This is a genomic window from Dolomitihabitans soli, assembly GCF_022213955.1.
In the GTDB taxonomy this organism is placed as follows: Bacteria; Actinomycetota; Actinomycetes; order Streptosporangiales; family Streptosporangiaceae; genus Streptosporangium_A; species Streptosporangium_A soli.
This window is the reverse complement of the sequence record NZ_JAKNTW010000022.1, coordinates 56,926-113,691: the sequence shown is the minus strand read 5'-3', so window position 1 is coordinate 113,691 and position 56,766 is coordinate 56,926. Positions and strand designations below refer to the sequence as shown.

Annotated in this window: 55 protein-coding genes and 3 tRNA genes (2 of these 58 cut by a window edge); 41 read left to right on the top strand and 17 right to left on the bottom strand. The window is 70.3% G+C overall.

From position 1 onward, the window contains the following. The 4 genes from manD to MBA17_RS33985 form a co-directional block, all read left to right on the top strand. Positions 1-192, top strand: the final stretch of a protein-coding gene (gene manD, locus MBA17_RS34000) for a D-mannonate dehydratase ManD (protein ID WP_238501385.1). Its footprint begins 1,017 nt before the window's first position; only the last 192 of its 1,209 coding nucleotides appear in the window; the start codon falls outside the window, past its left edge; its stop codon occupies positions 190-192. Continuing rightward, positions 189-1,643, top strand: a complete 1,455-nt coding sequence (locus MBA17_RS33995) for a mannitol dehydrogenase family protein (RefSeq protein ID WP_238501383.1) — start codon at positions 189-191, stop codon at positions 1,641-1,643. Before manD ends, MBA17_RS33995 begins: the two co-directional genes overlap by 4 nt. A 219-nt stretch (positions 1,644-1,862) precedes the next feature. Further along, entirely contained in the window at positions 1,863-3,278 is a 1,416-nt protein-coding gene (locus tag MBA17_RS33990) for an ATP-binding protein (RefSeq protein WP_238501382.1), read from the top strand. A 264-nt stretch (positions 3,279-3,542) separates the two neighbouring features. Beyond that, entirely contained in the window at positions 3,543-4,409 is an 867-nt protein-coding gene (locus MBA17_RS33985; protein ID WP_274386394.1) for a bile acid:sodium symporter family protein, read from the top strand. A gap of 170 nt (positions 4,410-4,579) precedes the next feature. Here MBA17_RS33985 and MBA17_RS33980 read toward each other — a convergent pair whose 3' ends face one another. After that, positions 4,580-5,815 (bottom strand): GntR family transcriptional regulator, encoded by a 1,236-nt coding sequence (locus MBA17_RS33980; protein WP_238501378.1) that lies wholly within the window; start codon positions 5,813-5,815, stop codon positions 4,580-4,582. Positions 5,816-6,058: 243 nt separating this feature from the next. Between MBA17_RS33980 and MBA17_RS33975 the strand changes: the two genes are divergently transcribed. The 7 genes from MBA17_RS33975 to MBA17_RS50655 all read left to right on the top strand — a co-directional run bounded on the left by MBA17_RS33975 (position 6,059) and on the right by MBA17_RS50655 (position 15,693). Then, the gene (locus MBA17_RS33975) at positions 6,059-7,288 is read left to right on the top strand and encodes an ABC transporter substrate-binding protein (RefSeq protein WP_238501374.1); all 1,230 of its coding nucleotides are present in this window, start codon (positions 6,059-6,061) and stop codon (positions 7,286-7,288) included. 42 nt (positions 7,289-7,330) lie between these two features. Then, positions 7,331-8,209, top strand: a complete 879-nt coding sequence (locus MBA17_RS33970) for a carbohydrate ABC transporter permease (protein ID WP_238501371.1) — start codon at positions 7,331-7,333, stop codon at positions 8,207-8,209. Beyond that, entirely contained in the window at positions 8,206-9,030 is an 825-nt protein-coding gene (locus MBA17_RS33965) for a carbohydrate ABC transporter permease (protein WP_238501369.1), read from the top strand. The genes MBA17_RS33970 and MBA17_RS33965 overlap by 4 nt, the downstream gene beginning before the upstream one ends. 1 nt (position 9,031) lies before the next feature. Next, positions 9,032-10,957, top strand: coding sequence for a DUF8034 domain-containing protein (locus MBA17_RS33960; protein WP_238501368.1), 1,926 nt, complete (start codon positions 9,032-9,034; stop codon positions 10,955-10,957). A gap of 8 nt (positions 10,958-10,965) precedes the next feature. Next, positions 10,966-11,727: an RraA family protein gene (locus MBA17_RS33955; RefSeq protein ID WP_238501366.1), complete on the top strand. Its 762-nt coding sequence runs from the start codon at positions 10,966-10,968 to the stop codon at positions 11,725-11,727. A 45-nt stretch (positions 11,728-11,772) separates the two neighbouring features. Then, positions 11,773-13,722, top strand: coding sequence for a right-handed parallel beta-helix repeat-containing protein (locus MBA17_RS50660; RefSeq protein ID WP_238501364.1), 1,950 nt, complete (start codon positions 11,773-11,775; stop codon positions 13,720-13,722). Positions 13,723-13,794: 72 nt separating this feature from the next. Further along, the gene (locus MBA17_RS50655; protein ID WP_238501362.1) at positions 13,795-15,693 is read left to right on the top strand and encodes a right-handed parallel beta-helix repeat-containing protein; all 1,899 of its coding nucleotides are present in this window, start codon (positions 13,795-13,797) and stop codon (positions 15,691-15,693) included. A 37-nt stretch (positions 15,694-15,730) separates the two neighbouring features. On the opposite strand, the gene MBA17_RS33940 is transcribed toward MBA17_RS50655, so the two are convergent. From MBA17_RS33940 to recQ, 3 genes are all read right to left on the bottom strand, one after another. Beyond that, positions 15,731-16,288, bottom strand: coding sequence for an ABC transporter permease family protein (locus tag MBA17_RS33940; RefSeq protein WP_238501360.1), 558 nt, complete (start codon positions 16,286-16,288; stop codon positions 15,731-15,733). After that, positions 16,285-16,545, bottom strand: coding sequence for a helix-turn-helix transcriptional regulator (locus MBA17_RS33935; RefSeq protein WP_238501358.1), 261 nt, complete (start codon positions 16,543-16,545; stop codon positions 16,285-16,287). Before MBA17_RS33935 ends, MBA17_RS33940 begins: the two co-directional genes overlap by 4 nt. A gap of 471 nt (positions 16,546-17,016) precedes the next feature. After that, a complete protein-coding gene (gene recQ / locus MBA17_RS33930; protein WP_238501355.1) occupies positions 17,017-18,858 on the bottom strand; it encodes a DNA helicase RecQ in 1,842 nt (613 codons plus the stop codon). A gap of 477 nt (positions 18,859-19,335) precedes the next feature. Between recQ and MBA17_RS33925 the strand changes: the two genes are divergently transcribed. Next, on the top strand, positions 19,336-20,763 hold the full coding sequence (locus tag MBA17_RS33925) for a WGR domain-containing protein (RefSeq protein ID WP_238501351.1): 1,428 nt from the start codon (positions 19,336-19,338) through the stop codon (positions 20,761-20,763). Here MBA17_RS33925 and MBA17_RS33920 read toward each other — a convergent pair. After that, positions 20,736-21,641: a fumarylacetoacetate hydrolase family protein gene (locus MBA17_RS33920; protein ID WP_238501349.1), complete on the bottom strand. Its 906-nt coding sequence runs from the start codon at positions 21,639-21,641 to the stop codon at positions 20,736-20,738. The genes MBA17_RS33925 and MBA17_RS33920 overlap by 28 nt on opposite strands. A 122-nt stretch (positions 21,642-21,763) precedes the next feature. Here MBA17_RS33920 and MBA17_RS33915 point away from each other — a divergent pair, with 122 nt between their 5' ends. From MBA17_RS33915 to MBA17_RS33880, 8 genes are read left to right on the top strand one after another with little or no spacing between them, the layout of a single operon-like run. Next, complete coding sequence (locus MBA17_RS33915; RefSeq protein WP_238501347.1) at positions 21,764-22,501, top strand: FadR/GntR family transcriptional regulator; 738 nt, start codon at positions 21,764-21,766, stop codon at positions 22,499-22,501. Then, on the top strand, positions 22,498-23,265 hold the full coding sequence (locus MBA17_RS33910; RefSeq protein WP_238501345.1) for an enoyl-CoA hydratase/isomerase family protein: 768 nt from the start codon (positions 22,498-22,500) through the stop codon (positions 23,263-23,265). Before MBA17_RS33915 ends, MBA17_RS33910 begins: the two co-directional genes overlap by 4 nt. Before the next feature lie 9 nt (positions 23,266-23,274). Then, positions 23,275-24,468, top strand: a complete 1,194-nt coding sequence (locus MBA17_RS33905; protein ID WP_238501343.1) for a CaiB/BaiF CoA transferase family protein — start codon at positions 23,275-23,277, stop codon at positions 24,466-24,468. Next, the gene (locus tag MBA17_RS33900; RefSeq protein ID WP_238501342.1) at positions 24,465-25,574 is read left to right on the top strand and encodes a type 2 periplasmic-binding domain-containing protein; all 1,110 of its coding nucleotides are present in this window, start codon (positions 24,465-24,467) and stop codon (positions 25,572-25,574) included. Before MBA17_RS33905 ends, MBA17_RS33900 begins: the two co-directional genes overlap by 4 nt. After that, the gene (locus MBA17_RS33895) at positions 25,571-26,347 is read left to right on the top strand and encodes an SDR family NAD(P)-dependent oxidoreductase (protein ID WP_238501339.1); all 777 of its coding nucleotides are present in this window, start codon (positions 25,571-25,573) and stop codon (positions 26,345-26,347) included. Before MBA17_RS33900 ends, MBA17_RS33895 begins: the two co-directional genes overlap by 4 nt. Then, the gene (locus MBA17_RS33890; protein WP_238501338.1) at positions 26,344-27,429 is read left to right on the top strand and encodes an aldose 1-epimerase family protein; all 1,086 of its coding nucleotides are present in this window, start codon (positions 26,344-26,346) and stop codon (positions 27,427-27,429) included. Before MBA17_RS33895 ends, MBA17_RS33890 begins: the two co-directional genes overlap by 4 nt. Further along, positions 27,426-28,283 (top strand): amidohydrolase family protein, encoded by an 858-nt coding sequence (locus MBA17_RS33885; RefSeq protein WP_238501335.1) that lies wholly within the window; start codon positions 27,426-27,428, stop codon positions 28,281-28,283. The genes MBA17_RS33890 and MBA17_RS33885 overlap by 4 nt, the downstream gene beginning before the upstream one ends. Beyond that, a complete protein-coding gene (locus tag MBA17_RS33880) occupies positions 28,280-28,894 on the top strand; it encodes an HD domain-containing protein (RefSeq protein WP_238501332.1) in 615 nt (204 codons plus the stop codon). The genes MBA17_RS33885 and MBA17_RS33880 overlap by 4 nt, the downstream gene beginning before the upstream one ends. On the opposite strand, the gene MBA17_RS33875 is transcribed toward MBA17_RS33880, so the two are convergent. Both MBA17_RS33875 and MBA17_RS33870 read right to left on the bottom strand, forming a co-directional pair. Beyond that, on the bottom strand, positions 28,871-29,134 hold the full coding sequence (locus tag MBA17_RS33875; RefSeq protein ID WP_238501331.1) for a DUF4031 domain-containing protein: 264 nt from the start codon (positions 29,132-29,134) through the stop codon (positions 28,871-28,873). The genes MBA17_RS33880 and MBA17_RS33875 overlap by 24 nt on opposite strands. Positions 29,135-29,144: 10 nt before the next feature. After that, positions 29,145-29,321, bottom strand: a complete 177-nt coding sequence (locus MBA17_RS33870; RefSeq protein ID WP_238501330.1) for a hypothetical protein — start codon at positions 29,319-29,321, stop codon at positions 29,145-29,147. A gap of 29 nt (positions 29,322-29,350) precedes the next feature. Here MBA17_RS33870 and MBA17_RS33865 point away from each other — a divergent pair, with 29 nt between their 5' ends. The 6 genes from MBA17_RS33865 to MBA17_RS33840 all read left to right on the top strand — a co-directional run bounded on the left by MBA17_RS33865 (position 29,351) and on the right by MBA17_RS33840 (position 35,600). Continuing rightward, on the top strand, positions 29,351-30,364 hold the full coding sequence (locus MBA17_RS33865) for a sugar phosphate isomerase/epimerase family protein (protein WP_238501324.1): 1,014 nt from the start codon (positions 29,351-29,353) through the stop codon (positions 30,362-30,364). Between the two features lie 26 nt (positions 30,365-30,390). Beyond that, positions 30,391-31,287, top strand: coding sequence for a transketolase (locus tag MBA17_RS33860; RefSeq protein WP_238501322.1), 897 nt, complete (start codon positions 30,391-30,393; stop codon positions 31,285-31,287). After that, on the top strand, positions 31,284-32,219 hold the full coding sequence (locus MBA17_RS33855; protein ID WP_238501320.1) for a transketolase family protein: 936 nt from the start codon (positions 31,284-31,286) through the stop codon (positions 32,217-32,219). Before MBA17_RS33860 ends, MBA17_RS33855 begins: the two co-directional genes overlap by 4 nt. Further along, on the top strand, positions 32,212-33,696 hold the full coding sequence (locus MBA17_RS33850; protein ID WP_238501316.1) for an FGGY family carbohydrate kinase: 1,485 nt from the start codon (positions 32,212-32,214) through the stop codon (positions 33,694-33,696). Before MBA17_RS33855 ends, MBA17_RS33850 begins: the two co-directional genes overlap by 8 nt. A gap of 101 nt (positions 33,697-33,797) precedes the next feature. Next, positions 33,798-34,790 carry a sugar-binding transcriptional regulator gene (locus MBA17_RS33845; protein ID WP_238501314.1) on the top strand — a complete coding sequence of 331 codons (993 nt, stop codon included), beginning with the start codon at positions 33,798-33,800 and terminating at the stop codon, positions 34,788-34,790. Between the two features lie 90 nt (positions 34,791-34,880). After that, on the top strand, positions 34,881-35,600 hold the full coding sequence (locus MBA17_RS33840; RefSeq protein WP_238501312.1) for a CHAP domain-containing protein: 720 nt from the start codon (positions 34,881-34,883) through the stop codon (positions 35,598-35,600). A gap of 208 nt (positions 35,601-35,808) precedes the next feature. On the opposite strand, the gene MBA17_RS33835 is transcribed toward MBA17_RS33840, so the two are convergent. Beyond that, positions 35,809-36,825, bottom strand: coding sequence for a zinc-binding alcohol dehydrogenase family protein (locus tag MBA17_RS33835; RefSeq protein ID WP_238501311.1), 1,017 nt, complete (start codon positions 36,823-36,825; stop codon positions 35,809-35,811). A gap of 79 nt (positions 36,826-36,904) precedes the next feature. Between MBA17_RS33835 and MBA17_RS33830 the strand changes: the two genes are divergently transcribed. The 10 genes from MBA17_RS33830 to MBA17_RS33785 all read left to right on the top strand — a co-directional run bounded on the left by MBA17_RS33830 (position 36,905) and on the right by MBA17_RS33785 (position 47,067). After that, positions 36,905-38,512 carry a penicillin-binding transpeptidase domain-containing protein gene (locus tag MBA17_RS33830; protein ID WP_238501309.1) on the top strand — a complete coding sequence of 536 codons (1,608 nt, stop codon included), beginning with the start codon at positions 36,905-36,907 and terminating at the stop codon, positions 38,510-38,512. Between the two features lie 175 nt (positions 38,513-38,687). Continuing rightward, positions 38,688-39,641 carry an SPFH domain-containing protein gene (locus MBA17_RS33825; RefSeq protein WP_238501307.1) on the top strand — a complete coding sequence of 318 codons (954 nt, stop codon included), beginning with the start codon at positions 38,688-38,690 and terminating at the stop codon, positions 39,639-39,641. A 414-nt stretch (positions 39,642-40,055) separates the two neighbouring features. After that, the gene (locus MBA17_RS33820) at positions 40,056-41,189 is read left to right on the top strand and encodes a hypothetical protein (RefSeq protein ID WP_238501305.1); all 1,134 of its coding nucleotides are present in this window, start codon (positions 40,056-40,058) and stop codon (positions 41,187-41,189) included. After that, the gene (locus tag MBA17_RS33815) at positions 41,186-42,283 is read left to right on the top strand and encodes an MPN domain-containing protein (RefSeq protein WP_238501304.1); all 1,098 of its coding nucleotides are present in this window, start codon (positions 41,186-41,188) and stop codon (positions 42,281-42,283) included. Before MBA17_RS33820 ends, MBA17_RS33815 begins: the two co-directional genes overlap by 4 nt. Positions 42,284-42,304: 21 nt before the next feature. Further along, positions 42,305-42,748: a hypothetical protein gene (locus MBA17_RS33810; protein ID WP_238501302.1), complete on the top strand. Its 444-nt coding sequence runs from the start codon at positions 42,305-42,307 to the stop codon at positions 42,746-42,748. Between the two features lie 15 nt (positions 42,749-42,763). Beyond that, positions 42,764-42,952, top strand: a complete 189-nt coding sequence (locus MBA17_RS33805) for a hypothetical protein (protein ID WP_238501300.1) — start codon at positions 42,764-42,766, stop codon at positions 42,950-42,952. Further along, the gene (locus MBA17_RS33800; RefSeq protein ID WP_238501298.1) at positions 42,949-44,151 is read left to right on the top strand and encodes a ThiF family adenylyltransferase; all 1,203 of its coding nucleotides are present in this window, start codon (positions 42,949-42,951) and stop codon (positions 44,149-44,151) included. The genes MBA17_RS33805 and MBA17_RS33800 overlap by 4 nt, the downstream gene beginning before the upstream one ends. A gap of 176 nt (positions 44,152-44,327) precedes the next feature. Next, entirely contained in the window at positions 44,328-44,864 is a 537-nt protein-coding gene (locus tag MBA17_RS33795) for an NUDIX hydrolase family protein (RefSeq protein WP_455432911.1), read from the top strand. Positions 44,865-45,001: 137 nt separating this feature from the next. After that, on the top strand, positions 45,002-45,826 hold the full coding sequence (locus MBA17_RS33790) for an SAM-dependent methyltransferase (protein WP_238501294.1): 825 nt from the start codon (positions 45,002-45,004) through the stop codon (positions 45,824-45,826). After that, positions 45,823-47,067, top strand: a complete 1,245-nt coding sequence (locus MBA17_RS33785) for a cytochrome P450 family protein (RefSeq protein WP_238501292.1) — start codon at positions 45,823-45,825, stop codon at positions 47,065-47,067. Before MBA17_RS33790 ends, MBA17_RS33785 begins: the two co-directional genes overlap by 4 nt. Before the next feature lie 146 nt (positions 47,068-47,213). Here MBA17_RS33785 and MBA17_RS33780 read toward each other — a convergent pair whose 3' ends face one another. From MBA17_RS33780 to MBA17_RS33750, 7 genes are all read right to left on the bottom strand, one after another. After that, on the bottom strand, positions 47,214-47,600 hold the full coding sequence (locus MBA17_RS33780; RefSeq protein ID WP_238501287.1) for a hypothetical protein: 387 nt from the start codon (positions 47,598-47,600) through the stop codon (positions 47,214-47,216). Positions 47,601-48,234: 634 nt separating this feature from the next. Continuing rightward, on the bottom strand, positions 48,235-48,774 hold the full coding sequence (locus MBA17_RS33775; RefSeq protein WP_238501286.1) for a DUF1062 domain-containing protein: 540 nt from the start codon (positions 48,772-48,774) through the stop codon (positions 48,235-48,237). Between the two features lie 174 nt (positions 48,775-48,948). Beyond that, positions 48,949-49,323: a VOC family protein gene (locus MBA17_RS33770; protein ID WP_238501285.1), complete on the bottom strand. Its 375-nt coding sequence runs from the start codon at positions 49,321-49,323 to the stop codon at positions 48,949-48,951. A gap of 361 nt (positions 49,324-49,684) precedes the next feature. Beyond that, positions 49,685-49,759 (bottom strand) — tRNA-Val (locus MBA17_RS33765). A 10-nt stretch (positions 49,760-49,769) separates the two neighbouring features. Next, positions 49,770-49,840 (bottom strand) — tRNA-Cys (locus MBA17_RS33760). A 13-nt stretch (positions 49,841-49,853) separates the two neighbouring features. Next, a tRNA-Gly gene (locus MBA17_RS33755) sits at positions 49,854-49,925 on the bottom strand. 75 nt (positions 49,926-50,000) lie between these two features. Continuing rightward, positions 50,001-50,654 (bottom strand): ACT domain-containing protein, encoded by a 654-nt coding sequence (locus tag MBA17_RS33750; protein WP_238501283.1) that lies wholly within the window; start codon positions 50,652-50,654, stop codon positions 50,001-50,003. A gap of 52 nt (positions 50,655-50,706) precedes the next feature. On the opposite strand from MBA17_RS33750, the gene dusB reads away from it, so the two are divergent. The 3 genes from dusB to MBA17_RS33735 all read left to right on the top strand — a co-directional run bounded on the left by dusB (position 50,707) and on the right by MBA17_RS33735 (position 54,817). Then, positions 50,707-51,825: a tRNA dihydrouridine synthase DusB gene (gene dusB, locus MBA17_RS33745; RefSeq protein ID WP_238501280.1), complete on the top strand. Its 1,119-nt coding sequence runs from the start codon at positions 50,707-50,709 to the stop codon at positions 51,823-51,825. Between the two features lie 108 nt (positions 51,826-51,933). Next, the gene (locus tag MBA17_RS33740) at positions 51,934-53,862 is read left to right on the top strand and encodes a TRAP transporter permease (protein WP_238501276.1); all 1,929 of its coding nucleotides are present in this window, start codon (positions 51,934-51,936) and stop codon (positions 53,860-53,862) included. After that, a complete protein-coding gene (locus MBA17_RS33735) occupies positions 53,852-54,817 on the top strand; it encodes a TAXI family TRAP transporter solute-binding subunit (protein WP_238501274.1) in 966 nt (321 codons plus the stop codon). Before MBA17_RS33740 ends, MBA17_RS33735 begins: the two co-directional genes overlap by 11 nt. Positions 54,818-55,119: 302 nt before the next feature. Here MBA17_RS33735 and MBA17_RS33730 read toward each other — a convergent pair whose 3' ends face one another. Further along, entirely contained in the window at positions 55,120-55,332 is a 213-nt protein-coding gene (locus MBA17_RS33730; RefSeq protein ID WP_238501272.1) for a DUF397 domain-containing protein, read from the bottom strand. 22 nt (positions 55,333-55,354) lie between these two features. Next, on the bottom strand, positions 55,355-56,197 hold the full coding sequence (locus MBA17_RS33725) for a helix-turn-helix domain-containing protein (RefSeq protein ID WP_238501271.1): 843 nt from the start codon (positions 56,195-56,197) through the stop codon (positions 55,355-55,357). A gap of 286 nt (positions 56,198-56,483) precedes the next feature. Here MBA17_RS33725 and MBA17_RS33720 point away from each other — a divergent pair, with 286 nt between their 5' ends. After that, positions 56,484-56,642 (top strand): hypothetical protein, encoded by a 159-nt coding sequence (locus tag MBA17_RS33720; RefSeq protein WP_238501270.1) that lies wholly within the window; start codon positions 56,484-56,486, stop codon positions 56,640-56,642. Continuing rightward, positions 56,639-56,766, top strand: partial view of an ATP-binding protein gene (locus MBA17_RS33715; RefSeq protein WP_238501269.1) — the start only. It continues 286 nt past the right edge of the window; only the first 128 of its 414 coding nucleotides appear in the window; its start codon is at positions 56,639-56,641; its stop codon lies off the right edge, out of view. The genes MBA17_RS33720 and MBA17_RS33715 overlap by 4 nt, the downstream gene beginning before the upstream one ends.

The window sequence follows — 56,766 nt, the reverse complement described above, 5'->3', positions numbered from 1 at the left end:
TACATGCGGCACCCCCCGGAGACCGACGCCGTCTTCCCGCACGGCTACCGGTACGAGGGCGGCTACCTGCACCCCTCCGAGGAACCGGGCCTCGGCGTGGACATCGACGAGGAACTGGCGGCGCGCTACCCCTACAGCCCCGCCTACCTGCCCGTCAGCCGACTGGAGGACGGGACGGTGCATAGCTGGTGACCAGACTCACCCTGAGGGAGCTGCCCAGACTCCGCGAGGAGAAGGCCGTCCGGCCGCCCCCCTACGACCCGGCGGAGCTGGACCTCGGCATCGTCCACCTCGGGCTGGGCGGGTTCCACCGCGCCCACCAGGCGGTCTTCACCGAGGACGCGGCGGGGGCGACCGGCGAGACGGCCTGGGGGGTGTGCGGCGTCACCCAGCGGTCCGCCGAGGTGGTCGAGCGACTCCGCCCGCAGGACGGCCTGTACACCGTGCTCGGCCGGGGCCCGGGGGCTCCCCGAGCGCGGGTGGTCGGCGCGTTGCGGGAGGTCGCGTTCGCGGGGGATGAGTGGCCGCTGGTCCGCGACCGGATCGCCGCCGACGCGATCAAGGTCATCACGCTGACCGTCACCGAGAAGGGTCACCGCCGTGCCGCGGGCGGCGGGCTCGACCTGGCCGACCCGGTGAACGCCGCCGACCTCGCGAGCGGGGAGCCCATCGGCGCGGTGGGCCGGCTGGTCCGCGGCCTCCAGGCGCGGATGCGGGCGGGCGGCGCGCCGATCACCGTCATGTCGTGCGACAACCTGCTCGCCGGCGGCACGGTGCTGCGCCGCCTGGTGAACGACTTCTGCTGGGCGCTGCCGAGCCGCGAGGGCGACCCGCTGGCCGGCTGGATCGCCGACCACGTCCGCTTCCCGTCCAGCGTGGTCGACCGGATCGTGCCGGCCGCCACGGACGCCGATCGTGACGACGTCTCCCGCCTGCTCGGTGTGCGTGACGAGGGGGCCGTGGCCGCGGAGCCGTCCGCCCAGTGGGTGATCGAGGACGACTTCGCCGCCGGGCGTCCCCGGTGGGAGCTGGCGGGCGCGGTGCTCACGTCCGATGTCGCGCCGTACGAGGCGGTGAAGCTGCGGCTGCTCAACGCGTCGCACTCGCTGCTCGCCTACCTGGGGGCGCTGCGCGGGCACGACACGATCGCCGCCGCGCTGGGGGATCCCGAGCTGGCCGACGCGGCGGAGCGGCTGATGCGGGAGGACGCCTCGCCCACGCTCACCGTGCCTCCCGGCCTCGACCTGCCCGCGTACCGTGAGTCGGTGCTGACCAGGTTCGCCAACCCCGAGCTGCCCGACCGCACGGTCAGGATCGCGATGGACGGCTCGCAGAAGCTGCCGCTGCGGCTGCTCGGCACCGCCCGCGACCGGCTCGCCGCCGGGGCCACCCCCTCGTGGGCCGCGCTCGGCGTCGCCGCGTGGATGGTCTACGTGGCCAAGGGGCAGGACGTGCGAGGCCGGCCGTTGCCGCTCGACGACCCGATCGCCGACCGCCTGCGCGCGGTCGCCTCCGGCGTCACCGACCCGCGCACCCTGGTCACCCGCCTGCTCGCGATCGACTCGATCTTCGGCGAGGACCTCCCGGAGGTGTTCACCGACCTCCTCGTCGACCACGTGACCCGCCTGCTGCACACCGCCTGACCCGTTCGCCGAGCCGTACGGCAAGCCAGGTTCCCGCCACCCGCCGCAGCCAGCGGAGGTCCGTGGGGCCAACGCTCCTCGCGCCGGAGGGGCTGATCACCGATTCGGCCCGTCCGCCGGACATCTCCTCCGGTCGGCGCTGCGGTCGGCACACACGAACCAGGCAACATACTTGCGCCAGAGATAGTATCGCTGTCGATACTATCTCTGGAGAGAGTAATGAGCAGATTCATCGGACGCGAACGAGAGCTGGCGGCTCTCGGCTCGATCCTCGATCGGGTGCGGAGCGAGATCGGCACCAGCCGACCCGGGCGTTGCGTCCTGATGCGTGGGCGCAGACGGATCGGCAAGTCGGCCCTCGCCGAGGAGTTCGTGGGGAGAAGCGGGCTGCCCTCGATGTTCTACACGGCGGCGGGAGACGCGGCTGCGGCGGAACTCGAACAGTTCACCGCCGATGTCGCCGCATCCTCGCTGCCCGACCGCGGCTTGTTCGCGGACATGGCACCGGGAAGCTGGAACGGAGCACTCCAGTCGCTGGCCGACAGCCTGCCGGACGACCGCGCATCGGTCGTGGTGATGGACGAGGTCCCCTACCTCATGGACCGCGTCGACTCCTTCGAAGGGCTGCTGCAACGCGCCTGGGACCGCAGACTCAGCCACAAGCCGGTCCTGCTGATTCTGATCGGCTCGGATCTTTCCATGATGGAGGCGTTGAACAGCTACGACCGTCCGTTCCATCAGCGGGGGAGCGAGATGGTGGTGGGCCCGCTGAATCCCGCGGAGATCCAGAGCATGCTCGGCCTCTCGGCCCCCGACTCCTTCGACGCCGCTCTGCTGACCGGCGGTCTTCCTCTGGTGTGTGAGGAGTGGCCGCCGGGAGCGTCGTCGTGGGAGTACCTCCACGGCGCTCTCACGAACCCGGTCTCCGCCCTGCTCGTCTCGGGGGAACGGTCGCTGGCGGCCGAGTTCCCCACCCAGGCGCAGGCGCGCGAGGTCCTTCAGGCGATCGGCAGCGGCGAACGGACCTTCACCAATATCGCGCGCAGCGCGGGAGGCATCGCGCACAGCACACTCGTCCGTGCCGTCGACCTGCTGATCAGCAAGAACGTGGTCACCGCGGAACTCCCGCTCTCGACCCGGCCGTCGAAGGAACGTCGATATCGGATCAGGGACCCCTATCTCCGCTTCTGGCTGTACTTTCTCCATCCCCACCTGCCGGAGATCGAGCGACGCAGAGGCGACCTCACGCTCCGCCGTATCGCCTCCCAGTGGAGCGGCTGGCGGGGCAGGGCCGTCGAGCCTCTCGTCCGTGAAGCCCTGGCACGGCTCATCCCCGACGACCGGCTCCCCGAGGCTCCCGCGGTCGGGGCCTACTGGACACGTAGCAACGACGTGGAGATCGACATCATCGGCGCGGACCGCGGCCCCGTCGCCAAGGAACTCAGATTCGTCGGATCGGTCAAGTGGCTGGAGAGCCCATTCGACGACCACGACCTGGCGGTCCTGGCCCGGCACCGGGCGGCGCTGACCGACCGGTCCGTCCCGCTGGTAGCCGTCTCACGCAGCGGAATCTCCCGCCCCGGCCTCGTCACCCACTACGGTCCTGACGATCTGATCCAAGCCTGGCAGCCGTGACTTCCTCCCCACGCCTAAAAGTCCTGAAGGCGGGGGATTCCAGTGGCCGTTCGCGACTTCTGCCCTGCTGTCCTGGTGACAGCGGAGGTCACGGCTTGAGCCGGCAGGTGCCAGGCGGTCTGGCACCAGGAACAAGGGCTGAGAGAGGTCACGAATGGGGTGGATGTATTGATCGGTGCGGGATCGGACTGTTAGACAAGGTCAGCGGTTCTCGCCTTGAGGAACGGTGGTCCCCCCGTGCAGCAGTCCGTTCTCACCACAGTCATGTTTCCGGCCGCGCTCGCGTTGATCATGCTCGGGCTGGGCCTCTCCCTCGCGCCGCGAGACTTCGCCCGGATCGCGACCCGGCCCAAGGCGGTGGTCATCGCGCTGGTCGCGCAGATGCTCGTGTTGCCGGCCGTCTGCTTCGGGCTGGTCGTGCTGTTCGGGCTGGAGCCGCTGCTCGCCGTCGGCATGATGCTGCTGGCGGCCTCGCCCGGTGGGACCACCGCGAACCTCTACAGCCACCTGTTCGGCGGCGACGTGGCGCTGAACGTCAGCCTCACCGCCGTGAACTCGGTCCTGGCCGCGCTCACCCTCCCCGTCGTGGTCAACCTGTCGCTGGGCCACTTCGTGGGAGCCGGGCCGGACATCGGGCTGCAGGCCGACAAGGTGGTGCAGGTCTTCGCCATCGTGCTCGTGCCGGTCGCGGTCGGCATGATCGTACGGCGCTTCAGTGTGACGTTCGCGGACCGGATGGACAAGCCGGTCAGGATCCTGTCGGCGATCGTGCTGGTCGCAGTGATCGTCGGGGCGATCGTGCAGGAGCGGGAGCGGCTGGGCGGCTACATCGCCTCCGTCGGGCTGGTGGCGCTGCTGTTCAGCGCGATCAGCCTCACCATCGGCTACTGGCTGCCGCGGTTGTTCAACGTGGAGCGGCGGCAGGCGATCGCGTCCGGGATGGAGATCGGCATCCACAACAGCGCGCTGGCCATCACGATCGCGCTCAGCCCGTCGCTGCTCGCCAGCCCGACGATGGCGGTGCCGCCCGCTGTCTACGGCGTGCTCATGTTCGGCACCACGCTGGTCTTCGGCTATCTCGTCAGACGCCGCGCCGCCGAACCCGGCGAACGGCTGACGGCAGGCGCCTGAACACCGGCTGCCGGGACCAGGAGCACGCGCATCGGACGGCCTCCAGGACCACCTGGCCCGTGGCGTAGACATGGCCCGGCCTCCGCACGTCCAACGGGCCGGGTTCCTGCACCGGCCCGGCGTTCAGCCCTCGGTCTGCACCGGGCCCGCCGCGATGGCCGGGTCGCAGGTCAGGCCGGCGGGACGGCTTCGTCTTCGGCCGCAGGCGGCGGGGCGGCCGGTTCCCAGGTGACCCGGGCGGCCCGGCCGTCGCGCTCCCGTACGGCTCTCCGTACGGGGAGGTGGCGGCGGGGGGTGCGGGAGGCGGCGCCTCTGGCGTGGGCGGCGAACAGGCGGGCGGCCTCGTCGGGGTCGCCGGAGGCGAGGGCGGCCAGCAGGTCGCCGTGGTGCTCGGCCATGGCGGTCCAGTCGCCGCTGTACAGCGGGTTGCTCACCACGTGCAGGCCCCACAGGCTGGGCTCTATGGCCCGCCAGACGCGCGGCAGGAAGGAGTTGCCGCAGGCGGCGGCGACGTGCCGGTGGAAGGACATGTCCGCCTCCCTGAAGTCGCCGATGTCGCCCTGCACCGCGGCCCTGCGCATCCGCTGCACGTCGTCGTCGAGCTGCTGCCGGATGTGCGGGCGCATCCGGACGGCCAGCCCTCTGGCGGCGAACTCCTCCAGCAGGACCCGCACCTCGCGCACCTCGCGGGCCTGCTGCTCGGAGATCTCCGCCACGTAGCTGCCCCGGTGGGGCAGGTAGCTGACCAGCCCCTCGTGGGCGAGCCGCTTGATCGCCTCGCGGGCGGGCGCCTGGCTGGTGCCGAGCCTGCGGGCGATCTCGGACTCGACCAGCCGCTGCCCCGCCACCAGCTCCCCGGTCACGATCCACCGGCGCAGCAGCGCGTAGACGCGGTCGGAGAGCAGTTCGCGCGACAGCGAGTCGGCGGGCGCCTGCCGGTCCGCGAGCGCGCCGCCGGGGACGCCTGCCGTACCCGGCGCTCCCGGGGTGTCGCGGTGCTGTTCCTGCCAGATGCGGGCGACCGTCGACTGGGAGAGGCCGAGGGAGCGGGCCAGCGAGCGGGTGGACGGGACGGTGCCGCCCCGGCGGGCGTCCTCGATCGCGGCGTTGATCAGCCGTTCGGCCTCCTCGCGGTCGGCGCTGCGCGGCCGGCCGGGGCGCGGGGCGTCGGTCAGCCCTTCGAGCCCCTGCTCCACGAAGCGGTCGCGCCACTTGCCGGCCGTCGCGGGGCTCACCTCGACCCGGGCGGCGACCTCCTTTCCCGTGAGGCCGTCGGCGAAGGCGAGCACGATGCTGCTCCGGACGCGGAGCGACCGGCCGGACCGGGAGGCCCAGGACACGAGCGTGGCGCGTTCGTCGTCGGTCAGCGTGAGTGCGGTCTGCGTGGGGTGGCCCTGTGTGGTCACGAGCCCCAGGTTACTCGCTGATTCAGATACTTACGACTCGCTTGCCTCGGATCAGAAACATAGTTTTCACACGCAGGCCACCTCAGCTCGCCTCTTGACGGCGTATCGGCCTGGCAAGTATTAAAGAATCGTTACTCGATTATTGACCCATTAGAAGTTGTGAGCGCGGGGGCTCGCACGAGAGGAGGCGCAGTGCGTTCAGCACGCGCAAGGCGGGCTTCAGTGCCGGCCGCAGGTGTCCTGATGACCCTCGTGCTCACGGCGTGCGGCGGCGGCGGATTCGCCGACGAGGCCGCCACGCAGGCCGATGAGGGCGGCGTCACCGAGGTCAGGGTGCTGGTCAACATCACCCCCAACCTGACCCAGACCTACTGGGACGGGCTGGTCAAGACCTTCGAGGACGCGAACCCCGGCATCGACGTCAAGATCGAGGCGCCGACCGGCAAGGGCGTCGCCGACACCCTGCAACAGCAGCTCGCCGCGGGCAACCCGCCCGACGTCGTCGAGACGCTCATGGTCGACAAGACCATGGCGCCGCAGATGCTCGACCTCACCGGCCAGCCCTGGGTCAAGGGCACGCCGCTCGTCGAGGAGGGCTCGCTCGGCGGCAAGGTCTACACCGTCGGCGTCGGCGAGCAGGCCCAGTCGCTGGTCTTCTACAACAAGGCCGCCTTCGAGAAGGCCGGGATCAGCAAGCCGCCCACGACCTACGACGAGCTGTCCGAGGCCATGGCCAAGCTCAAGGACTCCGGCTACCTGCCCCTGCGTACGGCGGGCGACTTCGTCACCGGACTCCAGCTCCTCCAGCTCTCCGGCCCCGCCCGCGCCGTGAGCCACCCGCAGTGGCACCAGGACATCGGCGCGGGACGCCTGAAGGCGGGCGAGTCGATGCTGCCGCACCTCGAGCGGTACAAGACCTGGATCGACAAGGGCTACGTCGACAAGAACGCCCTCGGTGTGAAGTACGCCGACGGTGAGACGGGCTTCTTCTCCGGCAAGTCCGCGATGTACGTCATGGGGAGCTGGTTCACCGCCTCAGTGGCGAAGGCCGAGCCGGACTTCGAGGTCGGCGTCTTCCCCGCCCCCGTCGAGAAGGGCCAGTCCTACCCCGGCCCGCAGGGCGCCACGATGGCCGCGCCGTACATGGTCCTCAAGGGCACCGCGCACAAGGACGCGGCGCTGAAGCTGGTGCAGTGGCTGGTGACCGACAAGGCCGCGGTGACCAGCCAGCTCCAGCAGGACGGCAACTTCCGCAGCGGTTACGAGCGCAAGTTCACGCCGCTCGAAGCCGAGGTGCAGAAGATCCTCGACGAAGCCCCCTCGCGCGTGGCGCAGGGCGAGGGCTACGGCGAGAACACGTTGCCGCGCGGCTTCAACTCCGCCTGGAACACCGAGGTCCAGGGGCTCTATGTCGGGAAGTCGCCGCGTGAGGTGGCCACCGCCGTGGACCGCTGGGTCGACGGCCGTTCCTGAACCCCTCCAGAACCCCTCCAGAAGTCCGGAAAGCGAGAAACGATGCGCTCCACGCGGGCCGGAGTCGCTACGGCGATCATGGTTCTACCCGCGACGGTGCTGTACGCGGTCATGCTGGTCGTCCCCGTCGGTCTGGCGCTCTACCTGAGCCTGACCGACTGGGACGGGTTCAGCGCCAGCCCGAGCCTGGTCGGCGCGGCGAACTACGCGGACCTGCTCGTCGACCCCGACCTGCGCCGTTCGGCGATCGTCACCCTGCTGGTGGCGGCGGTCGGCACGGCCGGCCTGAACCTGCTCGGGCTCGGCTTCGCACTGCTCGTCAACGGGGCCTCACGGGCCAACTCCTTCTTCAGGATGGTGCTGTTCTACCCGCACGTCCTGAGTGCCCTGGTCGTCGGCTTCCTGTGGAGCGCCATCCTCGGCACCACCGGCGCGGTGAACAGCTTCATCACCACCAGGGGCGGGGAGGTGCTGCCGTTCCTGTCCGATCCCACCTGGGCCACGATCACCATGATCGCGGTCCTGGTCTGGGCGGGTTTCGGGGTGAACGTCGTTCTCTACCTCGCCGGGCTGCAGGCCGTACCGGCCGCGCTGGTGGAGGCGGCGGAGATCGACGGCGCGACGCGCTGGCAGGTGTTCCGCAACGTGACGCTGCCCGCGCTCGGGCCGTCGGTGACGGTGAACATCGTCCTGTCACTGGTCACCCTGCTGAAGACCTATGACCTGGTGGTGTCGCTCACCGCGGGCGGGCCGGCGGGGCAGACGCAGACCGTCGCCTACCTGATCCTGTGGAACTCCTTCCACGACGCGCGGCTGGGCTTCGGCTCGGCGCAGTCGGTGGTGCTCATGATCGTGACCGCGGCGCTGGCCTTCGTGGTCACCCGGTTGCGCAGGCGCGGCGAGATGGCGGTGCACCAGTGAACAGGTACGCCCGGCTGGTGTTCCTCAGCGTGTCGGCGCTCTTCATGCTCGTGCCCCTGTACGTGCTGGTCGTCAACGCCTTCAAGCCGCAGCAGGACATCCTCGCCAACCCCTTCGGGCTGCCCGTCGAGGGACTGACCCTCGACTTCCTGGCCCAGGCGCTGGACAACCCGCAGTTCAACATCTTCCGCGGCTACGCGGTGACGCTGCTGTTCGTCGTCGCGGTCAACGTGCTCTCGGTGGTGCTGGCGGGACCCGCCTCCTTCGTCATCGCGCGCAGCCCGCGCCGCCGCTACCGGCTGCTGATGCTGGCCTTCCTGGCGGGCACCTTCATCCCGAGCCAGGTGCTGGTCATCCCGGTGGTCTACGTGCTCAAGACGCTCGGGCTGATGGGCACCATTCAGGGGTTCGTGCTGTTCGAGACGGTGCTCACCCTGCCGTTCTCGATCTTCCTCTACGCCGGGTACATCAGCACCATCCCGTCGACGCTCGACCAGGCCGCGGCCATGGACGGCGCGGGCAGGCTGCGGACCTTCTGGCAGATCGTCTTCCCGCTGATGCGCCCGGTGGTCGCCACGATGATCATCCTCAACACCTTCTCGGTGTGGAACGACTTCGTGAACCCGCAGATCATCCTGGGACCCGGCAGCGGCCTCTACACGGTCACCACCGGCGTCTACGCGGCCGTCAGCCAGTACTCCACCGACTACACCGTGGTCTTCCCCACGCTGCTGCTCGCCATCGCCCCCCTGCTGATCTTCTTCGTCTTCATGCAACGGCACATCATCAGCGGCCTCACCGCTGGCGCAACGAAGGGCTGAGATGTCTGAGATCCCGAGAGTCGTCGCCGGCGTGCCCGTCGGCACGCCACCCGCGTGGGCGGTGCTGGAGCGGCGGCTGTTCGACGCGCTCGACGAGGCGTGGCGGGCGTTCTCCGCGCGCTACTGCGAGGAGGACGGCCGGCTCACCTACCACGGCCCGGCCGCCAGCCGCGACGGGGCCGACGACTTCTACGAGGCGTTCTTCAACTGGCCCACCCTCTACCAGCTGGGCGGGGCCGACGACCTCCTCGACGCGGCCAAGCACCACTGGGAGGGGGTGACCACGCAGCTCACCGAACTCGGCTACCTGGTGGACGAGTTCGAGCGCGGCTACGACTGGTTCCACCAGGGGGAGTCGCTGCTGCTGTTCTACGGCATCTGCGCCGCCGACCCGGCCGACGAGCGGTTCAGGGAGCGGGCCCACCGCTTCGCCGAGATGTACCTCCCCGACTCCAAGACCGGCAACTACGACCCGCTCACCGACACCATCAAGGCCCCGCACAACGGCGCCGGCGGCCCCCGCTACGGCGTGAACGAGGAATGGGCGTCCTACCACTCCGGCCTGGCCAGCATGCGCCCCTTCGGCCTGCCGATCCCCGACCTGCCGGGCATCCACACCTGGGACGACCTCGGCGACCCGGCCAACGCCGCCCGGATGGGCGCGGCGATGAACGAGCGGATCGGCCGCGGCGACGTCGCCGTCAACCTGGCCGCGACCAGCCTGGCGACCAACGCCTGGCTGTACGGGCACGAGGACCGGTACCGCGACTGGGCGCTGCGCTACATCGAGGCGTGGCAGCGGCGCGCGGCGGCCAACGGCGGGATCATCCCCGACAACGTCGGCCCCTCGGGGCAGGTCGGGGAGCTGCACGGCGGACGCTGGTACGGGGGGAACTACGGCTGGGCCTGGCCGCACGGGATCTACAGCGTGGGAGCCGCCGCCGCCATCGCCGCCGTCAACGCGCTGCTGCTCACCGGCGACCCCGCCGCCCTGGACATCGGTCGCGGGCCGCTGGACGCGGTCGCCGCGCACGCTGTACAGGGGGCGGTCACCGAGACGGACATGAGCATCAGCGACCGGTGGCTCGCCGAGCTGGGCGAGGACGCGGCGCGGCCCACCATGCTGGTGCCGAACCGGTACCGCGACGAGGGCTGGTTCGACTACCAGCCGCCGCAGCTCGGGCTCCCGGTGTGGCTGTGGCACGCCGGGATGCAGGAGGACGACGCCCGGCGGCTGGAACGGCTGCGCGAGGGCAGCGGGTACGACTGGCGGGTGGTGCGCCCCTTCCGCAACAAGGAGGAGGCGGGGCACGAGGCGCCCTGGCTGTCGTTCCTGCGCGGCGAGAACCCGGGCTTCCCGGCGGAGATGCTCGCCACGGCGCTCGGCCAGGTGGAGCGGCGGATGGCGTTGATCGACGCCGACCGGGCCGACCTCGGAACGATCCACGTCCACCACTGGCAGCGGCTCAACCCGGTGCTGACCGAGGCGCTGCTCCAGCTCACCACCGGCACGCCGCAGGTCCTCTACAACGGCGGCCTGCTGCCGGCCAGGCTCGCCTACTTCGACGCCGACCGTCGCCGGCCGGGACTCCCGCCCGACGTGGCGGCGCTCGTCGACCGCGTCACCCCCGACCGGACCCGGGTGGAACTCGTGCACACCGGGCTCGGCGGTACCCGCCGGGTGGTGGTGCAGGCCGGAGCGTTCGGCGAGCACCAGATCGGCACAGCCGTGGTGACGGACGCGGCGGACGGATACCCCGGCGACCCCCGTGCCTACACCGCGCCGCCCGCCGAGATCACCACCCGCGAGGTCGAGGTGAACGGTCCCCGGCTGGAGGTCGTCCTGCCGCCCGGCCGCCGGATCCGGCTCGACCTGCACCTGACCCTGCGCGCACGTAGGCCGGCTCACCGGCAATTCGAGAACTGAGGAGTTCAGTGGAAGACAACGACCCCATCTGGGAGCTGCCCGTCAGGGGAAAGGCGCCCGAGCGTCCCGATCCCGAGCTGGTACGGCGGCTCGGCAAGGTGAGCGCGGCCACCGCGTGCGCCAAGCTGCACGCCCAGGGGATCCGCAGGACCTTCGTCTCCGGCCCGAAGCCGCTGACCACCGGCCAGAAGATCGCCGGGCCCGCGCTGACACTCCAGTTCATGCCGCAGCGCGAGGACATCGCCTCCGGCCTCGGCCAGGAGTACGTGGAGCGGCACACCGCGCTGTGGGCCGCCCTGGAAGCCGTCCAGCCAGGTGACGTGCTCGTCGTGCAGGCGTACGGCAGCGCCTTCACCGGCTGCTTCGGGGACATGCTGGTGCGCTACTTCAAGCAGAAGGGCGGCGCGGGGATCGTCGTCGACGGCTGCATCCGCGACGCGCCACGGGTGCGGCAGCTCGACGTCCCCATCTGGTGCACGGGCACCACCCCGCACTACGCCTCGCAGACCGAGCTGTTCCCGTGGGCCTACGACGTGCCCGTGGCCTGCGGCGGCGTGCTCGCCCTCCCCGGCGACCTGGTGGTGGCCGACGACGACGGCGCGGTGATCGTGCCGCGCAGGCGCGCCGAGGCCGTGGTCGAGGCGGCGGGCGACCACGAGCAGTGGGAGGTCTTCAGCCGCGCCCGCATCGAAGAGGGCGGCGCGCTGTCCGACTACTACCCGCTCACCCCCGAGACGCGCGCCGAGTACGAGCGCTGGCGCCAGGGGTGAACCAGATCTTCGGGGGCCGTTCGATCGATTGGCAGAGGAGAGTTCGTGTTCCGTAGATCCCGTCTGAGATATCTGGGCGTCGCCATGGGTGCCGTCCTGACGCTGAGCGGCGCCGCCGTACCCAGCGAGGCCGGCGCCGGCGCGGTCGTCGCGTGCAAGCCGACCGAGTTCTTCGTCGCGCCGGGTGGCGATGACAAGGCACGTGGTACGAAGGACCTGCCGTGGAAGACGGTCGAGCGTGCTCGTGATCACATTCGTGACAAGGGCCTGAACAAGAAGATGCGTTGTGACGTGGTGGTCAACCTGCGTGCGGGTGACTACACGGTGGAGAAGACGATCTCCTTCGACGAGGACGACTCGGGTAGCAACGGCCACAAGGTGATCTATCGCAGCGCCGACGGGCCGGGCAAGGCCCGGTTGCTCGGCGCCAAGAAGATCGACGGCTGGGAGCTCTACAAGGACAAGATCTACAAGACGAAGATCGACAGGAAGTTCTACACGCTGTTCGAGGACGGCAAGCGGGCCACCACCGCCCGCCACCCCAACCGCAAGACCGAGACCGAATGGGGACCGTACCTCTTCTCCATCCTCGGCGAGCCGGAGAAGGAGGCCGTGCGTCAGTGGCTCTACTTCAAGGCGGAGGACGTGCCGGTCGAGTGGGACGCCGACTTCGACAAGAACTCCCAGGTCGTCGTGTGGTCCGGTGGAAGCTGGAGCTGGTTCACCGACACCGTGCCGCTCGGTGGGGCCGACTTCCGTAAGAACTTCTTCACCCTGAACCACTGGGCCCGCTACTCCTTCGTCAACAGCCGCAGCGGATCGCGGTACTTCCTGCAGAACACGTTGCGCTTCCTCGACCAGCCGGGCGAGTACTACTTCGACTTCGCGGCGGGCGAGGTCTACTACTGGCCGCGCAGCGGGTCGATGGAGAACACCACGGTGATGGCGCCGACGGTGAAGACGATCCTGTCGCTGGCCGGGAGCACGCCGGAGAAGCGGGTGGAGAACCTCTCCTTCGAGGGTCTGGCCCTGCAGTACTCCGACTTCGTCGACTGGTACCGGTCGGGGTGGATCAGCGAGGGCGACTCCGGATACGAGCACAAGTATCCGGTCTACGACCGGCAGATCGAGATGCCGCGCAACCGGTTCGGCATGATCACGCTGACCAACTCGCGGAACATCGACCTGAAGTCGTTGCACATCTCGGACACCGGCTTCATGGCGATCTACATGCTGTTCGCCAACGACCACATCCGGGTGTCGGACAGCCTGCTGGAGAACATCGGGGCCGACGGCATCAAGGTCGAGGGCGGCTACCCCGGCGAGGGCGACATCTCCGGCCACCACGTGCTGACCAACAACTACATCTACCACGTGGGCGAACTCGTGCCCGGCGACGCCTCCGGCATCGAACTGATGTCGACCGGCAACAACGAGGTCAGCCACTCGGTGGTCAAGCACAGCGCCCGGTACGGCGTCAGCCTGGAATCGCGCCCCGAGATCAAGCACGAGGACAACTACGCCAACAACAACGTCTTCAAGTATCTGCGGATCGAGGAGGCCGGTCTCGACAGCGGTGACATGGGGGCCTTCTACACGTACGGCATCAGCAACTACGAGCCGCACGAGATCAAGAACCATGTCTCGCAGGTGGTGATCGGTGACGTGATCCCGGACGCGTCGATGCCCGACAGCGGTACGCGCGGGGTGCACATGGACGCCGGCGGCTGCGGGTTCTCGTTCGAGAACATCGAGGTCGGCAAGGTGACCGACGACAAGTATCAGAGCTATCAGTGCAACGAGGTGAAGAACGCCAACTGGGCCGCGGGGTTCGACGCCTCGAAGATGGAGTACGACAAGATCGGCGTCAACGCCGACTTCCCGTACGCCATCCCGGGCGCTCCCCAGCCCACGGCCACCCCCACGGCCACCCCCACGGCCACCCCCACGGCCACCCCCACTGTCACTCCTTCGGCCGCCCCCTCGGCCGGTTGATCCACCCCTGAGCGTGGGCGGCCGGGAGTGTCAGGCCGCCCACCCGGGGTCACCCCCCCCATCGGAGGACCCGTGATCCGAAAACTTCCGCTGAAATATCTGAGTCTGGCCGCGGGTGCGGTCCTGACGCTGAGCGGCGCCGCCGCACCCGCCGAGACCGCTGCCGCCAAGGCGTGCAAGCCGACCGAGTTCTTCGTCGCGCCGGGTGGCGATGACAAGGCACGTGGTACGAAGGACCTGCCGTGGAAGACGGTCGAGCGTGCTCGTGATCACATTCGTGACAAGGGCCTGAATAAGAAGATGCGTTGTGACGTGGTGGTCAACCTGCGTGCGGGTGACTACACGGTGGAGAAGACGATCTCCTTCGACGAGGACGACTCGGGTAGCGACGGCCACAAGGTGATCTATCGCAGCGCCGACGGGCCGGGCAAGGCGCGGCTGCTCGGGGCCAAACCGGTCACCGGCTGGCAGGTGCACAAGGACAAGATCTACAAGACGAAGGTGGACAGGAAGTTCTACACGCTGTTCGAGGACGGCAAGCGGGCCACCACCGCGCGCTTCCCCAACCGCGGGACCGAGACCGAATGGGCCCCGTACCTCACCTCGGTCCTGAAGGAGCCGGAGAAGGAGGGCGTGCGGCAGTGGCTCTACTCCAAGCCCGGCGAGTGGGACAAGAACTGGAACCTCGACAACGCGCAGGTGATGGTCTGGTCCGGCGGTAGCTGGAGCTGGTTCACCGACACCGTTCCGATCAAGAACCCGTCCTGGGACGACAACCAGCTCACCCTGGACCACTGGACCAGGTACGCCCTGATCAACAGTCGCGGCGGGTCGCGCTACTTCCTGCAGAACTCGCTCGACTTCCTCGACCAGCCGGGGGAGTACTTCTTCGACTTTGACGCGAGCGAGGTCTACTACTGGCCGCGCAGCGGGTCGATGGAGAACACCACGGTCATGGCGCCGACGGTGAAGACGATCCTGTCGCTGGCCGGGAGCACGCCGGAGAAGCGGGTGCAGAACCTCTCCTTCGAGGGTCTGGCCCTGCAGTACTCCGACTTCGTCTCCTGGTACCGCACCGGGTGGATCAGCGCCGGCGACGCGGGCGTCCCGCACAAGTATCCCGAGTACGACCGGCAGATCGAGATGCCGCGTAACCAGTTCGGCATGATCACGCTGACCAACACGCGGAACATCGACCTGAAGTCGCTGCACATCTCCGACTCGGGATACACCGCCGTCTACATGCTGCTCGCCAACGACCACATCCGGGTGTCGGACAGCCTGCTGGAGAACATCGGGGCCGACGGCATCAAGGTCGAGGGAGGTTACCCCGGTGAGGGTGACATCTCCGGGCACAACGTGCTGACCAACAACTACATCTACCACATCGGCGAACTCGTCCCCGGTGACGCGGCGGGCGTCGAGCTGATGTCCACGGGCAACAACGAGGTCAGCCACACCGTGGTCAAGCACAGCGCCCGGTACGGCGTGAGCCTGGAGGTGCGCCCGGAGGTCAAGGACGAGGACAACTACGCCGACGGCAACGTCTTCAAGTATCTGCGGATCGAGGAGGCCGGTCTCGACAGCGGTGACATGGGGGCCTTCTACACCTACGGCATTAGCAACGCCGACCCGCACGAGATCACCAATCACGTCTCCCAGGTGGTGATCGGTGACGTGCTCCCCGATGCGTCGATGCCGGACAGCGGTACGCGTGGAGTGCACATGGACGCCGGCGGCTGCGGGTTCTCGTTCGAGAACATCGAGGTCGGCAAGGTGACCGACGACAAGTATCAGAGCTACCAGTGCAACGAGGTGAAGAACGCCAACTGGGTCACGGGGTTCGACGCCTCGAAGATGGAGTACGACAAGATCGGCGTCAACGCCGACTTCCCGTACGCCATCCCGGGCGCTCCCCAGCCCACGGCCACCCCGTCGGTCAGCCCCACCGTCACCCCGTCGGCCGGCTGATCCCGCTCATCGGATTCCCCCCCGCACGGGGGAGTCCTCAGCCCTCGGCGTCGTCGAGATCGCGCCACTGCCACGCGACGACGGCCGAGGGCAGCAGGAACGACGTGAACAGCCCGCCGAGCATCAGCACGCTCAGCTCCAGGTCGATCCAGCGCTCGTCGGCGATCGCGGCCACCGTCAGCAGGGCCATCACGGCGATGAAGAAGCCGTAGGCCCCGTGGAGCGCCTGGCCGCGCTCGTCCACCTCCCGCTCGTCCAGCGCCGTGTCGGGCGCCTCGGCGAGCAGGCCGGTCACCCGCCGGAGCAGCAACCAGATCGCCAGGAAGCTCACCGCGCTCGCCAGGCCGGACAGGAGGGCGGGCGCGGACTCGGGCCGCGCCGTGGCGGCCACCGCGCCGCAGAGGAGCGGGAGAACCGCCGACACGGCCAGCGAGCGGCGGACCCGGTGGCGCGCGAGCCACCGCGGCACGGGACGAGCCCTGCGCTCGGCCATGACCTCCTGGTGGTAGGACCGCAGGCGCTCGTCGCGCTCCTCCGGCGTCGTCGTCTTCAGGTCCGTGAACAGAGCCCGGCGACGGTCTGCGGCATTGCTCATGGCGTCTCTCCTGAACGGCTTGAGGGATAGAGCTGGTGCGACATCGGCTCGAAGGGGCGGCGAGAGAAGACGGCCTCGACCGGCAGCTCGAAGAACTCACAGATCCGCAGAGCGACGTCCAGGGACGGCCCGTAGTCGCCCCGTTCCAGGAACCCGATGGTCTGCGGGTTCACCCCGGCCGCCGCGGCCAGATCGGCCCGCGACACCCCACGCTCGGCCCGCAGTACGGCGAGCCGGTTGTGCAGAGTAGATTTCACCTTTCCTTTCACCACTCAAGTGTTGCGTATACATAATGGTTTCGCAATAGCAGACAACGAATCCGCACACCGCGCCATGACCGGCGCCCACGACCCAGGGCCGCCCAGCGCTGCTCCGCGCCGTCACCGTCAGACTCAGGACCGAAGCGGATCTCGTCGGCCGCGACCACGCGAGCCGGGCCGCCCCACGACCGTATGAAGCCGGGCCGAGGCGGGACCGTATGAAGCCGGGCCGAGGCGGGAGCGTATGAAGCGCCGGGCCGAGGCGCGACTGTATGAAGCCGGGTCGAGGCGCGACCGGCTCGATGACGCGCGTATCCCGGGCCGGATGACGTGCTGGCGCCCGGCCTCGCACGTCCTCGCCAGGCCCGTCCTAGCCAGGCCCGTCCTCGCCTGGCCCGGCCCGACCGGCCCCGCCAGGCCAGGCCCTGCCCCGCTCGGCCCCGCCCTGCCTGGCCGGGCCGGTCGGGGTCAGGCGGCCAGCGTGTCGAGGATCTGCTGGCCGTACTTGGCGAGTTTGTTCTCGCCGACGCCGCTGATCTTGCTCAGCTCGTCCAGGGAAGTGGGGGACTCGGCCGCGATCTGCCGCAGGGTGGCGTCGTGGAAGATCACGTAGGCGGGTACGCCCTGCTCCTTCGCACTGGCGGCACGCCAGGCGCGCAGCCGCTCGAACACCGGCATGGCCTCTTCGGACAGGTCGGCGGCGGGCGCGGCACGGCGGCCGGAGGACGTCGACCTGGCGGCCCGGGGCGCTCGCTCGGGCTCGCGGCGGAGCAGGACCTGGCGCTCCTGCCTGAGCACCTCGGCGCTCGTGCCGGTGAGCACCAGCGTGCCGTAGTCGCCCTCGACCGTCAGCAGGCCCTGGGCCAGCAACTGCCTGACCACGCCACGCCACTCGGTGTCGCGCAGTTCGGTGCCGATGCCGAACACCTTCAGCGACTCGTGATCGTGCTGGGTGACCTTGGGCGTCTTCTTGCCGAGCAGGATGTCGATGATCTGGCCGGCTCCGAACTTCTGCCGCCGCTCCCGATCGAGCCGCAGCACGGTCGACAGCAGCTTCTGGGCGGCGATCGTGCCGTCCCACGACTCCGGCGGCGTCAGGCAGGTGTCACAGTTGCCGCACTGGTCGGAGCCCTGGCCGAAGTAGGCGAGCAACCGCACGCGGCGGCACTCGACGGTCTCGCAGAGCGCCAGCATGGAGTCGAGATGGGCGCCCAGCCGGCGGTGATGCGCGTCGTCGCCCTCGGAGGTGTCGATCATCCTGCGGAGTTGCACGACGTCCTGCAGCCCGTAGGCGAGCCAGGCGGTGGACGGCAGCCCGTCACGCCCGGCGCGGCCGGTCTCCTGGTAGTAGCCCTCGATGGACTTCGGCAGGTCGAGGTGGGCGACGAAACGCACGTCGGGCTTGTCGATGCCCATCCCGAACGCGATCGTGGCGACCATGACCAGCCCGTCCTCCCGCAGGAAACGCGCCTGGTTCGCCGCCCTGACCTGGGAGTCGAGACCCGCGTGGTACGGCAGGGCCTGGACGCCGTTCTCCGTCAGGAAGGTGGCGGTCTTCTCCACCGAGTTGCGGGACAGGCAGTAGACGATGCCCGCGTCGCCGGGGTGCTCGGCGCGCAGCAGGTCGAGCAGCTGGCGCTTGGGCTCGTTCTTGGGGGCGATGCGGTACTGGATGTTGGGGCGGTCGAAGCTCGCCACGAAGTGACGGGCGGTCTCCAGGTTGAGCCGGCTCGCGATCTCGGCGTGGGTGGCCTCCGTCGCGGTCGCCGTCAGCGCGATCCTGGGCACGTCGGGCCAGCGCTCGTGCAGCGCGGACAACGCCAGGTAGTCGGGGCGGAAGTCGTGCCCCCACTGGGCCACGCAGTGCGCCTCGTCGATGGCGAACAGCGAGATCTTGCCGCGGTCGAGCAGTCGCATGGCCGACTCCGACCGCAGCCGCTCCGGGGCCAGGTAGAGCAAGTCGAGCTCGCCCGCGACGAACTCGGCCTCCACCATGCGGCGCTCGTCGTGATCCTGCGTGGAGTTGAGGAACCCCGCCCGGACCCCCAGCGCCCGCAACGCGTCCACCTGGTCCTGCATGAGCGCGATCAGCGGCGAGATCACCACCCCGACCCCCGGGCGCACCAGCGCGGGAATCTGGTAGCACAACGACTTGCCGCCACCGGTCGGCATCAGCACGAGCGCGTCACCACCGCCCGCCACATGCTCGATGATCTCCTGCTGTCCCTCCCTGAAGGAGTCGTAGCCGAAGACCCGGTTCAGCACCCGCGTCGCGTCGCTGACCTCAAAATCGTTCTCGGGGGAAGCCACCGGCCCATACTACGAGGGCCGCACCCCGGACTTCGGCGTCCGCGCGAACCTGTGGACGAGCCTGGTCCCGATCGCCGCAGCCTGTGGAAAAGTCACGCCTCGCCACCGGGCGGACAGACAGCGGAGGGACCGGCGCAGGGCGGGGCGATACGTGGAGCAGGCACGAACCGGCGGGCACCCCTTGCCGTGACCGGGTGGCCGCCGAGGTGTTCGCGGATCGCGGATCGGCCGGCCGAGGCGGGGGGCCGCGCCGCCAGGACAAGTTCCCCTTTCTCCACGTGGAGCAGGCACGGACCGGCGGGCACCCCTTGTCGTGATCGGGTGGCCGCCGAGGCGTTCGCGGGATCGCGGATCGGCCGGCAGAGGCGGGGATACCGCGCCTGCCAGGACAAGTTCCCCTTTCTCCGTAGATGTCGCCGCTTTTGTCGGATGCCTGCCGTACGCTCCCGGCCAGTGGATCAAGGAGAAGGGGCCGGTATGGCGCAGCAGGGCACGTATCTGGAGCTGTCCGAAGACGGTGGCGGGGCGCACAAGTTCTACGAGGTGACCGTCTCCGGCGCGCAGGTGACGATCACTTACGGCCGGATCGGGGAGCAGGGCCAGACGAAGGTCGCCGCGTTCGCCACACCGGCGAAGGCGGCGGCGGCCGCGCAGAAGAAGGTCGGCGAGAAGCTGCGGAAGGGATACGCGGCGGCGGTTCGCGGGGGACGGCCGCCGCGGGCGGTGACCCGCCGGGCGATCGTCAGCCAGCGGTCGACCGCCCGCCAGGCGCCGGTGCTGTGGCGGTTCGCGAGCCGGTCGGCGGCGTTCGGGATCTTCGTGGACCAGGAGCGCTGCTGGGTCGGGAACCAGAACGGCGACGTCTACACGGTCACCCACGACGGCCGGGTCACCGGCCGGTTCCAGCTGCCCGACGGGGTCAAGTGCATCGTCGCCGACGACTTCTGGATCTACGCCGGGGCCGACGACGGGCGGGTCTACGACCTGAGCGGGAAGGTGCCGCGGGTGGCGTACGAGATCGCCGAGGACGTGGACATCTACTGGCTCGACATCAAGGACGGCGTGCTCGGCGTCTCCGACCGTGCCGGGCGGATCACCACGATCGACCACGAGGACGAGTTCCAGTGGGCGCGGAAGGGTCAGGGCGAGTCGGCGTGGATGGTGCGCTGCGACGACGACGCCGTCTACCACGGCCACTCGAAGGGCGTGGCGCGTTACGACGCGGCCGACGGGACGCCGGAGTGGCACACCCCGGTGCAGGGCGGCGTCCTGTTCGGCTGGCAGGAGGCGGACTCGGTCTACGCGGGCACGAGCAGGAGCAAGGTCTACCGGCTGGCCAAGACCGACGGCGCCATCGAGGCCGTCTACCAGTGTGACGGCGCGGTCTTCTCCTGCGCCGCCGCGCCGGACGGCCGCTATGTGTTCGCCGGCGACAGCCACTCGTCCGTCTACTGTTTCGACCAGGGCGGCGCGCTGCTGTGGAAGCTCGGCACGGGCTGCGGTTCCGCCTACTCCATGCAGTTCCTCGACGACCGGCTCTACATCGTCACCACCGACGGCACGCTGGCCTGCATCGACGCGAGCGAACAGGCGATCCTGGCGGCGCAGGGGGGCAGCGTGCCGACGCCGGTGGACGTGAAGGCGTCGGCCGCGCTGCCCGCGATCGAGCCGACCGTGGTCCTGGAGACCGCCGCCCCGGGTGACGAGGGCGTGATCGTGGAGTGCGTCCGCGAGGGCGATCGGCTCCGGGTCCGCGTGATCAGTCCCGGCTTCGAGGACGGGTGGAACGTGCAGTTCCCCAAGGGGGTCAGGGAGGCCGGTGCGCGCTACCTGGTGGACGGCGTCCGGCCTTCCGGACGTGGTGGTTTCTACCGTGTTCAGGGAGAGGTCAGGCGCCTGCTCTGATCGTCGGCGAGCCAGGACATCGCGGTTTTGCCCCGCACGACGGTGCTGGTGAGCGTGCCGATCTGGGCGATCGTGATGATGATCTCGTCGCCGGCGGCGAGGGTGAAGGGCAGTTCGGGGACCAGGCAGGTGCCGGTGGCCAGGACGACTCCGTCGGGGAAGGAGTCCTCGCGGAACAGGTAGCCGACCAGGTCGTCGAGGCGGCGGTTCAGCAGCGAGGTGCTCGCCTGGCCGGTCCAGGCGACCTCGCCGCCCCGGCGGATGGTCAGCTCGATCGGCAGGTCGTAGGGGTCCGCGACCTCCCAGGCGGGCCGTACGGCGGGGCCGGCGGCGCAGCCGCCGAGGTAGATCTTGGCCTGGGGGAGGTAGAGCGGGTTCTCGCCCTCGATGGTGCGTGAGCTCATGTCGTTCACGACGGTGTAGCCGACGATCTCGGCGTGCGCGTTGACGACGAGGCCCAGTTCCGGTTCCGGCACGTCGACGCCGGAGTCGGCCCTGATCGCGACGGGCTCGCCGTCGCCGGTCACCCGCCAGGCGGCGGACTTGAAGAACAGCTCCGGCCGGTCGGCGTCGTAGACCAGCTCGTACACGTCGGCGGCGCGCTCGCTCTCGACCACGCGGGCCTCACGGGAGCGCTGGTAGGTGACCCCGGCGGCCCACACCTCCATGTGGCCGTCGGCGGGCGGCAGCACGCGGACCTTGGCGATGTCGTGGACGGGCCCGTCCGCCGCCGCGCAGCGCTCGCGCAGGCCGGCGGACGTCAGCCGGAGCAACTCGCCGAGGCGGGTGACGCCGGTCAGCTCGGTGATGGTGACGCCGTCCGAGACGCCGACCGACGGCGCGACCGCACCGGGAGGAACAAAGCGGACAATATGCACGGCTTCCCTCATCTCTCTCAAGAACCCTCCGAGCGTATCGTCACCCTCTTCATCAGATGAAGAGGGAACTTCATCTGATGAACCTCTGGTCAACGAACGGCTGCCTCGGCTACGCTCGCCGCGTGATCGAAAAGGACACGAGCTATCCGGAGCGCGCCCGCCACGCTCAGGTGGTGCACGAACTGGGGCCGCAGATCGTCACCGGCGCGCTCCCGCCGGGCAGTCCGCTGCCCATCGAGGAGCGGCTGGTCACCGAGCTCGGGGTCGGCCGGTCGGCGGTCAGGGAGGGCGTCAAGGTCCTCGCCGGCAAAGGGCTGCTGGAGACCCGCACCAGCGCCGGCACCAGGGTCAGGCCGCGCGCGTCCTGGAACCTGCTGGATCCCGACGTCCTGAGCTGGCGCTTCACCCCCGAGCCCGCCGAGGGCGACATCCGGGTCCTCGCCGACCTGCGGGTGGCCCTGGAGCCCGGCGCGGCCAGGGTGGCCGCCGAACGGGCCGACGCGCAGGCGATCCGCCACCTGGACGAGACCCTGGCCGCGCTCTACGCCACCGCCGACGACCCCGACGCGTTCATCGACGCCGACCTGGCCTTCCACCGGGCGATCTTCGCCGCGAGCGGCAACGACCTGCTGTTGCACATCTACGAGATGATCAGCATCGCGCTGCGCTCGGTGAGGCAGGTCCACACCCGGTCGATCGGCCACAACAAGGACACGCTGCCCAACCACGAGCGCGTGGCGGTCGCGATCCGCCGCCGCCACCACCGCAAGGCGGAGGAGGCCATGCGCGAGGTGGTCGAGGTCGCCCGCACCGATGCCGAACAGTACGCCGCCCTGTGCTGCGGAAAGGCCAACCGTTGACGAACATCCGCCGCGACACCGAGGGGCACGTCGCCGTCCTCACCCTCGACCGGCCCGCCAAGCTCAACGCCCTCACCCCGGAGATGGCCGCCGACCTGCGCTGCCAGGTGACCGAGGTCAACGCGGACCCGGAGATCCGCGCCGTCGTGCTGACCGGCGCGGGGACGCGTTCCTTCTGCGTGGGCAGCGACATCCGCGAGCTCGACTCCTACGACCAGCCCTGGGACTTCCGCAACCGGGGCGACTACGGCGACTCGATCAGGGATCTGCGCAAACCGGTGATCGCCGCCGTCAACGGCTACGCGCTGGGCGGCGGTCTGGAACTGGCGATGGCCTGCGACATCCGGCTCGCCGCCGCCACGGCCACGTTCGCCGCACCGGAGATCAAACTCGGCTGGATCGGCGGCAGCGGCCAGTCGGCACTCCTGGCGCACAACGTCGGCCCGACCAACGCCGCGCTGATGCTGCTCACCGGCGACCCGATCGACGCGGCCCAGGCCCTCGCCTGGGGCCTGGTCAGCCGGGTCCTGCCGGCGGAGGAACTGCTGCCCGCCGCTCTGGAACTGGCCGGGCGCGTCGCCGTACGGGCGCCGATCGCCGCGCAGACCGCCAAGGCGAACCTGCGGGCGGCCTACACCATGCCGCTGGACCAGGCCATCCAGTACGAACGCGACCTGCAGACCGTCTGCTTCGCCACCCAGGACGCCGCGGAGGGTCGCGCGGCGTTCGCCGAACGCCGTGAGCCCCGTTTCCAGGGGCGGTGAAGGAGAGTCATGGGAATCCTGGACGGCTACCGCGTCGTCGACCTGTCCATCGCGATGGCGGGGCCGCTCGCCGCGATGCGGCTGGGCGACCTGGGCGCCGACGTGGTGAAGGTCGAGCCGGTCACCGGTGAGTGGCAGCGTCACGCGCCCGCGGGCGGAGCGGGCGGAAACGAGGTCAACGCGTCCTTCCTCTCGCTCAACCGGAACAAGCGCAGCCTCGCGGTGAACCTGAAGTCGGAGCAGGGCCGTGCCCTCGTCCACGACCTCGCCCGCACCTCCGACGTCTTCCTGCAGAACTACCGTCCCGGCGTGGCCGAACGGCTCGGCATGGACTACGCGAGCATCCGCGAGGTCAACCCGGCCGTCGTCTACGTCTCGATCTCCGGGTACGGCGAGGCCGGGCCGTACGCCACCAGGCCGGGGCAGGACCTGCTGTTGCAGGCGATGAGCGGCGCGATGTTCAGCGTCGGGCGCGACGGCGACCCGCCGGCCCCCGCGGGCACCTACGCGATCGACGCGATCACCGCCTACAGCGCGTTCGAGGGGGCGCTCGCGGCGCTGCTGCACCGGGAGCGGACCGGCGAGGGGCAACTCGTGTCCGTCAACATGCTCGACGCGGCGGTGGCCGTGCAGATGCAGGAGCTGTCCGTCTTCACGGTCGGCGGCGTCCCGCAGCGGCGCGGGGTGGAGCCGCACGGGCACACCTACATCCGCGCGCCCTACGGGGTGTTCGCGACCAAGGACGCCTACCTGGCGCTCGCGATGCCGCCGCTCGACGTGCTCGGTGACGCGCTCGGCCTGCCCGCGCTCGCCGCGATGGAGACCGACGTCGCCGGGCACACCCACCGCGACGAGATCACCGCGATGGTCCGCGACCGGCTGCCGGAGAGAACCACCGCCGAATGGCTGGAACTGTTCACCGCGCGGGGCATCTGGGCCGGGCAGGTGAACTCCTACGCCGACCTCCTCGCCGACCCGCAGGTCAGGCACAACGGCTCCTTCGTCACCTACGATCACCCCACCGAGGGCACGGTGACCACCCCGGGCTTCCCCTACACGTTCAGCGCCACCCCCGCGGAGGTACGGCGCGGCGCGCCGCTGACCGGCGAGCACACGGCGGAGATCCTCGGCGAGCTGGGCTACGACGCCGGACGGGTGTCGGCCCTGCTCGACGGAGAGGTCGTGGGCGGGGGCCGGTCGTGACCGGGCTGCGCGGGCTGACCTGGGACCATCCGAGGGGATACGCGCCGCTGGAGGAGTTCGCGCGGCGCTCGGGCGGGCTGGTCCACTGGGAGCGGCAACCGCTGGAGGGGTTCGAGTCGACGCCCATCGCCGACCTGGCCAGGGAGTACGACCTGCTGGTGATCGACCACCCGGGGCTGGGGACGGCGGTGGACTCGCTGGTCCCGATGGACGAGCTGTTCGGGAAGACGGAGCTGACGGACCTCCGCACGGGCACGGCGGGCCGGTCGTTCGACAGTTACACCTTCGACGGGCGCACCTGGGCGCTGCCGCTGGACGCGGCGGCCCAGGTCTCCGTCGCCCGGCCGGGCGTCCCGCGCCCCGCGACCTGGGAGGAGGCCCACGAGCTGGCCCGTGAGCTGGCCGGGTCCACGCCCATCGCCCTCTGCCTGGGCGGACCGCACGCGTTCCTGATGTTCTGCTCCCTCGTCGTCGCCCAGGGCGAGCTCCCGTTCACCGACGGCACGGTCGCGTCCGGGGAGGCGGGTTCGGCGGCGCTCGATCTGATGGCCGGGCTGCTCTCCCTCGCCGACGCGGAGCTGAGCGTGCTGAACCCGATCGGGGTGCTGGAGGCCATGTCCGCACCCGGCGGCCCCGCCTACTGCCCGCTCGTCTACGGCTACGTGAACTACCAGGGGCCGCTCGCCTTCGGAGACGCGCCCGTGTGGCGGCCGCACGGGCGGCGGGGGAGCGTGCTGGGCGGCACCGGGCTGGCGGTGTCGCGGCGCGCCGTGAACGCCGCCGACTCCACCGGCGACCTGGTCAGGGACGTTCTCCGGCGGCTGACCGGCGAAACCGTGCAGCGCGAGCTGTTCCCCGCGACCGGCGGGCAGCCCGCGTCCCTCGTCGCCTGGACCGACGCCGAGGTCGACGCCGCGAGCGGCGGCTTCTACCGCGACACCCTCGCCACCGTCCTGACGGCCTGGGTACGGCCGAGGTTCCCCGGCTACATCGCCTTCCAGGACGCCGCCTCCCGGCTCCTGCGCGACGGCCTCATCGCCGGGACACCCCATGGCGCCCTCCTCGACGAGCTCGCCAAGCGCTACCACGACTGGAGGCGACCATGACCACCGGCAGCACGCCCGTCCCCGCCCCGGCCCCCGGCGACAGCGGAGTGGCGATCATCACCGGCGCGGGCGGGGCGCTCGGCCGCGCGACGGCGGTACGGCTGGCCGCCGACGGGTACGCCGTCGCCGCGCTGGACGTGGACGACGCGGCGGTGACGGAGACCGCCCGCCAGGTGGAGCAGGCGGGCGGGGCCGTGCTCCCGCTCACGGCCGACCTGCGCGACGCCGCCGCGATCGAGGACGCCATCGCGGCGGCGGCGGCGCTGGGGCCGGTCAGGGCCTTGATCAACAACGCCGCGATCTACCCGACCCGGCCGTTCCTCGACGTCCCCCTCGCCGAGTACGACGACGTGCAGGCCGTCAACCAGCGCGCCTACTGGATCGCCGCGCAGGCGGCGGCCCGCCGGATGCTGGACGGCGGCGGCGCGATCGTGAACGTCGCCTCGATCACGATGCACGGCGGCTGGCCCGACCTGGCCGCCTACATCGCGACCAAGGGCGCGGCCGTGGCGCTCACCCGGGCGCTGGCCAGGGAACTGGGGCCGCACGAGATCCGGGTCAACTGCGTCTCGCCGGGGGCGTTCCCGACGGCGGCCGAGGAGATCCACCCGGATCCCGAGGCGTACACGAGATTCGTGCTGGAGCGGCAGGCGCTCCAGCGGCGCGGCAGGCCGGCGGAACTGGCCGCCGTCGTCGCGTTCCTCGTCGGCCCGGACGCCTCGTTCGTCACCGGGCAGACGGTCGAAGTCAACGGTGGATGGGTGATGACGTGAAGCTGCACGGACAGGACCTCGGCCCGCGCGACCTCGCCGCGCGGGCGGGCGACGTGGCCGCGGCGGGCGGGGTGCGCCTGGTCACGCTCGGCGACGGGGTCGAGCGCGGGATCCGGACCCTGGAGTTCAGGACCGGCAGCGGGCTGGCCTTCGACGTGCTGGTCGACCGGTGCATGGACATCGGCGCGGCCGAGCACTCGGGCCGGGCCTTCGGCTGGCGGTCCAGGACCGGGTTCCGCAATCCGGGTCTGCACGAGAACGCGGACGAGGACGGCCTGTCCTGGCTGCGGTCGTTCTCCGGCCTGACCGTGACCGGGGGCCTCGATCACACGCTGTTCGGCGGCGAGGTGCCCGCCGACTCCTACCGGTACCCGCCCCGGCCGGCCGTACGGCACGGCCTGCACGGCCGGGTCGCCAACATCCCGGCCAGGCTCACCGGTTACGGCGAGCGGTGGGAGGGCGACCGGTGCGTGCTGTGGGCGGAGGGAGAGGTGCGGCAGGCCGCGGTCTTCGCCGAGAACCTCCTGCTGACCCGCAGGATCGAGGCCGACCTCGGCGGCGAGGAGATCCGGCTCGTCGACACGGTGAGCAACCCCGGCTTCGACCGGATGCCGCACATGTTCCTCTACCACATCAACCTCGGCTGGCCGCTCCTGGAGGAGGGCTCCCGGTTCCTGGCCCCGATGAAGGAGACGGTGTGGCGCAGCGACAGCGTCGCCGAGCAGGGGGTGGACAACCGGACCATGCCGGCGCCGCTGCCGGGGTTCGTCGAGCAGGTCTACGAGCACGTCCTGACCGGTTCGGCGGCGGCGCTGGTGAACGACCGGCTGGAGTTCGCGGTGAGCGTGGAGTGGTCGGCGGCCGAGTTCCCGCACTTCTTCCAGTGGCTCAATCTGCGGGCCGGTGACTACGCCGTCGGCCTGGAGCCGTCGACCCACGCGGTGGCGGGCGACGCCGCGGCCAGGGAAGATGGCAGCATGATCTGGCTCGAACCTGGTGAATCCCGCACCTACCACACCACCTTCAGGACCCACCACGGCGCCGCCGCGATCGCCGCGCTCGACGAGCGTCTCGCCCCATGAGCGGCGTGAGCGGCGTGAACGGCGTGACCCGGGTGGACGCCCACCACCACGTGTGGGACCTCGGCGTCCGTGACCAGCCGTGGATCACGGGCCAGCGGATGGCCCCGATCCGCCGCGACTTCTCCCTCGCCGACCTCGCGCCGCTCGCCCGGGAGGCGGGCATCGGCCGCACGATCCTGGTGCAGACCGTGCCCGACCCGGCGGAGACGCCCGAGTTCCTGGCGCTCGCCGCCGGGTCGGACCTGGTCGCCGGGGTCGTCGGCTGGGTCGATCTCACCGGCGGCGACGTCGCGGGCGCGCTGGCGGACCTGCCGGCGGGACCGCTGGTCGGGATCAGGCACGGCGTGCAGGCGGAGCCGGACGCGTCGTGGCTGTGTCGGCCGGATGTCCGGAAAGGGCTCCAGGCCGTCGCGGACGCGGGGCTCGTCTTCGACCTGCTGACCCTGCCGCACCAGCTGCCCGCCGCGATCGAGACGGTCCGGGCGCTCCCCGGGCTGACCTTCGTGCTGGACCACCTGTCCAAGCCGCCGATCGCCTCGGGCGAGCTGGAGCCGTGGGCGAGCGCCGTCCGGACGCTGGCCGCGGAGCCCAACACGTTCTGCAAGCTGTCCGGCATGGTCACCGAGGCGCCGTGGCAGGACTGGACCGCGGCGACGCTCCGGCCGTACGCCGAGGTGGTGCTCGACGCCTTCGGCCCCGATCGGGTCATGTTCGGGTCCGACTGGCCGGTCTGCCTGCTCGCCGCCTCCTACGCCGAGGTGGTGACCGCCGCCGCCGACCTGACCGCCGGGCTGTCGCCGGGCGAGCGGGAGGCGGTCTTCGGCGGCAGCGCCGTACGCGCGTACCGGCTGTGATCGCCGCCTGGGCGGCCCTGGTGGACGACTCGCCCGCCTCTCGGGCGACGGGCGCGGAGCTGGTCGCCCGCTGGGCGGAGCCGCACCGCCGCTACCACACCCTCGCCCACCTGCGCGGCGTCCTGGACGCCATCGGGCCGCTCGCGGAACTGGCCGCCGACCCGGTGGCGGTACGGCTGGCCGCCTGGTTCCACGACGCGGTCTACCAGGGCAGACCCGGCTGGGACGAGGAGCGCAGCGCCCAGCTCGCCCAGGCCAGGCTGCCCAGGTGCGGCGTGCCGGCCCGCCGGGTGGCCGAGACGGCCCGGCTGGTCCGGCTGACCGCCACGCACGACCCCGCCGCCGGCGACCATGACGGCGCGGTGCTGTGCGACGCCGACCTGGCCGTCCTCGCCGGCCCCGGCTACGCGGCGTACACCGTGGCCGTCCGCGAGGAGTACCGACACGTGCCGGAGGAGCTGTTCAGGGCCGGTCGCGCCGAGGTCCTGCGGCGGCTGCTCGCCGTGCCGCGCCTGTACCGCACGCCGATCGCGCACGAGCGGTGGGAGACGAGGGCCCGCGAGAACATGACCGCCGAGCTGGACCGCCTAACGCATCCGCCGGCGGCGTAGCCCCGCCGCGACGAGCCGGGTGAGCAACTCGCGGGAACCGACCGGTTCGGCGCCCAGGGCCACCGCCCGCGCGTGGACGATCTCCGGCACGTCGTAGTGGTCGCGGTCGAACGCCCTGGACGGCACGCCGAGCCGTACGGCGAAGGCGTGCAGTTCCTCGTAGGAGCTGTCACTGACCAGATGCGACCAGAGCAGGCCACGCGGCCCCGGCCAGGAAGGGGGATCGATCAGCACGCTCACAGCGTCAAGGCTAGACCAGCTCCTCCCGCAGCATCGACACGCGTAGCAGGAACTCCCTCGCCGGGTCGGCGACGATCTGCCGCATGTCCAGCGCCTGCTCGCGGCGGCGCCCTGCCGAGGGCGTAGGCGTCGGCCATCCGCTGGTGCACGTTGTAGACGGTGGTGTGCAGCACGAATTCATTGACATTTCCGGCTCGCCCTATCTACGGTCTGAGTATGTCTAGTCATGACCGAATAGATATTCAAGAGCCGACCTTCGGCGCCGGGATCTGGCACTTCGGCCGCTACGTCGACAGGTACGCGACGGACGGCTACGGCCCGCCCGTCGACACCCTGGCGGCGATCGACCTCGCGGGTCAGGTCGGTGACCTGTCGGTCGTGGACCTGACCTTCCCCTTCGACCCGCCCGACCTCCCCGTCGAGGAGGTGCGCGCGGCGCTGGACCGCAACGGGCTGAGGGCCATCGCGGTGACCCCGGAGATCTACACCAGGCGGTTCGTCAAGGGCGCCTTCACCAACCCGGACGCCGGGGTGCGGCGGGAGGCGATCGAGCTGGTCTCCCGTGCGGCCGAGGTGGCCAGGCTGCTCGGCTGCGACTACGTGAAGCTGTGGCCGGGCCAGGACGGCTGGGACTATCCCTTCCAGGTGGACCACTCCGAGATCTGGCGGTTCTCCGTCGAGGGGGTGCGCGAGCTGGCGTCGACCTTCCCCGACCTGCGCTTCGCGATCGAGTACAAGCCCCGTGAGCCGCGCAACACCATGGTGTTCTCCTCGGCGGCCAAGACCCTGCTGGCCATCGACGAGATCGGGCTGCCCAACGTCGGCGTCCTGCTCGACTTCGGCCACTCCCTCTACGGCGGGGAGTCGCCCGCAGACGCGGCCAGGCTCGCGATGTCACGCGGCCGCCTGTTCGCGATCGACGTCAACGACAACCACCGGGGCTGGGACGACGACATGATCGTCGGCTCGGTCCACCTCACCGAGACCTTCGAGTTCTTCCACGCGTTGCGCGAGGCCCGCTGGGAGGGCGTCTGGCAACTCGACCAGTTCCCCTTCCGCGAGGACTCGGTCGAGGCGGCGCGGGCCGGGATCCGGGTCATGAAGAGCATCCACCGCGCACTCGGACTCCTCGACCACGACGCCCTCACGGCCGCACAACGCGCCCAGGACGCCCTGGCCGCCCAGCGCGTCGTGCAACGGGCCCTGCTGAGCGCGATGGCCGATCAGTGAGCGGTCAGGCGGTGGGCGGTCATACGGTGAGCGGCCACGCGCTGCTGCCCGCCGACCCGGCGGGGGCGCGGGAGTACCGCGAGACCGTCGAGCGGATCCGCGCGGGGAGCCCGCAGGCCGCCGCCGACGAGCTGCGCCGCGTGTCCCGCGAGGTACGGCGGAGCGTCGTCGAGATGATCGACCGGGCGGGCATGGGCCACATCGGCGGCGATCTCTCGGTCACCGACATCCTGGTGACCTGCTTCTACGGGCTGCTCGACGTCGATCCCACACGTCCGAAACTGCCCGGCCGCGACCGGTTCGTGCTGAGCAAGGGCCACTGCGCCGCCGCCCTCTACTCCACCCTCGCGCACTGCGGCTTCTTCCACCGTGCGGAACTGGCGACCTTCCTGGCCCCGCTGTCCGCGCTGAACGGCCACCCCAACCGGATGAAGGTGCCGGGCGTGGAGACGAACACCGGCGCGCTCGGGCACGGCTTCCCCGTCGCCACCGGCTGCGCGCTCGCCGCCCAGCTCGACGGCGCCGCCTGGCGGACCGTCGTGGTGCTCGGCGACGGCGAACTCCAGGAGGGCAGCAACTGGGAGGCGGCGATGACCGCGGCCCACCACGGGCTGTCGTCGCTGACCGCCGTCGTCGACCGGAACCGGCTGCAACAGGGCGCGCGGACCGAGGACACCACCAGGCTGGAGCCGCTCGGGGCCAAGTGGGAAGGCTTCGGCTGGGAGGTGCGCGACGTCGACGGTCACGACCATCTCGCGCTGCTGGAGGCGATGAGCCGATCCGACACCGGCAAGCCGGTGGCCGTCATCGCGAACACCGTCAAGGGGAAGGGCGTCTCCTTCATGGAGGACCGGGTCGAGTGGCACCACAAGGTGCCCAGCGCCGAGCAGGTCGAAGCGGCGCTCGCGGAGCTGGCCCGATGACCGAGTTCGACTGCCGCAAGGACTTCGCCGCGGAACTCGTCGCCCTCGCCAGGCAGGACGAACGGATCGTGGCGGTCTGCAATGACTCCGTGGGATCGAGCAACCTGGGCGGCTTCCGCGAGGAGTTCCCCCGCCGGCTGGTGAACGTCGGCATCGCCGAACAGGACCTGGTGGGGGTCGCGGCGGGGCTGGCCAACGCCGGGAAGATCCCGTTCGTCTGCGCCGCCGCGCCGTTCCTCACCGGCCGCGCCCTGGAGCAGATCAAGGCCGACGTCGCCTACAGCGAGGCGCACGTCGTGCTCTGCGGGCAGAGCCCCGGCATGGCGTACGGCGAGCTGGGCCCCACCCACCACTCCATCGAGGATCTGTCCTGGGTGCGGGCGGTCGCGGGCCTCGACGTCATCGTGCCCGCCGACCCGGTTCAGACCCGCGCGGCCGTACGCTGGGCCGCGGCCTCCGGCAGGCCCTCCTACCTGCGCGTCCCCCGCTTCAAGGTGCCCGCGGTGACTCCCGCGGACGCTCCCTTCGCCCCCCGCAGGGCCGTGCTGCTGCGCTCCGGCGACGACGTCACCCTGATCGCCATCGGCTCGCTGACCTCCCGCGCGCTGGAGGCCGCCGAGCGGCTCGGCGCGGCGGGCGTCTCGGCACGGGTGCTCAACCTGCCCTTCCTCGACCCGCTCGACGAGGAGGCCGTCGTGGCCGCCGCGCGGGAGACCGGCGGGATCGTGACCGCCGAGGAGGCCACGATCAGCGGCGGCCTCGGCGCGGCGGTGGCCTCGATCGTGGTCACCCGCCACCCGTGCCCGATGCGGATCCTCGGCGTCCCCCGGGTCTTCGCGCCCACCGGCGACACCCGGTTCCTGCTCGACCACTTCGGCCTGTCCGCCGACGGCATCGTGGCCGCCGCCCGCGAACTGCTCGGTCATGGTTAGCGCCGGACCTCTCATCCTGGCCGTCGACCAGGGGACGAGCGCCACCAAGGCGCTCCTCGTCGCCGCCGGCGGCCCCGGCGGCGGTGAGGTGGTCGCGCGCGGCTCCGCGCCGCTCACCGAGACCCACCCCCGCCCCGGCTGGGTGGAACAGGACCCCGGGGAACTGTGGCAGAGCGTACGGCTGGCGGTCGCGCGGTGCGTCGACCCGTCGCTCGCCTCCCGGGTCGTGGCCGTCGGCCTGAGCACCCAGCGCGAGTCGCTGGCGCTGTGGGACCGCCGCACCGGCGAGCCCGCCGGTCCCCTGATCAGCTGGCAGGACCAGCGGACCACCGCGACCTGCGCCGACCTCGTGGCCGCCGGGGCCGGCCCGCTGGTACGGGCGGCCAGCGGCATGCCGCTCGACCCGATGTTCTCCGCATTGAAGGCCCGCTGGCTGCTCGACGCGCACGACCCCGGGGACCGCCGCGGCGCCGGGCTCTGCCTGGGCACGGTGGACTCCTGGCTGCTCAGCCGGTTCGGCGGCGAGCACGTGACCGAGGTGGGGAACGCCTCCCGCACCCAGCTCATGAACGTGGCGACCCGGCAGTGGGACGAGCGGCTGCTCGACGTGTTCGGCGTGCCCGCCGGGGTGCTGCCGGCGATCGTGCCCTCCGGCGGGCCCTTCCCCGCGGTCCGCGACCTGGCCCCGCTGCCCGACGGCGTGCCGGTCCTCGCGGTGCTGGGCGACTCGCACGCGGCGATGTTCGCGCACGGCGGGTGGCGGCCCGGGGTGGTGAAGGCCACCTACGGCACCGGGTCGTCGGTGATGGCGATCGGCGACCGCGGCGACGCGCCGGGCCTGTGCCGCAGCGTCGCCTGGGACGTGACCGGCCCGGTGCTCGCGGTCGAGGGCAACATCCGGGCGAGCGGCCGTACCCTCGGCTGGCTCGCCGAACTGTTCGGCAGCACCGCCGAGGCCCTGCTGGCGGAGGCCGAGGATCCGGACGGCGTGCACCTGGTGCCGGCGTTCGGCGGGCTCGGCGCGCCGTGGTGGGAGCCCGGCGCGCGCGCCGCGCTGAGCGGCCTGACGCTGGGCACCCGGCGCGGCGAACTCGTCGGGGCGGCGCTGGAGGCGGTCGCGTTCCAGGTCGAGGACGTGCTGGCGGCCGTGCAGCAGACCGTGGGCGAGGTGCGGGTCCTGCTCGCCGACGGCGGGCTGACCAGGAACGACCGGCTGATGCGGCTCCAGGCGGAGATCAGCGGCCGCCGCGTGTTCCGCTCGGCCGAGCACGACCTCTCGTGCCTGGGCGTGGCCCACGCCGCCGGGCTCGCCGCCGGCCTCTGGACCTTCGAGGAACTGGAGAACCGGCCGCGCCCCGGTGACACCTTCGAGCCCGCGGGCGAGCCGGCCGGCCGTACGGCCAGGCTCGCCGCCTGGCACGAGGCGGTGGCGCGAACCCGCCCCGGGGCCGACCGGAAGGGAGCGGCAGATGAGTAGGCGGGGATGGATCGCCGTCGCGTGGTCTGCGCCTGGAGGCGGCCGATCGGCCGGCCGCTAGGCTGAGGGCCGGCCGTACGAGAGTTGGGTGGGAGGGGCACATGGTCGTCCCCGATCCGGGGTGGGTCCACGGCTCCGGCCGGGTCGTGGCCGCCGACCACCTGCGTCTGCTGGCGCGGGTGGCCCGGATGTACCACGAGCAGGGCATCCGGCAGCCCGAGATCGCCGCGTCGCTGAGCATCTCCCAGCCGCGGGTCTCGCGGCTGCTGAAGGAGGCGGTGACCCGGGGGATCGTGCGCACGGTGGTGGTCCTGCCCGAGGGGGTCCACACCGAGCTGGAGGAGGAGCTGCAGCGGCGGCACTCCCTGCGCGACGTCGTGGTGGTGGACGCCGAAGGAGCCCGGGGCGAGGTGATCCCCGCCCTCGGCGCGGCGGCCGCCGCCTACTTCGACGTCACCCTCACCGGCGGCGACGTGATCGGGATCTCCTCGTGGAGCGAGACGCTGCTGGCCGCGGTCGACCGGATGCAGCCGAAGGGCGCCCAGGTCGCGGACCGGGTCATGCAGCTCGTCGGCGGGGTGGGCAGCCCCGAGGCGCAGGTTCTGGCGACCCGGCTGATCGGGCGGCTGTCGGACGTGACCAGGGCCCGTCCGGTCTTCGTCCCCTCGGCCGGGGTGGTGGGCACGCCGACCATCCGGGACGCCCTGCTGCAGGACGCTGCGGTGGTCGACGTGATGGCCCAGTGGCACGACCTGACCGTCGCCCTGGTCGGCATCGGCAGCCTGGAGCCCTCCCCGCTGCTGCTCCGCAGCGGCAACGCGGTGAGCGCCGCGGACCAGGAGGAGCTCCGCTCGCTGGGCGCGGTCGGTGACGTCTGCCTGCACTTCTTCGACGCGCGGGGCGAACCGGTGGAGTCCGCCTTCGACCAGCGGGTCGTCGGGATCGACGTGGCCGGCTTCCGTGCCATCGACCGGAGGGTGGCCGTCGCCGGGGGCCTGGGGAAGCTCTCGGCCATCAAGGCCGCGCTGCGCGGTGGCTGGGTGAACGTGCTCATCACGGACCTGGAGGTCGCCGAGCGCCTGCTGGACGCCTGATCATCGTTCCGCGGTGACACCCGACCAGGCGTTAGACCATTTTGGTATTTCTCGGTGGTTTTGCTGGGATATCTGCTTAAGGTCCACTCCGTGGATCCGATTGCCGAAGGTCTGCTGGAAGCGATCCGTCCGGAGCTGGGCTACAGGGAAAGGGCAGGCCAGTACACCAAGTTCGGCGAGTGGTACGCGGAGAACGTCAAGGATCCGCAGTACAGGAACGCGCCGTGGTGCGACATGTTCATCGCCTGGGCGGCCGGCAAGGCCGGGCTCCAGGACTACGTGGGCCAGTTCGCCTGGACCCCGTCGCACGCGAACTGGTTCAAACGGCAGGACGCCTGGTCGCGCACCCCCGAACCCGGCGCGCTCGTCTTCTTCGACTGGTCGGGCTCCAGGAAGACCGGCAAGATCGATCACGTGGGCGTCGTCGAACGGGTCGACGGCGGCCGGATCCACACGATCGAGGCCAACGTCGACGGCGTGTGGCTGAAGCGCAAGACCCGCGACGAGAAGAAGGTCGTGGGGTACGGCCTGCCGCGCAAGGTCAAGGAGAACCAGGTCCTCCGTGCGGACCCGGCCGGCCAGAAGACGATCGCGCTGCGCCAGGCCGACACCGACGCCGAGGGGTTCTCCTTCGGGTTCCCGCTGCCGGTCGAGGGTGTCCTGCTGCTGGTCGTCCTCGTCGCCTCGGTACTCATGCTGACCCTGGCCAACCTGCGTAGACACGCCTCCGCGCTGTCGGGAGGCAGACACCGCCGCCGCCCCCGCGACGACGACTCGCCCCCGGCTGATCTGGGCGGAAGACCGGTGTGACGCCCGGAGCGCGGGGGTGCAGGACGTCGCTTGAGTGCGCTGGGCCACCTGTTCGACGCGGGCGGAAGACGCCCTGCCGGCGCCGCGTGCTCAGCGCGACCGGCCACCTGCCCGGCGGTTGTCGGACGGTTGTTAGACAGTGTGCCTGTCGGCCGCCCCCGCCGGTCCGGCAATGGCGCGGCGATCTGCCCCGGCGGCTCGCCGGGCGTCAGCCGCCGATGTCGAGGACGGCGGCTCCGGCGACGCGGCCGGCGGCCAGGTCGGCGAGTGCCTGGTCGGCCTGGCCGAGGCCGTAGCGGGTGGTGGTGACGCGGAGCGGGTGCCGGGTGGCTAGGTCGAGGAGGGCGCGGCCGTCCGCGCGGGTGTTGGCGGTGACGCTGCGCAGGGTGCGCTCCTGGAACAGGTGGCGTTCGTAGTTCAGCGCCGGGACGTCGGTGAGGTGGATCCCGGCCACGGCGAGTGTGCCGCCGCGGTCCAGGGCCGCGAGCGCGACCGGGACCAGGTCGCCGACGGGGGCGAAGAGGATGGCGGCGTCCAGCGGCTCCGGCGGATCGTCGTAGGCGCCGGCCGCGGAGGCGGCCCCCAGTTCCAGGGCTAGCCGCCGGGCCTCCGGGGACCGGGTCAGCACGTGCACCGTCGCGCCCTGGGCGAGGGCGACCTGGGCGGTCAGGTGGGCCGAGGCGCCGAAGCCGTACACGCCGAGCCGTCCGCGTGGTGGCAGGTCGGCGCGGAGCAGGGCGCGGTAGCCGATGATGCCCGCGCACATCAGCGGGGCCAGCCGCTCGGCGGGCGGTCCCTCCGGCAGGGTGTAGACGAAATCCTGGGGCGCGGTCAGATACTCGGCGTAGCCGCCGTCGGCGTCCCAACCGGTGTAGCGGGAGTACGGGCACAGGTTCTCCGCGTCGCGCCGGCAGTAGCGGCACCTGCCGCAGGTGGCGCGCAGCCACGCGACGCCCACCCGGGCGCCGGGCGGCAGGCGGTCCGCCCCCGGTCCGTGGGCGGCGACCCGCCCGACCACCTCGTGCCCGGGAACGGTGGCCGGCCGCCGCGGCGCCAGGTCCCCTTCGGCGAGATGCAGATCGGTACGGCACACGGCGCACGCCTCGACCTTGACCAGCACCTCGCCCTCGCCGGGCACCGGCACCGGGAGCCGGACCCGCTCCAGCGGGCCGGTCGCCACGGGGCCGGGCCGCCGTACCACCCAGGCCGTCATCGTCTCCGCCATGACCTCATCGTCACACGTCCGGTTGATCCGGATTCGCAACGGGCGGGCGGTCCGGACGCCACGCTGGCACCATCAAGGTATGCGTACCCGACCGCTCGTGGCCCTGATCGCCGTGGCGCTCGCGATCGTCGCCTTCGGCGTGTACGCGGTCACGATCGCGCCCGGCCCCGTGGTGGCGTCGCCGTCCCCTACACCCGGCGGCACCGGCGGCACCGGCGGCACCGAGGGCGCGAGAGGGCCGGCGCCGTCGCGGACGCCGCGGACGCTGGTCCTCTCTCCCGTCCCCGAGGACGATCCCGGGCAGACCGCGGCCGACTACTTCGCGGCCTGGCGCACCGGTGACCTCACCGCCATGGCCGCGCTGGTCGCCGACCCGCCGGCCGACTTCGCCGAGCGGCACCGGCGCTTCGACGCCGAGCTGCGCGTCGCCTCGTTGTCCCTCGCACCCGGTGAGCCGCGCCGGCCGGGCGAGGACGCCGCCGAGGTGCCGTTCACCGGCGAACGGGAGGTCGCGGGCCTGGGCCGATGGCCGTTCGCCGCGGTGCTGCGCCTGTCGCGATCGGCCGGCGGCTGGAAGGTGCGCTGGTCGCCGGAGACGCTGCACCCCGCGCTGGCCGGCGGCGGGGGCGTCCGGCTCAGGGAGACCCAGGTCCGGCGGCCGGCCACGCTCACCCAGGAGGGCCGGCCGTTCCCCCGCGACAGCAGGGCCGGCGACTACTACACCGGGCTCGGCGGCACCGCGGTGGAACTGGCGCTGGAGGAGACGCCCTCGGGCCGGGTCCTGCTGGCCTCGCCGTCCCCGCCGGCCGCCGGAACCCGGAGCACCATCTCGCAGACCGTGCAGGCCGCCGCCGCGCGTGCCCTCGACGGGTTCGCTGCTCCCGCCGCGATCGTGGCCCTCGACGCCGACAGCGGTCAGTTGCGCGCGGTGGCCGACACCCTCGGCGGGAAGCGGGCGTTCATCGGCCTCTATCCGCCCGGCTCGACCTTCAAGGTGGTGACCGCCTCGGCGCTGCTCCGCGCCGGCCTCACCGCCGACTCCCCGGTCCCGTGCCCGGCGGCCTACACCGTCCCGAACGGCAAGCCCTTCACCGACGCGGACGGCACCGACCACGGCGTCATCCCCTTCACCAGGGCCTTCGCCCTCTCGTGCAACACCACCTTCGTCCAGCAGACCCACGAGCGGCTGCCCGGCGACCGGCTGCGCACCGAGGCCGCCGACCGGTTCGGGTTCCGGGAGAAGCCGGGCCTCAGCTACTGCCGGATCCGCCCGTACGGCAACGCGGACGAACTGGCCTCCGACGCCATCGGCCAGAACTCGGTGGAGGCCAGCCCGCTCTGCATGGCCGAGGTCGCCGCCGCGGTGGCGAGCGGTGTCTGGAAACCCGCGATCATGACGGCCGAGGCCTCGGACGGGTCCCCGGACCCGGTGCCGCTGGACGAGGGCGTCGCGGCCGCCCTGCGCACGATGATGCGGTCGGTGGTCACCGACGGCACGGCCGCCCGGGCCGGTCTCCCGCCGGACACCGCGGGCAAGACCGGCACCGCCGAGGTCGAGGGCGCGCAGGACCACGCCTGGTTCATCGGCTATCGGGACGGTCTGGCCTTCGCCGTGTTCGTCCAGAACGGCGGAAGCGGCGGCACCGTGGCCGCGCCCCTCGCCGCGAGGTTCCTGGCGGCGCTCTGACCTTTCCCTCCGGCTTGACACGAGCCGGGCGCCCCGCCTGTGGACTTCCGTGCGTCGACGACGTTACGGCTGAGCGCCACTGTGCGATGCGAAGACCGTAATCCACAATTCTCTTGTCGGATCGTTGAACAATACTTATGTTGAACGCACACATCCTCAGTCCAAGGAGCGTGCGATGTTCCTCGACTCCGTCTTCGCGAAAATCGCCCTCGTGGCCGGGCTGGGCGCGGTCGTCGTGCTCGCCATCGGGGGCCTGGGGGGCTACGCGTCCACCGATGCGGGCGAGGTCGCGGTCGTCCGGGACGGCGGCCCGCTCGACGACAACGCGATCCGCCAGGTGATCGACCCGAGTTCCGGCCTGACCTGGACGGGCATGTGGTCGTCCGTGCACACCTACCCGGCCCAGCAGCGCTTCTACACCATCACCTCCGACGCCAAGCGGGCCACCGCGCTCGGGGTGGACGTGGTGACGACGCCCAGCAGCGACGGCGTCAGCCTGGGCATCGAGGGCACCCTCTACTTCACGCTCAACCTCGACCACGACACCCTCAAGCGGTTCGACGACAAGTTCGGCACCCGTACCTTCCGCGGCCAGGACGACACGGCGCGACACGCGTGGGAGGACGACGCCGGCTGGGCCGCCTTCTTCGGTCAGGCCGTACGGCCCGTCGTGGACAACGCCCTGCGCGTGCAGATCGGCGACCTGCGCTGCGCCGAGCTCGTGCCGTCCTGCGCGCTGCTGAACAGCCCGGGTGAGCTGGAGGCGCGCAGCACCAACACGAACGTCGCCAGGGTGCAGGAAGGCGTCAACGCCACCCTGGAGCGCGACCTGCGGGCGACCCTCGGCGACGACTTCCTCCTCGGGATGCGGTTCACGCTCGTCCGGGTGACCCTCCCGCCGGCGGTGCAGAAGGCGGTCGACGGCTCGCTGGCGGCGGCGGCGAGCGTCTCCGAGGCCAAGGCGAGGGTCGCCCAGGCGGAGGCCGAGGCGGCGGCCAACCGTGCCAGGCAGGACGGGTACGACAAGTGCCCGGCCTGCGCCGAGATCGACAAGCTCAAGTCCCTGCCGCAGGGCATCACCGTCTACGCCCCCGGCAACCCCGACGCGGTGGTCGTCCCCGGCAGGTGACGCGGTCCGCTCCGCGGGTGGCGCGGTCCGCTCCGAAGGTGACGCTCCGGCCGCCGTGGACACCGGCGGCGGCGCGGGCCACCCGCGGCGGAAAGCGGCTCTTCTGACCCCTGTCGCCCGCGGCCGGCCGCGGGCGGTGGTCAGCAGGTGTCCGGTCGGCGGATGACGCGAATCCGCAGGCTCCGGCCCGCAGGCCGGAGTCCGGTTCGGCGGGAGTCCCGGAAAAGCAATTAAATGATCTTTCCCGGCGGCCGGTCGCCCCCCATGATTCGGACGGCCGGATCAACAGGCGCGCATTGTTCATAAAGGCCGCAATAAAATAAACCATTATCTTCGCTTCTGCGGCTGTGGTAAAAGTTAGGTGGTTCTCGGGGGTCGACCGCTGGTGTGGCATCTGCACCCCTGGGAGGGTGGATGGATCCGGTCTCCGTGTTCGTCGTCCCCGTCATCTCGGCTCTGATCGCCAAGATCCCTGATCTGATCTTCGGCCATCTGGAGCGGCGTGGGGCGCTCGCGGCCAGGCAGCAGGAGGAGGAAGCCCGCCTGGCCGAGCGACTGGAGGACCGCAGGACGGCGGCGCTGCGCACGTTCTCGCGGGAGCAGGACCTGCAGCGTTTCATGCGGGAGCGCCAGGCGAGATACGCGGCGCACTATCCGCTGGGCGTGGTGGGGCGGATCGCCCGGGGTCCGCAGAGTTTCCTGCCGTCGGTCCTGGTGTCCCCGGTGCCGGCGGGCGGAAGGTACGCCGGGAACGCGATTCCGGCTCTCGTTCACGAGTTGATCTGGAACGTTCCCGACGCCCGCAGATATGTCGATCTTCATACCGGCGCCTTCGTTTCCGATCACGGAGTTCCGAGGGCGATCGGGGGTTCACTGGGGGCCGCCGAGATAGGCGCTCTGGAGTTCTCGGGACGCCCTGCGGTTATTGTCTATTTTGAGAGCATTGGTGATAAATTAGTTGCTTTTGCCTATTTGAACTCTCTTGTTCCCACCGCTGACGGGTCCACGGGATTCGCGCTGCGGGTGGCCTGCTTCGGCAGGACGCCGGGGCTGCCCGCCGGGTTGCCCGGCGCCGGTGACCTGCCGACCTGGCAGTACGTGAACCTGGCCGCGCTGGCTCAGCCCGACGACCAGGTCATCGCGGCCGTGGTGACCTGGTTCGTGGTGACCTGCCTGGAGATCCACTGGCGGCTGTGCGGCGTGACGGACATCGACCTGAGAAGCGGCATGACGATCTCGGAGTCGCCTCCGGGGTTCGGCTCCCGGCAGGTGCCGCGGAGCGTCTTCGCCAGCCGGATGGAGAGGGAGATCTCCCAGATCGCCCACGCCGGCTACGAGGTGGAGACGGCGGAGTTCACCGACGACCGGGTGGCGCTGGTCATCCCCATCGGAGATCGGCAGATCGCCTTCGTCGTGACGGACGCCTATCCCGTCGAACCGCCGCTGGTCCTGACCCAGTCGGGCCGTGATCGGCAGCGGTTCGAGCTCGACGGCGCGAGCTGGTCCCCCGATCGAACCCTCCTGGAAGTGCTGGAGAGCCTCCGTTGAGCGAACACTACAAGGTCAGAATCTACGAGTCCGAGCTTGAGGTCCTCTGCGACGAGACCTATGAGCATCCGAAGATCGAAACGGGTGGCAACCTCTTCGGGCTGTTCAGCCATGGCGGCGGCCCGACGGTCTTCCTGGCGACGCGGCCGACGGTCCGCAGCGTCCGCCAGACTCACTCGGTCGAACTCGACTCCGAGGCCGTGGGCGCACTGCAGCAGGTGATGTGGGACAGGTTCGGCATCCAGTTGCTCGGCATGTGGCACTCGCACCACACGATCGGGCTGTTCGAGCCCAGCTCCGGCGATCGTGCCAGGACGCAGAGCTTCGCCGTCAAAGCGGGCCGGCCCTGTTACACGGAGATACTGGCCAACTTCGTCTCGCAGAGCGAGCGCTCGGCGAGTGACCAGCAGTCCAGGCGCTGGTTCGGCGACTCGTCGAGGGATCCCGTCGTCCTGCTCACACCGTTCTTCTATCCCGAGGCCAGGAAGCTGGTCCGAGCGGACGCGTCGTTGGAGGTGCTGGCGGGGGCCAGCCCGATCCGGCAGGAGTTGCGCAGGCTGCGGCGGCTGTCCCCGCACTTCGACGGGGACATGCTGAGGGACGCCCGCTCGCGGCGCCGGGAGCGCTACCAACTGGGGCACTCCCGGGCGAGGGTGTCATCGGAGGCCACCGGGCCGGATCGCGCGGTGGAAGCCCGGTCCGCACCCGCCGCCCTCCCGGCGAGGGTGGAACCCGGCACGGGGGGCACGGCGCCCGGGGCGGCTCCGCCGGATATCTACCAGGAACTCCAGGTGATCCCCGATCCGGCTGAGTACGTCGCCGCGCACGTCGACCCGCTGCTGGAGGGCAACACGAAGTTCGCCGTCGAACTGCGCCCGGTCGGGGACAAGCAGATCGCGCTGATCGTCACGGCTCCGCGCAGGCGGACGGAGTTCCTGTTCGTCATGGGCTGGGACGGCAGCAGGCCGGTGGTCTGCGAAGCCAAGCTGCTGACCGGTGATCAGCGCATCGAGTGGCAGGCGGCGACGCGGGAAGAGCGGCTGGACATTCATCGGGCCTTCTTCTGGGGCATCGAGTACTTCCAGAAGAACTGAGTGAGGTGGGGGAGGCAGGCCATGGCCTGGAGCCGGTATCAGCAGTTCCGGCTGGCGAACGACCAGTCGGTGCTACGCAGGGAGTTCCGCGCGTTCGACTTCTACGATCGAGCCGCCGCGACGTACATCAGCGGCATCTACACCAGCAACATGAACTATTCCTACACGTTGCGAATCAACATCCCGCCGGGTTATCCCGACGAATGCCCGAGCACCTACATCACCAATCCGAGCCCGTTGTGGGGTCACTCGCAACGCATGGACGAGTACGGCACAAGCCATGCCATGCACACCTGGCAGACGGATCGGCCGGGATGGTTGAAGATCTGTACCTACCGTCCCGAGCTCTGGTCGGCGCAGCACAGCATCGTCAAAGTCGTCCGCAAGGGAATGCTGTGGATCGCCGCCTACGAATGCCACCTGCAGGACGGCAGCCCGGTCGCGAATTACCTCGTCAGTTCTTAGGGAGTGAACCAGTTCATGGCCTCTGATCGGCACGAAGACATCCGGGATTTCCTTCAGCAGGCGGCGAAGGGGAGCATGCCCACGGGGAAGCGCATGGTCTTCAACGTCACGACGGGCAAGTGGGAGGTTCGCTCCAACAGCGAGCGTCCCGGCGACACGCTCCAGCAGATCGATCCCGAGGACATGAGGGCGTTCGCGCGGTGACACACGTGGATGCCGCGCCGCGGCACGTCGTCGTCAGCGGCCGTGCCGCCGCCGCTCTCGTCGCGCCCGGGGAGGTCGCCGGGCCGCCGCGGATGGGGCTGCGCTCGCGGGACGACGGCGACCTCTGGAACGTGGACGGTACGGCGGGCCAGGAGGTGGTGATCGTCCACGGCGACGGGCCGGCACCCGTCGGCCCGGAGATTCGGCTGGTCTGCCGGGCCGGAGACGGTGGCGTCCGCTGTTTCCTGCCGGACGGCCGGGAGATCCCGGCCACCCTGGTCCCCGACGGGGTGGACCTCTCGGGCAGGACCCGTGGGATCATCCGGGCCGACCTGCTGCACGAGCGTGCCGTCGCGATCCTGGGACTGGGCTCGGGGGGCAGCTTCATCGCCCGCGAACTGGCCAAGGCCGGTGTCGGACGCTTCCTGCTGCTCGACCACGACCGCCTCGAACCCGGCAACATCGTCCGCCACGAGTGCGGCATCGGCGAGGTCGGCAGGCTCAAGGTGCTGGCCATGCGGGATGTGGTCCGCGCGCACAATCCGTCGGCGGAGATCGTGACCAGCACGCTCCATGTGGACGGTGAGTCGAGGGAGCAGGTTCTGGACCTGGTTCGCGGCATCGGGGCCCGGCTGGTGATCTGCGCGACCGACACCCGGGAGAGCCGCCTGCTGATCAACCGGATGTGCGTCAACGCGGACCTGACGCTCATCCTCGGCGGCGTCTTCCGCCGCGCGTACGGAGGCATCGTGCAGCGGGTCATCCCGCGGCTGACCGCCTGCTACCAGTGTTATGTCCAGGCGTTGCCCGACAGCGCGGACGACAACGAGATCAGCAGCGAGATCGACGCGGCGCGCGTCTCCTACACAGACCGTGGTGTGGCGCCGCAGCCGGGGCTGTCCACGGACATCGTCCCCGTCGCGTTGCACATGGTGAAACTGGCTCTGCTGGAGTTGACCGGGGACGAGTCACCCGCCTTCGCCTCGCTTCGCCAGGACCTGGTCGCGCCGCTGTTCCAGTGGGTGAACAGGCGCGAATCAGCACACGCCCACCTGCCGCCCATGGGCGTGTCCGTGGACGAACTCAGCGTGCTGCGCTGGTACGGCATGCTGCTGCCCAAGCTTCCCGACTGTGTGACCTGCTCGATCGTGGAGAGCGAACTGAATCTCGAACACGCCGAAGACGGCTTCGGGGAATGAGCCGCAGGACCGGCCCCGCACCGGCGAGCGCCCGGTAAGGCGTGGCAGAATCTCGGCCGGACCCGTGTGGGGCAGGGGCCGCGCGAAGGCCGGCGCCGGCTCCGGGAGTGCCGACACCCACGCGGCGCCGGCGGCCATTCGTGCCGCCGGCGCCGTCAGGGACGTACGATCGAGGGGTGACCGAAATGACCGATACTGCGCCTGGCTGGCTTTCTCCGGACGAACTGGAACAGGCGCGCGGCCGAATGCCGATCCTCTACATCGACGCCGTGCCGGTGCGCGTCGACGACAGCGGCGAGGTCAGCAGGGTGGGCCTGCTGCTGCGGATCGGACCGGAGGGAAATGTCAGCCGGGCGCTGGTCTCGGGACGGGTGCACCACCACGAGCGGGTCCGCGACGCCCTGCTGCGGCACCTGGAGAAGGATCTCGGCCCGGTGGCCCTGCCTCGCGTCCCAGTCTCCCCGCAGCCGTTCACCGTCGCGGAGTACTTCCCGACGCCGGGTGTCACGCCGTACCACGATCCGCGGCAGCACGCCGTGGCCCTCGCCTACATCGTGCCGGTCGCCGGAGACTGCCGGCCCCGGCAGGACGCTCTCGATCTCGTCTGGTTCACGCCGGAGGAGGCGGCCTCGCCGATGGTCCAGCAGGAGATGCCGGGCGGGCAGGGGGTACTGCTGAAGCAGGCCCTCGCGCACGTCGGCCGCCTCGGCTGATCCGCACGGCGACCGTTTCGCGGATTTCGGTCACCTGGCCTGACCGGGGTGCGCGAGAATGGGGCCGTCACTCTTGGCGATTGATCAACGGCGCGGCCGAGATGGCTTTAATATCCGGCTATGACACCATTAAGCGGATGTCTCTGGTCATGACAGCACAGGAGCAACCTCCGGAGTGGGTCGTCGACCCGCATCTTCCGAGCGTGGCCAGGATGTACGACTACTATCTCGGCGGCAAGGACAACTTCGCGTCCGACCGGGCGGCGGCCGACAAGGTGCTGGCGGCCATGCCGTACGTCCGGGAGTTCACCCGGGCCAACCGGGAGTTGCTGTCCAGGGTCGTGACGATGGTGGCGCAGGAGGGGCTCCGGCAGTTCCTCGACATCGGCTCCGGGCTGCCGACCCAGGAGAACGTGCACCAGGTGGCGCAGCGGGCCGCCCCCGACTCCCGGGTGGTCTACGTGGACCACGATCCCATCGTGCTGACCCACGGCAGGGCCCTGCTGGCCAAGAACCCGTTCACCACGGTCATCCAGGGCGACGTGCGCGACCCCAAGGGAATCCTGGACCACCCGAAGGTGCTCGCCCAGCTCGACTTCGACCGGCCCGTCGTCGTCATGCTCCTGGCCATCCTGCACTTCGTCCGCGACGACGAGGAGGCCGCCGCGATCGTGGCGGCCCTGCGCGAGCGGCTCGTTCCCGGCAGCTACCTGGTCATCTCGCACGGTCACGCGGGCAGGATCGGCAGGGCGCTCGAAGCCAAGGTCCGCAACGCGTACGCGTCCACGGCCGCCGGCGACATCGTGCCGCGTACGCCCGAGCAGATCCGCGCCTACTTCGACGGCATGGATCTGCTCGAACCCGGCATCGTCCCGGTGGAGGCCTGGCGCCCGCCGTACCAGGACGTCGAACCCAACCTGAGCAAGGCCGGCTTCCTCGCCGGCGTGGGCAGGGTGCGATGACGCGGGAGACGCTGCCGACCGAGTTCCTCCTCAGCGCCGGCTACGCCGCCGACCCGTACGCCCGGCACGCCGAACTGCGCGCGGCCGGGCCGGTCCACCGCATCGACTTCCCGCCCGGGGTGCCGGCCTTCCTGGTCGTCGACTACGAGCACGGCCGCGCGGCGCTCAACGACCCGCGGCTGTCGAAGGACCCCGATCGCAGCGCGGTGCCCGTCCTGGGCGGGGCGTTCTTCAGCGGCACCCTGCTGGGCATCGACCCGCCCGACCACACCCGGCTGCGGGGTCTGGTGGCGAAGGCGTTCACGCCGCGCCGGGTGGAGGCCCTGCGGCCGCGGATCCAGGAGATCGCCGACGAACTGCTCGACGGGATCGAGGGGCGCGACGAGGCCGATCTCATCGAGGCCTTCGCCTTCCCGCTGCCCATCATCGTGATCTGCGAGCTGCTCGGCGTGCCCGCCGAAGACCAGGCCGACTTCCGCGAGTGGACCTCGATCCTCACCGTGCCCGATCTCTCCCCGGAGCGACAGGAGCTCAGGCGCGCGACCGCGCGCACCTTCAACGCCTATCTCAACGGGATCTTCGCCGAGCGGCGCGCGGAACCGCGTGACGACCTGATCAGCGCGCTGGTCGCGGTCCGCGACGGCGAGACGCCGCTGTCCGACGCCGAACTGCTGGGCACCATCGCCCTGCTGCTCATCGCCGGCCACGAGACCACGGTGAACCTCATCGGCAACGGCGTCCTCGCCCTGCTCCGCGCCCCTGACCAGCTCGAACTGCTGAGGCGGCGCCCCGAGTTGCTGCCTCAGGCGATCGAGGAACTGCTGCGCTACGACGCCCCGGTGGAGCGCGCGAGCCAGCGCATCGCCCTTGAGGACCTGGAGATCGCCGGAACCGTCATCCCGAAGGGCGCCTGGGTGCACGTCTCCCTCGGCGCCGCGCACCGCGACCCTCGGGCGTTCGGCGAGCCTGACGCGCTCGACATCACTCGTGCCGACAACCGTCACCTGGCGTTCGGCCACGGTATCCACTTCTGTCTGGGCGCTCCGCTGGCCCGGGTGGAGGGCCACATCGCCATCGGCACACTGCTGGCCCGCTTCCCCGGCCTGTCACTCGCGCGCGCCGCCGCCGATCGGCTCGTCTGGAAGCAGACCGGCTCGATCGTCCGCGGCCTCACCGATCTCCCCGTGCGATTCGCGTCGGCCGGGGCCGGCGAGCGCGACGCGGCGGGCCTCGAAGCCTGAGCCCTCGGGCCGCACTCGACCGGCGACGCCATCCGGCGCGTTCCGGGCGGCGCGACGGGGTGCGCGTACGCCGCCTCTGTGATCCACCGGGTCTGCGGGATCCGTGGATCCCGCAGACCCTTTCAGCTCGCGCCGTTGAGTTCGGCTCAGACCGCGGGCACGAGGCGGTATCCCCGGTAGCCGGGGCAACTGCCGGACGGCGCCCACCTGCCGGGGTTCATGCGAATCTCGATCGTCACGCCTTCGCAGTAGACCCACAGGGTGCTCCGCACCGAGAGGTCGCAGTAGAAGGTCATCCGCACGCCCGGTCCGGCCACGGGGATGCAGGAGTCCGCCGCCGCCTGCGATGTCCCGAGATTATCGGGGAGGTCGTCCCATTCGGTCATGCTGAAGCCGTCGGCCACCTCGGCGACGGGGGATGTACCGGCAGTGCCGTCGCCCGTCGAGGCCCACGCCGTGCCGGCGCCGACCGACACCATGAGCAACGTGGCCAGCGCCAGCACGGTGATCATGGCCTGCTTGACAGATCTCATGCCGCCTCTCCTTTCTGTTTGGTGCGCAGCGAATCCGCGCATGCCCATCTCGCCGATTTCGGTGATTTGGCGGGAGGTGCGTCCTTAATAGATGACGAATGCTAGAAGATTGTCAATGCCGATGAATGTTTCATGGAATCGATATGCGCCCGGAGACGGCTCATCGGGCGCTCTGCGGGGATGAGGTGGTGGCAGGGCGAAAGGGCCCTTTGAGCGGTGCCAGCGGCTCTTCCGTCCCAGCCGACACACGAAGGCGGTCAGCGGTTCGTCCTTTACGGCCGGTCCGCCAGGCGAGGGTGAAATGCCATTTGGGTATTCGTACTTCGTTAGGTTGCGCGGTTTTGTGTGGTGCGTACATGTTTTTGGCAAAGGTGACAAGCGCCGGTTCGGGGGTGAGTGAATGCCTGGAGTTCGCCGAGAACATGGATGAGAGGCGGGCGGCGAATCTGCTGACGTTATCTTGCTGACCCAGATGATCGCCGATCTGGAGGACCGGCTCACCGAGCCGGCCGCAGGCTGATCAGGGCCGCCTTCGCGCTAGGGCAGTCGGCTGGATCCGCGTCGACCTGACCGAGGCAGAACACGGCACAGCCGTCTTCTGCCTCGGCGGAGAGCGTCGCACCGACACCTGGACCTACTGAACCGACCACACCAGGACGAATGAGAAGTCCAGTTTCGTCCTGCGGTTCAGCGGGATATCGATCTTGACTCTGTGGGCGATCTCGTTACGGCTGATGCCTAATCCATGAGCGATGAGCCCTTCGGGACGGACCGGCACGGGATCGTCGAAGGTGACCGTGATCTGAAGGGGCCACGGACCCTCGGGAACGGGAGGTGCGTGGAGTTCCCAGCACCCGTCCCAATCGAGCGCGAACCGGTTGCGCCGGGCGATCAACGGGTCGAGCAGGGTATCCACGACGAGGGAAGGCGAGTTGGCCGAGTAACCGGCCAGAAGGTCAGCGGGCAGTGAGCGGACCGGGACACGATCGTGGACGGTGAGCTTGCCGGTCCGGTCACAGGAAACGCAGTTGACCAGGAGCCAGACGTCGAGAAGTTTGCCGTTGGCGTTGACGCGGAATTTGCCGTCGCCGATGGTGGCGCGGCCGGAAGGGCAGGCCACGCACCGGAGGGCGAGCAGAGGCAGGCGGGTGCGCCGCACCGCCCAGGGCAGCACGATATGAGGATGTGAAGACATGATCTCTCTGAAGACCTGACGAAGAGCACGGAAAACAGAGCCGACGGCGTCGTCGGCGACCGATGCGCAGGGAAGGTGTCAGGTCTAAAGAGCAGGCGGCGTCATGCGCGCGAAGTCCTCACGTAGGGATCGTTTGCCGGTGCGGGCCGATGTTCAGCTCAGGCGGGCTCGCAGAAGGCAGAATTCGTTGCCTTCGGGGTCGGCCAGGACGTGCCAGGGCTCCTCGCCGGCCTGGCCGATGTCGGCCGGGCGCGCCCCGAGCTTCAGGAGACGTTCGAGTTCGGCGTCCTGATCGCGGTCGGTGGCGTTGACGTCGAAGTGCAGCCGCAGGTTGCCCGCCTTGGGCTCGGTGGTGGGGCTGAAGACCAGGGTCGGCTGCAATCCGCCGAACCCTTCCCGCGGTCCGATCTCCACCGCGCCGGCGTCCTCGGTGTCGAGCACGATGAAGCCCAGCACCTCGCACCAGAACGCCGCCAGCCGTTGCGGATCCCGGCATGGGATCACCAGCTCGGAAATGCGACAAGCCATGATCGGCACACTACCGGGCATCAACCGCACGCAGCCAACCCTTAAACGGCCCAGGGCCGCGACGCAGTAGGCACCCGGGAGCGCCGGGCCGGCCCGGTCCGCGGTGCCTTGCCGCCCGGACCTTGATCGGTGTCTCCGGCTGGGTGCGTGATGAGCTCGCGGTGGGTGCGTGACGAGCTAGCGGTGGGTGCGTGACGAGCTCGCGTGGGTGTGTGGCGAGCTCGCGGTGGGTGCGTGCCGGACGGCTGAGGCCCCGGACGCCGGAGCGCGCACTGCTTCACGGGCCTGGGACGGGCGGTGACCCGCCGGGGGCAACGGTCCGGAAATGACGAATCCCCAGGCCGTTGACCTGGGGAAACGTTGGTGGGCGATACTGGGATTGAACCAGTGACTTCTACCGTGTCAAGGTAGCGCTCTCCCACTGAGCTAATCGCCCTCGTCTAACGAGGTGGAGACGGGATTTGAACCCGTGTACGCGGCTTTGCAGGCCGCTGCCTCGCCTCTCGGCCACTCCACCGGGAGCGAACCCGAGCGGACGACGGGATTCGAACCCGCGACCCTCACCTTGGCAAGGTGATGCTCTACCACTGAGCCACGTCCGCGTGATCTCGCCGGGCGGACCCGACGTCACGCAGAGAACTCTAGCGGGTTTTGGAGGCCGGTGTGTAACCGGAAAGTCAGTCGGCGTTCGTCCTGCGGAGCCGGCGGGCGACGCCGCGTTCCACCGCGGGGAGGGTGAGGAAGATCTCCAGGATGCCGGTGAGGCGGTGGACCTCGATGCGGTGGAAGGCCGGCCCCTCGGAGCGGGCGAGCAGGAAGACGAGGGCGAGCGGCGGCAGCGGGGCGGCGATGACGTGCAGACCCGAGTCGAGGGTGCGGGCGGTGGGGCGGGGCGGGGTCTCGGGGAAGTCGATCTCGCCGGGGGCCCGCCAGCTCGCGTGGACCCGGGCGTGCGGGATGCCCTCGGTGGCCGCCGCCGCCCAGTCCGCGCTGAACAGGACCGGCATGGAGTCGATCAGCGTGGCCAGCGCGCGGTCGCCGGCGGTGCCGATGTACTTGAGAATCTCCAGCTCCGGATAGGTGCCCGGAGCCTCGCGGGTCGTCCAGATCCCTTCGACGCGCACGCCGGGCACGCTCAGCAGGCTCTGCGCCACGTCCTCGCGAGGAGCGCTGTCCGGCCAGAAGACGGTCAGGTCGTCGACCGCCCGGCCGCCTCCCCGGTCCAGGACGACGACCTGGGTGATGTCGGCCCCGGCGACGCCGAGGGCGCGGGTGACCTGGCCAAGGGACCCGGGCCGGTCGGGTAGCGAGATCCGTAGTCGCAGCAGCATCGCGAACCTTCCCGATGGCGAGTCTCCTCCAGAGTAGAGGTAGAAAGGGTGAGTGAAGGCGTTGAAGATCGGGCCGATCGAGGTCTGGCCCCCTGTGGTGCTCGCCCCGATGGCGGGCATCACCAGCGCGCCGTACCGCACCCTGTGCCGGGAGCAGGGCGGCGGCCTCTTCGTCTCCGAGATGATCACGACGCGGGCGCTGGTCGAGCGCAACGCCAAGACGTTCACGATGATCGGCTTCGAGCCGGGGGAGAGCCCGCGCTCCGTCCAGCTCTACGGCGTCGACCCGCAGACGGTCGGCCGTGCGGCCCGGATGATCGCGGAAGAGGACCTCGCCGACCACATCGACCTCAACTTCGGCTGCCCGGTGCCCAAGGTGACCAGGCGCGGAGGTGGTTCCGCGCTGCCGTACAAGCGGAACCTGCTGCGGGCGATCCTGCGGGCCGCGGTCGAGGGCGCGGGTGCGCTGCCGGTCACCATGAAGATGCGCAAGGGCATCGACGACGATCACCTGACCTACCTCGACGCGGGACGGATCGCCGTGGAGGAGGGCGTCTCCGCGGTCGCGCTGCACGGGCGTACGGCGGTGCAGCACTACGGCGGCACGGCCGACTGGGAGGCGATCGCCCGTCTGAAGGACGCCGTGCCGGAGATTCCGGTGCTGGGCAACGGCGACATCTGGAGCGCCGCCGACGCGCAGCGCATGGTCGCGCGCACCGGGTGCGACGGCGTGGTGGTGGGGCGCGGGTGCCTGGGCCGGCCGTGGCTGTTCCGCGACCTCGCGATCCTGGCCGACGGTACGGCGGAGCCCGCCCGGCCGGCCCTGGGCGAGGTCGTCGCCACCATGTCGCGGCACGCCGGGCTGCTGGTGGAGTCCTTCGGCAGCGAGTGGCACGGGGTCGCCGACTTCCGCAAGCACATCGGGTGGTACCTCAAGGGGTTCGCGGCCGGCACCGAGACCCGCCGCGCGCTGGCCACCGCCACGACCCTGGCCGCCCTCCGCGCCAGGCTCGACGATCTCGACCACGACCAGCCGTGGCCGGCGGCGGCCGAGGGACCCAGGGGCAAGTCGAACCCGCGCGAACGGGTCCACCTGCCCGACGGCTGGCTCGACGATCCCGGTGAGTACGTCGTCCCGCAGGGCGCGGAGCTGGACAATTCGGGCGGCTGACGGTTTCCGGACGTGACAAGACTGTGATCCGATTATTACGGTGATATGTCAGCTCGCTCGCGTACCGTGCCCCCATCAGCACAGCTCAGCAAGGCAGTAAGGAACCAGATGGGGATCGCGGAGTCGACGGCCACGCCGGATGACCTGATCGCGGAGTACGACGCGGAACGGCCGGGCAGGAGGCTCCCGGGCCCGCTCGCCGTCGGCGTCACGGTCATCGGGGCTCTGCTGTCCGCCTATGTCCTCTACTGGACCTTCGTGCCCGGCCAGGTCCTGCCGTACCGGATGCTCTTCCTCGCGGTCGTGCTCCCGCTGGTGTTCGTCTGCTACGGACGGAACAAGAAGCGGCCCGGCGTCCTCGACTGGGTGCTGGCCGCGGTGGCGCTGGTCGCGTGCCTCTACCCGCTGGTCGTCTTCGACGAGTTCATCAGGCGGGCCTTCGACCCGACCACCCTCGACGTGATCATGGGCCTGGCGATCACACTGCTGGTGCTGGAGGCCACCCGGCGCACGATCGGCTGGATCCTGCCCGCCGTCGTGGGCGGCTTCTTCCTCTACGCGTACTACGGCGGCTTCCTGCCGATCGGCTGGTCGATCGGGCACCGCGGCTACGACATCGACCGCATCGTGGTCTCGTTCGTGATGGGCACCGAGGGCGTGTACGGCGTGCCGCTCGATGTGGCCGCCACCTACATCATCCTGTTCACGATCTACGGCGCCGTGCTCGACCACTCGGGGGCGGGCAAGTTCTTCGTCGACGTGTCGATGGCGGCCTTCCGCCGCTCCCGGTCGGCGCCGGGGCGCACCGTCACGATGGCCGGCTTCCTGCTCGGCACGGTGAGCGGGTCCGGCGTGGCGACCACGGTGAGCGTGGGCAGCGTCGCCTGGCCGATTCTCAAGCGCGCCGGCTACCCCCGCGAGCAGGCCGGCGGGGTGCTCGCCGCCGCCGGGATCGGCGCGATCCTCTCTCCGCCGACGCTCGGCGCGGCCGCGTTCATCATCGCGGAGTACCTCCGGGTCAGTTACCTGACCGTCCTGCTCTACGCCACGATCCCCACGATCCTGTACTACCTGGGCATCTTCCTGGCGATCGAGATGGACGCCAGGAGATACGGCACGCGGACCGTCCAGATCGACGCGCCACGGCTGTGGCCGCTGCTCAAGCGGTTCGGCTACCACTTCAGCTCGCTGTTCGTGATCATCATCCTGATGGCGCTCGGCCAGTCGCCGTTCCGCGCCGTGGTCTACGCGACGCTGCTGGCCTTCGCGCTCTCCTTCCTCGACCCGGAGCACAGACTCGGGCCCCGGCGGACCGTGCAGGCGCTGGCGGAGGGCGCCAGGGGAATGCTCCCGGTGGCGGTCACCTGCGCCGCGGCGGGCCTGATCGTGGCGGTGGTGACCCTCACCGGGCTGGGGCTGAAGGTCAGCTCGCTGATCGTCGGCGTCTCCGGGGGCGTCCTGGCGATCACGGCGCTGATGTGCGCGGTGGCGGTGCTGCTGCTCGGGCTCGCCGTACCGGTGACCGCGTCGTTCGTCATCGCCGCGGTGATCATCGGCCCGGCGCTCGGCGACCTCGGGGTCAGCCAGGCCGAGGCGTACATGTTCATCTTCTACTACGCCGTGCTGTCGGAGGTCAGCCCGCCGACGGCGCTGGCCGCGTTCGCCGCGTCGGCGATCACCGGCGGCAGCGCGTACCGGACCATGCTGGCCACCTGGAAGTACACCCTGCCGGCGTTCCTGGTGCCGTTCGCCTTCGTGCTGACGCCCGCCGGGTCCGCGCTGCTCGGACAGGGCTCCGTCGCGCAGATCGGCTGGGCGCTGGCCGTCTCGGCGGTCGCGGTCGCGACGCTGGCGGTGGCGACCGGCGGCTGGCTGATCGGCCCGGCCGGGCCGATCGAGCGGGTGCTCTGCGCGGTGGCGGCGATCCTGCTGCTCTTTCTCTCGACCGGGCCCGTCCTGGCGGGAGCGGGCGTGGCGATCCTGGCGATCGCCGTCCATCTTGTGCTGCGAAATCGGAGGGAAGCTCATGTCTCGTAGAAGGCTGGCCGTACTGCTCGTCGCCGGGGCGCTGGCAGTGACCGGCTGCGGCGGCGACCGGAGCGCGGAACGCGGCGCCGACCCGACAGCGGGACAACGGCTGTCGATCGCCACCGGCAACACCACCGGCGTCTACTACCAGCTCGGCGGCGCCCTGGCCGACCTGATCGGCAAGAACCTCCCCGGCTACCAGGCCACCGCGGAGGCCACCGGTGCGTCGGTGGAGAACCTCCAGCGGGTCGTCCGCGGCGACTCCGACATCGCCTTCTCCCTCGCCGACTCGGCGGCCGACGCCGTGAACGGCAAGGACTCCTTCACCTCTCCGCAGCCGGTCCGCGCCATCGCCCGGCTCTACAACAACTACACCCAGGTCCTCGCCTCGGCCGACGCGAACGTGAAGTCGATCGCCGACCTCAAGGGCAAGCGGGTCTCCACCGGCTCGCCCAACTCCGGCACCGAGGTCATCGCGCTGCGTATGATCGCCGCCGCCGGCCTCGACCCGGAGAAGGACGTCAAACGCCAGTCGCTCGGCCTGCCCGAGAGCGTGCAGGGCATCAAGGACGGCACCCTCGACGCCCTCGTCTGGTCCGGCGGCCTGCCCACCCCCGGCATCACCGACCTCACCACCAGCCTGAAGGACGAGGTCGCCTTCGTCCCGCTCGCCGATGTGCTGCCGAAGATGCGCGCCGAGCACGGCGAGGTGTACGCCGAGGGCGTCATCGGCAAGGACGTCTACGCGCAGAAGGCCGACGTGCCGACCATCGCGGTACCGAACCTGCTGGTCGTCAACGAGAAGATGGATCCGGCGCTGGCGGAGAAACTCGCCAAGCTCATCTTCGACCACAAGGCCGACCTGGAGCAGGTCAACCCGGCCGCCAAGGAGATCACCAAGGAGACCGCGCCGCAGACCGACCCGGTCCAGCTCCACGACGGCGCCAAGAAGTACTTCGGTTAGCGCACGGCCGACATTCGATGAACGCCGTCGGGCGGCTGGGGCTGTTCAAGTCGGTTCGGCCTTCTCCGCAAGCCTCCGGCACGCACGCCCGGTGACACAGTCGTGCCGAAGAACTGTGGAGCCGGGCCAGGCGGCGTGACTGGGCGGAGCCGAACACCGACGTGGCGTCGCTGAGGAGGCTGTACTTTCCGGACGTGGACGGCAGCGTGGAGAGCCGCCCACCGGACCGAGCCGTGCCGTTGCGCCATTCGAGCAGATCAGCCCTGCCCTATGAAACGGGCAGTGGCGGATCGTCGATACAGTCAGCCCAAAACATCGAATTCTCCGCTTTTGACCCCTCCGATGAAGGCGCGCCATTCTGCAGGCGTGAAGACCAGAGCGGGGCCGTTCGGATCCTTGCTGTCCCGAACGCCAACGCGGTCAAAGGGGAGAGTAGCTACCTCGACACAGTTTTGGGCGGCGCCGCTGAGGGAACTCTTGCGCCACACGACACGGGACGAATCTGCTGTTGACATCCGCCGCATCCTTTCGTAGTGCTTAGTCCAGCCGGGTAACCGCTTCGGAGATCAGGCGTCGGGACTCGTCTGGATCTGATGCCTTCGCACGAAGATGGTCAAATGCAACGGTATACCGATATACGTCAGTCTCATGCTCCACGTATAGACAGTTTGTTAGATTCTCAAGGCACACCACGTCGGGATCCGAAGGCTCGGGGAAATCCAGGATTTCGAATGCGCCGCTCGTGCCTGAATGGGCTCCTGTAGCGAATGGGAGAATCTGGACCGTGATGTTGGACGACTCCATTGCTTCGAGAAGCCGCTCAAGCTGAGCACGCATCACAGTCGGTCCGCCCACGGGGCGGCGGATGACAGCTTCGTCCAGGATCGCCCACAGGCGGCAGGGGTCGCTCTGGGAGAGAAGAGCCTGTCGTGCCATGCGAATCTCGATGCGGCGCGTGACTTCACCGGGAGGAGCAAGGAGCAGACCGGCGCGGATGATGGCACGCGCGTAGTCCTCGGTCTGGAGAAGCCCAGGTAGGACGACTGGCGCGAAGCTGCGGAGCGAGGCGGCGTCAGCTTCGAGGCCGATGTAGGCCGCGTATTCGCTGGACAGTTCGTCGTACGCATGCCACCAGCCCTTCTTCCGGGCGTCGCGTGTGAGGCGGAGTAGTTCTTCCCGCTTCGCGTCATCCACCTTGTAGAGGTCGAGCAGGCAGCAGACGGTCTTGGGGACAACCCCGACATGGGCCGTCTCGATTCGCGAGACCTTCGTAGCCGACCAGCCAAGCTTCGAGCTGACCTCCTCCATCGTCAACTGGGCGCGTTCGCGCAGGTGACGAAGCTCTGAACCCAGACGACGTCTGCGCACCGTGGGACTCACAGCTGGTCTCATTTTCAACCTCCCTTGACTGGAGCTAAGCGTAGCGGCTCGTTGACGGTGAGTGTTGAAGGTTCTTGGCCGCAAATTTGCGTTTCCAGCTGCATGCATCTCTGCGGCGATGCATGCTCTACGTATGCGCCAAGTGACTCCAAGTCACAAGTCGATGTGCGGGATGCAAGATTTGGTGAGGGGCGGTGGCAAAGAGATGAAGGTCTGTGAGCCTTACGGGCCGTTGGGTCATCCGGTGGAGTTGGCGTGGGACCTGCACGATCTCGGGATTGATTCCGTGGTCAGGCTTCCGCCCGATCGGCCGCCCACCGTCGAGATCTGTCTGCGGTCGCGCCGGATCATCGGCAGGAGGGCGCGGCGGAGCCGTACGTTGGTGATCCGCTGGGACCTGAGCGGCGGGAGCGGCGTCGAGCTGGTCGCGGGGGAGGCCCGGTGACCGCGCTGGGCCTGCTCGGGCAACTCGCTCTGCCCGCCGACGTCGCCTCCGTCTCCGGAGCCCGCCGCTACGTCCGCGATCTGCTGGACCGCACCGGCCATGCGCAGGCCGACGACGCGATCCT

What these genes read in the sequence shown, in the direction of transcription:
- MBA17_RS33990 (WP_238501382.1), top strand. Translation starts at nt 1,863, where the DNA reads ATGAGCAGATTCATCGGACGCGAACGAGAGCTGGCGGCTCTCGGCTCG.
- MBA17_RS33985 (WP_274386394.1), top strand. Translation starts at nt 3,543, where the DNA reads ATGTTTCCGGCCGCGCTCGCGTTGATCATGCTCGGGCTGGGCCTCTCC.
- MBA17_RS33975 (WP_238501374.1), top strand. Translation starts at nt 6,059, where the DNA reads ATGACCCTCGTGCTCACGGCGTGCGGCGGCGGCGGATTCGCCGACGAG.
- MBA17_RS33970 (WP_238501371.1), top strand. Translation starts at nt 7,331, where the DNA reads ATGCGCTCCACGCGGGCCGGAGTCGCTACGGCGATCATGGTTCTACCC.
- MBA17_RS33960 (WP_238501368.1), top strand. Translation starts at nt 9,032, where the DNA reads ATGTCTGAGATCCCGAGAGTCGTCGCCGGCGTGCCCGTCGGCACGCCA.
- MBA17_RS33940 (WP_238501360.1), bottom strand. Translation starts at nt 16,288, where the DNA reads ATGAGCAATGCCGCAGACCGTCGCCGGGCTCTGTTCACGGACCTGAAG.
- MBA17_RS33925 (WP_238501351.1), top strand. Translation starts at nt 19,336, where the DNA reads ATGGCGCAGCAGGGCACGTATCTGGAGCTGTCCGAAGACGGTGGCGGG.
- MBA17_RS33905 (WP_238501343.1), top strand. Translation starts at nt 23,275, where the DNA reads ATGGGAATCCTGGACGGCTACCGCGTCGTCGACCTGTCCATCGCGATG.
- MBA17_RS33895 (WP_238501339.1), top strand. Translation starts at nt 25,571, where the DNA reads ATGACCACCGGCAGCACGCCCGTCCCCGCCCCGGCCCCCGGCGACAGC.
- MBA17_RS33885 (WP_238501335.1), top strand. Translation starts at nt 27,426, where the DNA reads ATGAGCGGCGTGAGCGGCGTGAACGGCGTGACCCGGGTGGACGCCCAC.
- MBA17_RS33870 (WP_238501330.1), bottom strand. Translation starts at nt 29,321, where the DNA reads ATGTCAATGAATTCGTGCTGCACACCACCGTCTACAACGTGCACCAGC.
- MBA17_RS33865 (WP_238501324.1), top strand. Translation starts at nt 29,351, where the DNA reads ATGTCTAGTCATGACCGAATAGATATTCAAGAGCCGACCTTCGGCGCC.
- MBA17_RS33855 (WP_238501320.1), top strand. Translation starts at nt 31,284, where the DNA reads ATGACCGAGTTCGACTGCCGCAAGGACTTCGCCGCGGAACTCGTCGCC.
- MBA17_RS33850 (WP_238501316.1), top strand. Translation starts at nt 32,212, where the DNA reads ATGGTTAGCGCCGGACCTCTCATCCTGGCCGTCGACCAGGGGACGAGC.
- MBA17_RS33845 (WP_238501314.1), top strand. Translation starts at nt 33,798, where the DNA reads ATGGTCGTCCCCGATCCGGGGTGGGTCCACGGCTCCGGCCGGGTCGTG.
- MBA17_RS33835 (WP_238501311.1), bottom strand. Translation starts at nt 36,825, where the DNA reads ATGGCGGAGACGATGACGGCCTGGGTGGTACGGCGGCCCGGCCCCGTG.
- MBA17_RS33830 (WP_238501309.1), top strand. Translation starts at nt 36,905, where the DNA reads ATGCGTACCCGACCGCTCGTGGCCCTGATCGCCGTGGCGCTCGCGATC.
- MBA17_RS33825 (WP_238501307.1), top strand. Translation starts at nt 38,688, where the DNA reads ATGTTCCTCGACTCCGTCTTCGCGAAAATCGCCCTCGTGGCCGGGCTG.
- MBA17_RS33820 (WP_238501305.1), top strand. Translation starts at nt 40,056, where the DNA reads ATGGATCCGGTCTCCGTGTTCGTCGTCCCCGTCATCTCGGCTCTGATC.
- MBA17_RS33810 (WP_238501302.1), top strand. Translation starts at nt 42,305, where the DNA reads ATGGCCTGGAGCCGGTATCAGCAGTTCCGGCTGGCGAACGACCAGTCG.
- MBA17_RS33805 (WP_238501300.1), top strand. Translation starts at nt 42,764, where the DNA reads ATGGCCTCTGATCGGCACGAAGACATCCGGGATTTCCTTCAGCAGGCG.
- MBA17_RS33790 (WP_238501294.1), top strand. Translation starts at nt 45,002, where the DNA reads ATGTCTCTGGTCATGACAGCACAGGAGCAACCTCCGGAGTGGGTCGTC.
- MBA17_RS33785 (WP_238501292.1), top strand. Translation starts at nt 45,823, where the DNA reads ATGACGCGGGAGACGCTGCCGACCGAGTTCCTCCTCAGCGCCGGCTAC.
- MBA17_RS33780 (WP_238501287.1), bottom strand. Translation starts at nt 47,600, where the DNA reads ATGAGATCTGTCAAGCAGGCCATGATCACCGTGCTGGCGCTGGCCACG.
- MBA17_RS33770 (WP_238501285.1), bottom strand. Translation starts at nt 49,323, where the DNA reads ATGGCTTGTCGCATTTCCGAGCTGGTGATCCCATGCCGGGATCCGCAA.
- MBA17_RS33750 (WP_238501283.1), bottom strand. Translation starts at nt 50,654, where the DNA reads ATGCTGCTGCGACTACGGATCTCGCTACCCGACCGGCCCGGGTCCCTT.
- MBA17_RS33740 (WP_238501276.1), top strand. Translation starts at nt 51,934, where the DNA reads ATGGGGATCGCGGAGTCGACGGCCACGCCGGATGACCTGATCGCGGAG.
- MBA17_RS33735 (WP_238501274.1), top strand. Translation starts at nt 53,852, where the DNA reads ATGTCTCGTAGAAGGCTGGCCGTACTGCTCGTCGCCGGGGCGCTGGCA.
- MBA17_RS33730 (WP_238501272.1), bottom strand. Translation starts at nt 55,332, where the DNA reads ATGTCAACAGCAGATTCGTCCCGTGTCGTGTGGCGCAAGAGTTCCCTC.